This window comes from Streptomyces sp. NPDC006326 (assembly GCF_040612915.1).
Lineage (GTDB): Bacteria > Actinomycetota > Actinomycetes > Streptomycetales > Streptomycetaceae > Streptomyces.
In genome coordinates this window covers 1-49,819 of the sequence record NZ_JBEXRC010000052.1, presented here as the reverse complement: position 1 = coordinate 49,819, position 49,819 = coordinate 1, and the positions used below count along the sequence as shown (strand labels likewise).

Sequence of the window (49,819 nt, the reverse complement as noted above, 5' to 3'; positions counted from 1 at the left end):
CTGCTGGTGAAGTCCACGGTGATCATGAAGGAGAACCTGGAGGAGCTCAACCAGCGCAAGCTGGCCGCCGACTACCCGGTCATCCTCGGCGGCGCCGCGCTGACCCGCGCCTACGTCGAACAGGACCTCCACGAGATCTACGAGGGCGAGGTCCGCTACGCCCGCGACGCCTTCGAAGGCCTCCGCCTCATGGACGCCCTGATCGCCGTCAAGCGCGGCGTGCCGGGCGCCACCCTGCCCGAGCTCAAGCAGCGCCGAGTCGCCAAGCGGGACACTCCGCTGCTCCAGGTGGAGGAGCCCGAGGAGCCGGGCGCCCGCTCCGACGTGGCCACCGACAACCCGGTCCCGGCCCCGCCGTTCTGGGACACCCGCGTCGTCAAGGGCATCCCGCTCAAGGACTACGCCTCCTGGCTCGACGAGGGCGCGCTGTTCAAGGGGCAGTGGGGTCTGAAGCAGGCGCGCGCGGGCGGAGCCACGTACGAGGAGCTGGTCGAGACCGAGGGCCGGCCGCGGCTGCGCGGGCTCCTGGACAAGCTGCACACCGAGAACCTGCTCGAAGCGGCCGTGGTCTACGGCTACTTCCCCTGCGTGTCCAAGGGCGACGACCTGATCATCCTCGACGAGCAGGGCAACGAGCGGACCCGCTTCACCTTCCCGCGCCAGCGCCGCGGCCGGCGCCTGTGCCTCGCGGACTTCTTCCGTCCCGAGGAGTCCGGCGAGACCGACGTGGTCGGCCTCCAGGTGGTCACCGTCGGCTCCAAGATCGGCGAGGCCACCGCCAAGCTGTTCGAGTCCGACTCCTACCGCGAGTACCTGGAGCTGCACGGCCTGTCCGTCCAGCTGGCCGAGGCCCTGGCCGAGTACTGGCACGCCCGCGTCCGCGCCGAGCTCGGCTTCGGCGGTGAGGACCCGGCCCAGGTGGAGGACATGTTCGCGCTCAAGTACCGGGGCGCGCGCTTCTCGCTGGGCTACGGCGCCTGCCCGGACCTGGAGGACCGCGCCAAGATCGCCGACCTGCTCCGGCCCGAGCGGATCGGGGTCCACCTCTCCGAGGAGTTCCAGCTCCACCCGGAGCAGTCCACCGACGCGATCGTGATTCACCACCCCGAAGCGAAGTATTTCAACGCACGCTGACGCAGACCGACGTACACTTGTCGGTCCCATACAGGCCGGTCGCCTGTCTCCCGGGGGATGCCCATGGGGAGAGGCGACCGGCCTTCTCGTCCCCTGAAAGAGGTGTGCCGCATGACCAGCACCGTTCCCGCGTCCGTCACCCGCACGGCCGACGGGCATGCCCTGCAGGCGGTGCTGCTGGACATGGACGGCACCCTCGTCGACACCGAGGGCTTCTGGTGGGACGTCGAGGTCTCCATCTTCGAGGAGCTCGGCCACCGCCTCGACGAGGCCTGGCGGGACGTGGTCGTCGGCGGCCCCATGACCCGCAGCGCCGGCTTCCTCATCGAGGCCACGGGCGCGGCCATCACCCTCGCTGAGCTGAGCGTGCTGCTCAACGAGCGCTTCGAGGCCCGGATCGCGGAGCAGGTGCCGATGATGCCGGGCGCCGAACGGCTGCTGGCCGAGCTGGCCCGGCACAACGTGCCCACCGCCCTGGTGTCCGCCTCGCACCGGCGCGTCATCGACCGGGTCCTCCAGGCCCTCGGCCCCGACCGGTTCACCCTGACGGTGGCCGGGGACGAGGTGCCCCGCACCAAGCCGCACCCCGACCCGTACCTGCTGGCCGCCCGCACCCTCGGCGCGCACCCCTCGCGCTGCGCCGTCATCGAGGACACCGCCACCGGGGTGGCGTCCGCGGAGGCCGCCGGCTGCCGGGTCGTGGCCGTCCCCTCGGTGGGTCTGATCGCCCCGGCCCCCGGACGTACCGTCGTGCGCTCCCTGGAGGACGTGGACCTGCCGTTCCTGCGCTCGCTCATCACTCCGCTGAACTGAGTGCACACGCTGCGTGCCGAATGGAACGCCGCACGGGCGGCGTCCCGCGGAAGGATCTTCCGTTCCGTGGCCCGGAGGCTGAAATTCCATCCTTTCCCTGGCGATCGCGCCGGGTGACCTTTGTCACGCGTCTGGATCCCGACACGCCTGTCCGGGGGCTCGAAGGCCTTCCCATGTGTCCGGATTGATCAGCTCCTGACCGCATCTGCGGCGTCCCTCACATGGACAGCCAGTCCGCACCCATCACCGTGCGATTACACCCCAAGTCCTGCCAGTTCAAGCCATCCCGTCACAGGCCACTAATGTCGACGCGGGCACTGCGCCGCACCGCAGCCGGCCCCGGCGCACACCCCTGTGCCGGGACGGCGTGGACCGATCGTCACAACACCGGCCCGATCGTTCCGCCCTGAACGGGCGACCGCCGCGATGTGCCCTCTACGCCGCTTTGAAACAAGTGCCGGTCGAGGGAGTACTTCCAGCATGAACCGCAAGACCCTGGTGCTGACGGCCGCGGCCGGACTGCTCACCCCCGCGCTGACCGCCTGCGGCAGCACGACCGGTGGGGGAGCGGGCTCCGGAGCGATCGTCGTCGGCACCACCGACCGGTTCGAGGCCGCCGATTACGCTCCCGCCCCGTTCGACCCGGCCTACGCCTACGACGCCGGCGCCTGGAACGTCCTGCGGCAGACCGTCCAGACGCTGATGCGCACCCCCCGCGGCGGCGGCCAGCCCGTCCCCGAGGCAGCCTCCGACTGCCGCTTCACCGACACCGGCAACGAGAGCTACCGCTGCACCCTGCGGCCCGGCCTGAAGTTCGCCGACGGCACCCCGCTCACCGCCAAGGACGTCAAGTTCTCCATCGAGCGGGTCCTCGCCATCAAGGACGAGAACGGCCCCTCCTCGCTGCTCTCCACCATCGACACCGTCGAGGCCAAGAGCGCCGACACCGTCGTCTTCCACCTGAAGAGCGCGGACGCGACCTTCCCGTTCAAGCTGTCCACGCCCGCGGCCGGCATCGTCAGCGAGAAGAACTACGAGGCCAAGAAGCTCCGCGACGGCTTCTCCGTCGACGGCTCCGGCCCCTACACGATGAAGGCCGAGGTCAAGGACGACCACCTCGTGCGGGCCGTCTTCACCAAGAACCCGAACTACAAGGGCGACATCAAGCTGCAGAACGACAAGGTCGAACTGCGCACCTTCACCGACTCGGCGGCCATGGGCAGGGCCCTCACCCACGGCTCCGTCGACATGGTCTCCCGCACCCTGTCGCCCGCGCAGGTCGGCGAGTTCTCCGCCAAGCCGCCCAAGGGCGTCAAGCTCGTGCCCATGCCCGGCCTGGAGATCCGCTACCTCGGCTTCAACACCGAGGCCCCCGCGGTCAAGGACAAGGCCGTACGCCAGGCCCTCGCCGCCGCCGTCGACCGCGACGCGATCATCACGAAGGTCTACGGGAAGGCCGCGCAGCCGCTGTACTCGCTGGTCCCCACCACGGTGACCGGGCACGTCAACTCCTTCTTCAACAAGTACGGCGACGGCAACACCGCCAAGGCCGCGAGCCTGTTGAAGGACGCCGGGATCAAGACCCCCGTCAAGCTGACGCTGAACTACACCACGGACCACTACGGCGACGGCACGGCCGCCGAGTTCGAGACCCTGAAGAACCAGCTGAACTCCACCCAGCTGTTCGACATCACCGTCCAGGGCTCGGAATGGAGCCAGTTCCGGCCCGCGCAGAAGAAGGGCGACTACGCCGCCTACGGGCTCGGCTGGTTCCCCGACTACCCGGACGCCGACAACTTCCTCGCCCCGTTCCTGGAGCAGGACAACTTCCTGGGCACGCCGTACGCCAACAGCGCGGTGCGCACCAAGCTCATCCCCGATTCCCGGCGGGCGGTCGACCGCACCGTCGCCGGCCCCGCGATCGCGGAGATGCAGGACATCGTCGCCGAGGACGTGCCCGTCCTGCCCCTGTGGCAGGGCAAGCAGTACGTCGCCGCACGCGACGGGATCACCGGAGTGGAGTGGTCGGTCAACGCCATCTCCGACCTCCAGCTGTGGGAACTCGGCCGGGGCGTCAGCGGCTGAGAACGGCAGTACCGGCAGTACCGGCAGTACCGGCAGCACCCGGCGGCGGATGTCGCAGGCCGGCGCAACGAAACAGTTCGACTGTGAAGGACGTTCGCGTGATGAGACGTAACCAGTGGTTGGCAGCCCCGCTCGGCGCAGCCACCGCCGCCGCGCTGCTCAGCGGTTGCGGTTCGACCGAAGGCCAGACCGCCGGCGGCGGCAAGGGCGTGGTCATGGGAATATCCGACAAGGTGAAGTCCACCGACCCCGCCTCGGGTTACGACCCGGGCTCCTGGCTGCTCTTCAACAACGTCTTCCAGTCCCTGCTGAGCTTCCCCAAGGGCGGCACCACCCCGGAGCCCGACGCCGCGCAGGCCTGCAACTTCGAGGGCAACGACAGCAGGGTCTACCGGTGCACCCTGCGCACCGGCCTGAAGTTCAGCAACGGCCACGAGCTCACCGCCAAGGACGTCAAGTTCTCCTTCGAGCGCACGCTGAAGATCAACGATGCGAACGGCCCGGCCGTGATGCTCTCCTCGATCGCCGGCATCGACACGCCCGACGACAAGACGGTGGTCTTCCGCCTCAAGGCGTCCGACGCGACCTTCCCCAGCAAGATCGCATCGGGCGCGGGCTCCATCGTCGACCACGCCGAGTACCCCGCCGACAAGCTCCGCACCGACGGCAAGGCCATCGGCTCCGGCGTCTACAAGCTGGACTCGATCAACGAGAAGAGCGCCTCCTTCTCCGTCAACGACTCCTACAGCGGCAAGGCCAAGGCGAAGAACACCGGCGTCACCCTCAAGTTCTTCAACGAGGACCAGGCCGCCCTCAAGCGGGTCCTCGAAAGCGGCGACGTCGACTTCGCCTTCCGCGGCCTGGCCGCCAAGGACATCGCGAGCCTGTCCTCCACCAAGACCGGCAACAACAAGGTCGAGGTCGTCCAGGGCACCGGCGCCGAAGTCGAGCACATGGTCTTCAACATGAACGACCCGGTCGCCGGCAAGCTCCCCGTCCGCAAGGCCATCGCCTACCTCGTGGACCGCGAAGCCCTCGTCAAGGACGTCTACGACGGCACCGCCGTCTCGCTGTACTCGATCGTCCCCGCCGGCATCGGCTCGCACACCACCCCCTTCTTCGACCGCTACGGCGGCACCCCCCAGCCGAAGAAGGCCGAGGCCGTCCTGCGCGCGGCGGGCATCAAGGACAAGGTGAAGATCACCCTGTACTCCACGCCCACCCGCTACGGCCCGTCCACGGACCAGGAATTCCAGCTCATCGCCAAGCAGCTCAACGACAGCGGACTCTTCGAGGCCGACGTCAAGTCCGTCGAGTTCGAGCAGTACGAGAAGGACATCCAGGACGGCAAGTACGGCGTCTACGTGAAGGGCTGGGTGCCCGACTACCCGGACGCCGACAACTTCACGCAGCCCTTCTTCGGGCCGGACAACGTCCTGCACAACAACTACGACAACAAGGAGATCACCGGGACCATCATCCCGTCGACCTCCGCGAAGTCCGACCGCACCGCCGCCGGCACCGACTACAGCCGCCTCCAGGACATCGTCGCCGAGGAGATCCCGATCCTGCCGCTCTGGCAGGGCAAGCAGTACGCGGTCACCCGCCAGAACGTGACGGGCCTGCAGTGGTCGCTGGACGCCTCCACCGTCTTCCGCTTCTGGGAGATCAGCAAGGGCTGACGGCAGCCCGGACGGGAACGGGCCGGCCGCCGCGTGCAGCGGCTGCCGGCCCGTTTCCTGCTCCAGGGGCTACTGTCCGGCGCCCGGGCGGACCAGCCCGCTCTCGTACGCGTACACCGCCGCCTGGACCCGGTCGCGCAGGCCCAGCTTCGTCAGCACGTGCCCCACGTGGGTCTTCACCGTGGTCTCGCTCACGAACAGGTCCGCCGCGATCTCCGCGTTCGACAGGCCGCGCGCCACCAGCTTCAGCACCTCGACCTCCCGCTCGGTCAGCGTGCCCAGCGTGTCCGGGACGCTCTCCTCGCCGGACGGCAGGTGGCCCGCGTACTTGTCCAGCAGCCGCCGCGTGATGCTCGGCGCGAGCATCGCCTCGCCCCCGGCCACCACCCGGATCGCCTGCACCAGCTCATTGGCCGGCGCGTCCTTCAGCAGGAACCCGCTCGCGCCCGCGCGCAGCGCCTCCACCACGTACTCGTCCAGGTCGAAGGTGGTCAGCACCAGCACCTTCGCCGGCCCGTCCCGCCCCGGCCCCGTGATCTGCCGGGTCGCCTCCACCCCGTCCATCCGCGGCATACGGATGTCCATCAGCACCACATCGGGCTGCAACGCCCGCACCTGCTCCAGGGCCTGCAGACCGTCCCCGGCCTCACCGACCACCGCGAGGTCCTGTTCGGCCTCCAGGATCATCCGGAAACCGGTGCGCAGCAGCGGCTGGTCGTCGACCAGGAGGACGCGGATCGCCACGGGGGGTACCTCGTATTCGTACGGCGGCATCGACGGACGCCGCCCATTCTGCCCTGGCCCGATGATCAGGACTCCGCCGGTGCCGCCCCCGCACCCCCGGCTGCGGGCTGCGGCGCCGGCACCTCCCCGCCCCGGCGGGGGGAGATCACCAGCGGATAGGCCGGGGGAGTACCGCCGAACTCCGGACACACCGCCCGGTGGTCGCACCACCCGCACAACTTCGTCGGCCGCGGCCGCCACTCACCCGTCGCCGTGGCCTCCTCGATCGCCTCCCACAGCGCCAGCAGCTTGCGCTCCACCCGCTCCAGGTCCGCGATCACCGGGTCGTACGTCAGCACGTCACCGCTGCCCAGATACACCAGCTGCAGCCGCCGCGGCACCACCTGCTTCAACCGCCACACCACCAGCGCGTAGAACTTCATCTGGAACAGCGCGCCCTCGGCGTACTCCGGCCGCGGCGCCTTGCCCGTCTTGTAGTCGACGATGCGCACCTCGCCCGTCGGCGCCACGTCCACCCGGTCGATGATCCCGCGCAGCCGCAGCCCCGACTCCAGCTCCGCCTCCACGAAGAACTCCCGCTCCACCGGCTCCAGCCGCGTCGGGTCCTCCAGCGTGAACCAGCGCTCCACCAGCGCCTCGGCCTCCGTCAGCCAGCGCGCCAGGCCCTCGCCCCCGTCCCCCGCCGGGAACAGCTCCGCCAGCTCCGGCCGCGACTCCAGCAGCCGGTCCCACTGCCCCGGGATCAGCGCCTTCGCCCGCGGAGCCGTCCGCTCCACCGCCGGGTGGTCGAACAACCGCTCCAGCACCGCGTGCACCAGCGTGCCCCGCGTCGCCGCCGCACTCGGCTTCTCCGGCAGCCTGTCGATCACCCGGAACCGGTACAGCAGCGGGCACTGCATGAAATCGCTCGCCCGCGAAGGGGAGAGCGAGGCAGGCGGAGCGACCGGCGCTGAATCATCCGCACCGGCATCGGGCATCGTCGTCATGAGACAAAACCCTACGACCCGCCACCGACAGCACGCGCATACCATCGACGGCGGGCACCCTCGCACTGCATGATCGGAGCATCACACCCCGCTACCGCGCACCCCGCACCCCGCACCGACCGTGCACCTGCACCACACTGAAAGCACCGACGAAACCAACCCGCCGGACAGCACCGAACGAAGGACAGCCGTGGCAGACACCGACGAATCCGGCGAGCGCCCCGACCAGCGCTCCGGCCCGGGCGGCGGACTCCTCATGGGCCGCCCCTTCGGCGTCCCCGTGTACGTCTCGCCCAGCTGGTTCCTCGTCGCCGCCCTCATCACCTGGGTCTTCGGAGACCAGCTCGACCGGGTCCTGCCCGACCTCGGCCTCGCCCGCTACCTGGTCTCGCTCTTCTTCGCCGTCGCCTTCTACGCCTCCGTGCTCGTCCACGAACTCGCGCACACCGTCGCCGCGCTCCGCTTCAAACTGCCCGTGCGCCGCATCCAGCTCCAGTTCTTCGGCGGGGTCTCCGAGATCGAGAAGGAATCCGAGACCCCCGGCCGCGAATTCGTCCTCGCCTTCGTCGGCCCCCTGCTCTCCCTCGTCCTCGCGGGCGCCTTCTACCTCGCCATGTTCGCCGTCGACCCCGCCACCGTCCCCGGCGTCCTCCTCGCCGGCCTGATGATCTCCAACCTGCTCGTCGCCGCCTTCAACCTGCTCCCCGGCCTCCCCCTCGATGGCGGACGCATGCTCCGCGCCGTCATCTGGGGCATCACCGGCAGGCCCATGACCGGGACCGTCGCCGCCGCCTGGGTCGGCCGAGCCCTCGCCGTCGCCGTCCTCCTCGGCCTGCCCGTCCTCACCCACACCGGGCTCACCGGCGGCCGCCCCGACGACGTCGGCGGAATGAACACCGTCATGGACGCCCTCCTCGCCGCGATCCTCGCCGCCATCATCTGGACCGGCGCCGGCAACAGCCTGCGCATGGCCCGGCTGCGCGAACACCTCCCCGAACTGCGCGCCCGCGCCCTCACCCGCCGCGCCGTCCCCGTCGAGAACGCCACCCCGCTCTCCGAAGCCCTGCGCCGCGCCAACGCCCACGGCGCCCGCGCCCTCGTCGTCGTCGACGGCCAGGGTGAACCCACCGCGATCGTCCGCGAGAGCGCCATCGCGTCCGTGCCCGAACACCGCCGCCCCTGGGTCGCCGTCAGCACCCTCGCGCAGGACCTCACCGACGGCATGAAGGTTTCCGCAGAGCTCACCGGCGAAGACCTCCTCGACCACCTGCGCGCCACCCCCGCCACCGAATACCTCGTCGTCGAACCCGGCGGCGAGATCTACGGCGTCCTGTCCACCCTGGACGTGGAGAAGGCCTTCGTGAAGGCCATGGCGCGGCCCCAGTCCTGAAGCCAATACACTGGTCACATGTCCGAACCGACCGGTGCCGCCCGCCGACGCGGGCCCTTCGAGGTCGGGGACCAGGTTCAGCTCACCGACCCCAAGGGCCGCCACTACACGTTCACGCTCGAAGCCGGGAAGAATTTCCACACCCACAAGGGTTCCTTCCCGCACGACGAGCTGATCGGCGCCCCCGAGGGCAGTGTTGTCCGTACGACGGGCAACGTCGCCTACCTCGCGCTGCGTCCCCTGCTCCCCGACTATGTCCTGTCCATGCCCCGCGGCGCCGCCGTGGTCTACCCCAAGGACGCGGGCCAGATCCTGGCCTTCGCCGACATCTTCCCCGGCGCCCGCGTCGTGGAGGCGGGCGTGGGCTCCGGCTCGCTGAGCAGCTTCCTGCTGCGCGCCATCGGCGACCAGGGCATGCTCCACAGCTACGAGCGCCGCGCGGACTTCGCCGAAATCGCCACCGCCAACGTCGAGCGCTACTTCGGCGGCCCCCACCCCGCGTGGCAGCTGACCGTCGGCGACCTCCAGGACAACCTGTCCGACACCGACGTCGACCGCGTGATCCTCGACATGCTCGCCCCCTGGGAGTGCCTGGACGCCGTCTCCAAGGCGCTGGTCCCCGGCGGCATCCTCTGCTGCTACGTGGCCACCACCACCCAGCTCGCCCGTACCGTCGAATCCATCCGCGAATTCGGCTGCTACGCCGAACCGCAGCCCTGGGAATCGATGATCCGCAACTGGCACGTCGAGGGCCTGGCCGTCCGCCCCGACCACCGGATGATCGGACACACCGGCTTCCTCGTCACCGCCCGCCGCCTCGCCGACGGCGTCGAGCCCCCGATGCGCCGCCGCCGCCCCGCCAAGGGCGCCTACGGCGAGGACTACGAGGGCCCCGGCAGCCAGTCCGGCGGGGGTACCTCCCAGCGGTAGCTCCGGCGACCGCGGCAACCCGGCCCGGCCGGACACCCAACACCACGGCGCTGCGGCGCAGTTCCCCCCGTCCGACGGGAACTGCGCCGCAGCGCCTTTTCGTTGTTCCCGGTACCGGCCCCGACCCGCGCGGACCCGGGCGTTCCGCCCCGGTGTGACATGTGGCACGATGCTGGCTCCCCGTCACCGCTCGCACAGGAGACCCCCGCGTGCCGAACAGCCCCGCCGAGCCGGCAGCCGCATGGGAAAACCCGGCGCACAGCAGCGCCCGGCCCGTCCACTGGCTCGCCACGGCGTGCGCCGTGGCCGCCGTCATCGCCGGCGCGGGACTCCTCCAGCCGCAAGCGGCGGCCACCGCCCCGGCCGCCGCGCCGTCGGCCGGTCCCTCCGGAGCTCCCGAGGCCGAGGCCGTGAGCGGCCCGCAGGCCCCCGTTCCCGACGCCGCCGGGGTCACGTACCCCCTCGACTGCAAGGGCGCCCCCGTGGCCGTGACGGCCACCGCCCAGGGCGACCTCGACGGCGACGGCCGCCCCGAGACCGTGGCCGCCGTCCGCTGCGACGCCGGATCCGGGACCCCGCCCCACGCCCTCTACGTACTCGCCCAGGACAAGACCCCGGGCGCCCGGCCGAGGATCGTCGCCACCCTGCTGGAGGCCGGCCGCAGGCAGACCGTGACCGACCTCACCGTGCGCGACGGCGCGGTCACGGCCGGCCTCCTCGGGTACTCCTCACCCCAGGTGCCCCGCTACAGCCCCGACCTCAAACAGCTCGCCAAGTGGCGCTGGAGCGGCGGAAAATTCCGCCAGGAGCTGACGGATTCCGCCGCCAGGAGTGTTTGAACCGTCACTCGGCGTCGGGACCGTAGACCTCGACCCTGTCCGAAACCCGCCTTACGTGGATGCAGTCCCCGGGGCATTCCTTGGCCGAGTCCACCACGTCCTGCAGCAGCGTCAGCGGAACCGGAGTGGTCGCCCCCGCCTCCATCAGCAGCTCGTCGTCGGGGCTCTTCACATAGGCCAGACCGTCGATGTCCAGCTCGAACACCTCGGGCGCGTACTGCACGCAGATCCCGTCGCCGGTGCACAGGTCCTGATCGATCCAGACCTCAAGCGGCTCTGCGGCCTGCCCGGCGCCACCCGTGGGAGCCTCCTGCTGCACGGTCATATCTCCTGCCGTTCCCTGCGCTCAGTGATCAGTTCTCGTCATCCGCCGACGGCAAGTCGCGCGAGCCGTGACGGGTGTTGAACACTTCGACCTTACAACCGGCCGCTTTCAGATGTTGATGGGTGGGTATTTCCTTGGCGTGAGGGAGTACGCAAGGGTGAAGATCGGACACACCTCTACCGTCTTTGTGATCTAGGGGTTTCAATCACCACCAGCCCAGGTAGGGTCAGGAAGCGTCCAGCTCCCCTTGGAGGAGGTGAGGACCGTGGCAGCCCACGACGACGACATCAACCGCGGCATCCGGCCGGGGCGAGGGTCTGAGGACCCCGCCGGTCAGGTTGCCTACCTAGAGCAGGAAATCGCCGTCCTGCGACGTAAGCTCGCCGACTCTCCGCGACACACGAGGATTCTCGAAGAGCGGATCGTCGAGCTCCAGACAAACCTGGCCGGCGTCTCCGCGCAAAACGAGCGACTGGCAAATACGCTCCGTGAGGCCCGCGACCAGATCGTCGCCCTCAAGGAGGAAGTCGACCGGCTCGCGCAGCCCCCGGCCGGCTTCGGTGTCTTCCTGCAGGCGAACGAGGACGGCACCGTCGACATCTTCACGGGGGGCCGCAAGCTCCGCGTGAACGTCAGCCCCAGCGTCGACCCGGAAGAGCTCCGGCGCGGCCAGGAGGTCATGCTCAACGAGGCCCTCAACGTGGTCGAGGCCATGGAATTCGAGCGGGCCGGGGACATCGTCACCCTCAAGGAGATCCTTGAGGACGGCGAGCGCGCCCTGGTCATCGGGCACACCGACGAAGAGAGGGTGGTGAGGCTCGCCGAGCCGCTGCTGGACATCACCATCCGCGCCGGCGACGCCCTGCTGCTCGAACCCCGCTCCGGCTACGTCTACGAGGTCGTCCCCAAGAGCGAGGTCGAGGACCTCGTCCTCGAAGAGGTCCCCGACATCGACTACGACAAGATCGGCGGCCTGGGCGACCAGATCGAGCTGATCCGCGACGCGGTCGAGCTCCCGTACCTCTACCCCGACCTGTTCAAGGAACACGAACTGCGGCCGCCCAAGGGCATCCTGCTCTACGGCCCGCCCGGCTGCGGCAAGACGCTCATCGCCAAGGCGGTGGCCAACTCCCTTGCCAAGAAGGTCGCCGAGGTGACCGGCCAGGCCGCGGGGAAGTCGTACTTCCTGAACATCAAGGGCCCCGAACTCCTCAACAAGTACGTCGGCGAGACCGAGCGGCACATCCGCCTCGTCTTCCAGCGTGCCCGTGAGAAGGCGAGCGAGGGCACCCCCGTCATCGTCTTCTTCGACGAGATGGAGTCCCTCTTCCGCACCCGCGGCTCCGGCGTCAGCTCGGACGTGGAGAACACCATCGTCCCGCAGCTGCTCGCCGAGATCGACGGCGTGGAGGGCCTGGAGAACGTCATCGTCATCGGCGCCTCCAACCGCGAGGACATGATCGACCCGGCCATCCTGCGGCCCGGACGCCTCGACGTGAAGATCAAGATCGAGCGCCCGGACGCCGAGGCCGCGAAGGACATCTTCGCGAAGTACCTCAAGGCCTCGCTGCCGCTCCACAGCGACGACCTCTCCGAGCACGCGGGCTCGCCCGAGGTCGCCGTGCACAGCATGATCCAGACCGTCGTCGAGCAGATGTACGCCGAAACCGAGGAGAACCGCTTCCTTGAGGTCACGTACGCCAACGGCGACAAGGAAGTCCTCTACTTCAAGGACTTCAACTCGGGCGCGATGATCCAGAACATCGTCGACCGGGCCAAGAAGATGGCCATCAAGGCCTTCCTCGAACACAACCAGAAGGGTCTGCGGGTCTCCCACCTCCTCCAGGCGTGCGTGGACGAGTTCAAGGAGAACGAGGACCTGCCCAACACCACCAACCCGGACGACTGGGCCCGGATCTCCGGAAAGAAGGGCGAGCGGATCGTATTCATCCGCACCCTCGTCACCGGAAAGCAGGGCGCGGACACCGGACGCTCCATCGACACGGTGGCAAACACCGGTCAGTACCTCTGATCGAAAAGGGCGGCTGCGGGTGCCCTGACCGGGCACCCGCAGCCGACTGCTTTACCGACCGCTTTTCAGCCGGTGACGGGGCGAAGTCAATGACTGAAATGATCTCCCCACCAGCGCGGAGTGGTTCTAGGCTCTTCCGTACCGCCGGTCGCGCAGTGCGGGGACGGGCACCGCACACGCACCGGAGCACCAGCGGTACTTGAGCGCCGCTCCCGAACGGGAGCGCCGCCGGGCAAGGAGGGCCGCATGACCGTACGGCGAGTAATGGGGATCGAGACGGAGTACGGGATCTCCGTCCCGGGGCACCCGAACGCCAATGCCATGCTCACCTCGTCCCAGATCGTCAACGCCTACGCGGCGGCGATGCACCGGGCGCGCCGCGCCCGCTGGGACTTCGAGGAGGAGAATCCGCTGCGGGACGCCCGCGGCTTCGACCTCGCCCGCGAGGCCGCCGACAACAGCCAGCTGACCGACGAGGACATCGGCCTCGCCAACGTCATCCTCACGAACGGCGCACGGCTCTACGTCGACCACGCGCACCCCGAGTACAGCTCCCCGGAGATCACCAATCCGCTGGACGCCGTGCTCTGGGACAAGGCCGGCGAGCGGATCATGGCCGAGGCGGCGGTCCGGGCGGCCCAGCTGCCCGGCGCCCAGCCCATCCACCTCTACAAGAACAACACCGACAACAAGGGCGCCTCCTACGGCACGCACGAGAACTACCTGATGAAGCGGGAAACCCCCTTCTCGGAGATCGTGCGGCACCTGACCCCCTTCTTCGTCTCCCGCCAGGTCGTCACCGGCGCCGGCCGGGTCGGCATCGGCCAGGACGGCCGCGAGCACGGCTTCCAGATCAGCCAGCGCGCGGACTACTTCGAGGTCGAGGTCGGCCTGGAGACCACTCTCAAGCGCCCCATCATCAACACCCGGGACGAGCCCCACTCGGACGCGGAGAAGTACCGCCGCCTGCACGTGATCATCGGCGACGCCAACCTCTCCGAGATCTCCACGTACCTCAAGCTGGGCACCACGGCGCTCGTCCTGTCCATGATCGAGGACCAATTCATCACCGTCGACCTGGCCGTCGACCAGCCCGTACGCACCCTGCACCAGGTCTCCCACGACCCGGACCTGCACCACCTGATCACGCTGCGCAGCGGGCGCACGCTGACCGCGGTACAACTGCAGATGGAGTACTTCGAGCTGGCCAGGAAGTACGTGGAGGAGCGTTTCGGTTCCGACGCGGACGAGCAGACCAAGGACGTGCTGGCCCGCTGGGAGGACGTGCTCGGCCGGCTGGAGAGCGACCCGATGAGCCTGTCGGGAGAGCTCGACTGGATCGCGAAGCGGGAGATCCTGGAGGGCTACCGCAGGCGCGACGGGCTCGGCTGGGACGCCGCCCGCCTGCACCTGGTGGACCTCCAGTACGCGGACGTACGGCCCGAGAAGGGCCTCTACAACCGCCTGGTGGCCCGCGGCAAGATGAAGCGGCTGGTGGAGGAGCCCGCGGTCGAGCGGGCCCAGGGCAAGCCTCCGGAGGACACCCGGGCCTACTTCCGGGGCCGGTGCCTGGAGCAGTACGCGGACGACGTGGCCGCGGCCTCCTGGGACTCGGTGATCTTCGACCTCCCGGGCCGGGACTCCCTCCAGCGGGTCCCGACCCTGGAACCCCTGCGAGGCACCCGCAAGCACGTCAAGGAGCTCCTGGACCGCTGCCGCACGGCGGAGGACCTGGTCCGGGTGCTGAGCGGGAACTGAGCGGGAGCTGACGCTTTCCGGGCCGGAAGGGGCTGAAAGGCCCCCTGGCCGGGAATCATGAGAGAACCCGGACGTTGTCCAAGTGCCGGGACGAATGTCGGACCCTCCTTGTAGGGTCCGACGTAGGGTCTGATCTTGAGGGATCCCGATCCCGGGGTCCCTCGACGTGAGCGTGCGAACCGAGCGGGGTGAGGTAGACATGGCGACCAAGGACACCGGCGGCGGACAGCAGAAGGCGACGCGCTCGACCGAGGAGGTCGAGGAGGCGGCGGTCGAGGAATCGACCGACCTCAAGGAGCGCCAGGAGAAGCTCTCCGACGACGTCGACTCCGTACTTGACGAGATTGACGATGTACTCGAAGAGAATGCTGAGGATTTCGTGAGGTCGTTCGTTCAGAAGGGTGGCCAGTAAGGCCATTTGACCTTCGAATCGAAGGTGGGGGGCGCGGAGTAGTTGTCCGAGGTCACGAAGCGGTGCTCGCGATGCAAGCAGAACAAGCCGCGAACGGAATACGCGAGCAACCGCTCCATAGCCGACGGCTTACAGTCGTATTGCCGGTCGTGCGCTGCGGCCTACTACAAGGCGCGCCAGGAAGCGAAGGGTCGGACGGTGCGGGAGAGGATACCCGTACCGCCCGGCCACAAGCGGTGCCCCCAGTGCCAGGAAATCAAGCCTCACTCGGAGTGGGAGCAGAACAAGACCACGTCCGATGGGTGGTCCAGCTACTGCCGTACGTGCAGAGCGCAGCGCAACCGCGCCAGCTACTTCAAACGCAAGTACGGCATCACCGAGGGTGAGCGGGACGAGATGATCGCTGCCCAAGGCGGGCTTTGCTTGCTCTGCCAAGTGGGTCCGGCGGAGCACGTGGATCACGATCATCAGACGGGTAAGGTCCGAGGCGTACTGTGCTTCAGCTGTAACGCCGCACTGGGGCAGTTCAAGGATCGGCCGGACGTCATAAGGCGTGCAGCCGCTTACGTGGAAGGAAACCTGTGGAACCCAACACTCGTAGCACAGGGCGTCTACCGGCAGCCTTCCTGACGCCGGGGTCGTCGTCCTTCATGGACTTCCTGGGCGCGCACGCGCCCGAGATGCTGCCGGGGAACCGCAAGCTCCCCGACGGGGTCGTCGAGGCGCCGCACGGGACGACCATCGTCGCCGTCACCTTCCCCGGCGGGGTCGTGCTCGCCGGTGACCGGCGGGCGACCATGGGGAACATGATCGCGCAGCGGGACATCGAGAAGGTGTTCCCGGCCGACGAGTACTCCGCGGTCGGGATCGCCGGTACGGCCGGTCTGGCCGTGGAGATGGTCAAGCTGTTCCAGCTGGAGCTGGAGCACTTCGAGAAGGTGGAGGGGACCACTCTCTCCCTGGAGGGCAAGGCCAACCGGCTCTCCACCATGATCCGGAGCAATCTGGGCATGGCGATGCAGGGGCTGGCCGTCGTCCCGCTCTTCGCGGGCTACGACGAGGCCAAGGAGAAGGGCCGGATCTTCTCCTACGACGTGACCGGCGGCCGCTCCGAGGAGCACGGCTTCGCCGCCACCGGCTCCGGTTCCATCTTCGCCAAGGGCTCCATGAAGAAGCTCTACCGCCCCGACCTGACGGAGGAACAGGCCACCACGCTGGTCGTGCAGGCGCTCTACGACGCGGCCGACGACGACTCGGCGACCGGTGGGCCGGACCTCTACCGCCACATCTACCCGATCGTCACCGTCATCACCGACGAGGGCTTCCGCAGGCTGACCGAGGAGGAGTCGCAGGCGATCGCCCGCTCGGTCACCGACCGGCGGCTTGAGCAGCCCGACGGGCCGCGCGCGGCCCTGCTCTGACCACTCCTCGTCTCGTCGCCCAGAAGAAAGGGACGGATAACCGGTGTCGACTCCGTTCTATGTGTCACCCCAGCAGGCCATGGCCGACCGGGCGGAATACGCCCGCAAGGGCATCGCCCGCGGCCGCAGCCTCGTCGTGCTGCAGTACGCCGACGGCATCGTGTTCGTCGGCGAGAACCCGTCCCGTGCGCTGCACAAGTTCAGCGAGATCTACGACCGGATCGGCTTCGCGGCCGCCGGCAAGTACAACGAGTACGAGAACCTGCGGATCGGTGGTGTGCGGTACGCGGATCTGCGCGGATACACCTATGACCGCGACGATGTGACGGCCCGTGGGCTGGCCAACGTCTATGCGCAGACGCTCGGCACCATCTTCTCCTCGGCCGGCGAGAAGCCGTACGAGGTGGAGCTGGTGGTGGCCGAGGTCGGTGCGACGGCGGCCGGTGACCAGATCTACCGTTTGCCGCACGACGGTTCGATCGTGGACGAGCACGGTTCGGTCGCGGTCGGCGGCAATGCCGAGCAGATCAGTACGTTCCTCGATCAGCGGCACCGGGACGGGATGACCCTGTCCGAGGCGCTGAAGCTGGCGGTGCAGGCGCTGTCCAGCCAGGCGAACGGTGCGGACAAGACGATTCCGGCCGAGCGGCTGGAGGTGGCGGTGCTGGACCGGACGCGGTCGCAGCAGCGCAAGTTCAAGCGGATCCGCGGCCGGCAGCTGTCGCGGCTGCTGGAGGCGGATGTTCCGGCGGACGTCCAGGCGGATGCCGTGTCGAACGACGAGGTGGCGGAGGACGACGCGGAGTAGCGGAGCTGTCCCTGTGGACGAGAGCCCCGGCCGGCCCGAAGAGGGCGGCCGGGGCTCTCGCCGTGTTCAGGGTGTGGGGGCGGGGCCCGAGGAGTCGCGGACGACGAGTTCGACGGGGATGTCGGGGGCGGTCCAGGGCTCGCCCTCCAGGACGGTGAGCAGGGCGGTCATGCCCTGCTCGCCGATGCGTTCGGCGGGCAGGCGTACGGTCGTCAGCTCGGGTTCGACGGCGGTGGCGAGGGCGAGGTCGTCGAAGCCGGTGATCGAGAGGTCCTCGGGGATGCGCAGGCCGAGGCGGCGGGCGGCCTTGCAGGCGCCGGCGGCGAGGATGTCGTCGTCGCAGACGATGGCGGTGGGCCGCTCGCCCGGGGCGGCCAGGGCGGCCTCCACGGTGGTGCGGGCGTCGGTGACGGTGAGCGGGGCCCGGATGGTGCGGCACTGGGCGTGGGGGCCCAGGAGGGCGGCGAGGGCTTCGGCGCGGACGTGGAAGGTCCAGGAGTCGACGGCCGAGGCGAGGTGGAGGAAGCGGCGGTGGCCGAGGTCCAGGAGGTGTCGGGTGACCTGGCGCATGCCGTCCGCCATGGCGAGGTTGACGTGGGCGGCGGCGCGGCCGGCGGTGGGGTCGCTGTCGAGCATGACGAGGGGGAGTTCGGTGCCGCCGATGGCGTCGAGGGCGCCGGCGGCCATGGAGGAGGCGATGACTCCGTCGAGGGCGGCGCGGGCGGAGGCGAAGGGGTCGCGGGCGGGGCCGGTGCCCTCGGGGGAGGGGTAGAGGACGACGCCGAAGCCGTGGGCGGAGGCGATGCGGGCGGCTCCGGTGTAGACGCGGGCGAAGAACTCGTTGGTGAGGGCGGGGACGACGAGGAGGGCGGTGCGGGTGCTGCCGAGCCGGAGGTTGCGGGCGGCGAGGTTGGGTCGGTAGCCGAGTGTGGCCGCGGCTTCGCGGACCAGGCCGGCGGTGCGTTCCGAGACGCGGCCGCGCCATTTGTCGCCGAGGACGAGGGAGACGGTGGCCTGGGAGACCCCGGCGGCGGTGGCGACGTCCCGGCTGGTGGGTCTCGTCACAGGGGCTCCTGGAATCGCGGTGGAGGGCGGGGGTGCCGGGTCCGCGGGCCGGTGGCCGTCTGGACTGCCGAGCTGCGGCCATGGTACGTATGACGAGTCACGTTATACGTATTACCCGGGTGGTAGTGTCCGGGCAGAAAGGGGCGCACATGGCCGCGGGATACGCGGAGCTGCTCAGGACCCGGCACGCCGCGAGGCTGCTGGTGGGCACGCTCACAGGGCGGTTGCCGAACGCCACCGCGCCGATCGCCATCGTGCTGTTCACGCGCGCCGAGGGCGGCAGCTACAGCCTCGCGGGCGCCCTCGCGGCCGTCTACGGGCTGGCCAACGCCGTCGGGCAGCCGCTGCTGGGACGCGCCGTCGACCTGTACGGGCAGTCCCGCGTCCAGCTGCCCGCGGCGCTGGTTTCCGCGCTCGGCATGGTGTGGCTGGCCTTTGCGGGCACGGGCTCGGCGGTGGCCGCGTACGCCGCCGTGGTCGTGGCCGGGCTCTTCACCCCGCCGCTGGAGGGCGGCCTGCGGGCGCTGTGGCCCGGCGTGCTCGGCGGCAAGGAGGAGCGGGTGCACGCCGCGTACGCGATGGACGCGGTGGCGCAGGAGGTCATGTTCACGGTCGGTCCGCTGCTGGTGACGCTGTTCGTGGCGCTGTGGGATCCGGCGGGGGCGCTGCTGGTGCTCAATGCGATCGGTGTGCTCGGTGCGCTGTCCGTGGTGGTCAGCGAGCCGTCGCGGACGTGGCGCTCGGCGCCCCGCGAGGCCCACTGGCTGGGTGCGCTGCGCTCGCCGGGGCTGCTGGCGCTGCTGGGGTCGTTCTTCTTCGTGGGGACGGCGCTGGGCTCGATCACCGTGGCCGGTGTCGCGTACGCCGATGACCACGGCAACCAGGCGGTGTACGGCTGGCTGATGGCGGCGCTGGGGCTGGGCGCGCTGGTCGGCGGCGTGGCGTACGGGGCCCGGCAGTGGGGCGGCGCGCCGGAGCGCCGGCTGCGGCTGCTGGTCGCGCTGCTGGCGGTCTGCTACCTGCCGCTGATGCTGACGCCGGGCCCGGTGGGCATGACGGCGCTGGCGGCGCTGGCGGGGGTGTTCCTGGCGCCGGCGATCGCGTGCGCCTTCATCGTGGTGGACCGGCACGCCCCGGCGGGCACGGTGACCGAGGCGTTCTCGTGGCTGGTGACGTTCTTCGGGGTGGGCGCGGCCATCGGTACGGCGGCGGCCGGTCCGGCGGTGGAACTGGGCGGGACGGCCATGGGCTTCGGGGTGGCGAGCGTGGCGGGGGCGGCGGCGCTGCTGGTCCTGATGACCACTCAGCGGATCCTCGCCGTCCCCGGCCGGACCCGCACCGTGACGGGCGCCGTGGCGGCCGCCCCGGAGGGCTGCTCGGAGCACGTCGCCGCCAATTGATCGAAACGGCGTTCTCGAACCCGGTTTCAGAACAGTGCAGAAGGCGTAATGTTCAGTCATGGACCGCCGCATTTTCGGGCTGGAGAACGAGTACGGCGTCACGTGCACGTTCAGGGGACAGCGCCGACTGTCTCCTGACGAAGTGGCGCGCTACCTCTTCCGCCGTGTTGTGTCATGGGGCCGCAGCAGCAATGTCTTCCTGCGGAACGGCGCCCGCCTGTACCTCGACGTGGGTTCGCATCCGGAATATGCAACTCCCGAATGCGACAACGTGACCGAACTGGTCACCCACGACAAGGCGGGCGAGCGCATTCTCGAAGGCCTGCTCGTCGATGCAGAACGCCGCCTGCACGAGGAGGGAATCGCGGGCGACGTCTATCTCTTCAAGAACAACACCGACTCGGCCGGCAACTCCTACGGCTGCCACGAGAACTACCTGGTGGCACGGCACGGGGAATTCTCCCGCCTGGCGGACATCCTCATTCCGTTCCTCGTCACGCGGCAGCTGATCTGCGGGGCGGGCAAGGTGCTGCAGACCCCGCGGGGCGCGGTCTACTGCGTGAGCCAGCGGGCGGAGCACATCTGGGAGGGCGTCAGTTCCGCGACGACCCGTTCCCGGCCGATCATCAACACCCGGGACGAGCCGCACGCCGACGCGGAGCGCTACCGCCGCCTGCACGTGATCGTCGGCGACTCGAACATGTCCGAGACGACGATGCTGCTCAAGGTCGGCGCCACCGACCTGGTGCTGCGCATGATCGAGGCGGGCACGGTCATGCGGGACCTCACCCTGGAGAACCCGATCCGGGCGATCCGCGAGGTCAGCCACGACATCACGGGCCAGCGCAAGGTGCGTCTGGCGAGCGGCCGGGAGGCCTCCGCGCTGGAGATCCAGCGGGAGTACTACGACAAGGCGGTGGACTTCGCGGAGCGCCGCGGGATCCGCAGCGGCACGGTGGACCAGGTGCTGGAGCTGTGGGGCCGGACGCTGGACGCGATCGAGGCGGAGGACCTGGACCGCATCGAGACCGAGATCGACTGGGTCATGAAGTACAAGCTCATCGAGCGGTACCGGGGCAAGCACAACATGACCATGTCCAATCCGCGGGTGGCCCAGATAGACCTCGCCTACCACGACATCCACCGTCGGCGCGGGCTGTACTACCTGCTGGAGCGCAAGGGGCAGGCGGCGCGGATCTGCAACGACCTGAAGATCTTCGAGGGCAAGTCGGTGCCCCCGCAGACCACGAGGGCGCGGCTGCGCGGTGACTTCATCCGCCGGGCACAGGAGCAGCGGCGCGACTTCACCGTCGACTGGGTGCACCTCAAGCTCAACGACCAGGCGCAGCGCACCGTGCTGTGCAAGGACCCGTTCCGCTCGGTGGACGACCGGGTGGAGAAGCTGATCGCCGGCATGTGACATCTCACTGATCTTCGCCAGGGCCCCGTACGGATCTCGTACGGGGCCCTGCGCACGCCTTAGAGTGGCGGCGACCGCTTGCCGTCTGAGATCTGAGGAACACGTGCGCCGACTTGCCGGCCTGCTTGTCGTACCCCTTCTGCTGCTGTCGACAGCAGCGTGTGGCGACAGCGGCTCCGACTCCGCCCAGATGAAGAACGGGGTGCCCGCCATCACGAAGGGCGCCAAGTTCGGAGAGACGCCCACCCTGTCGAAGGGCAAGGGCGACCCGCCGAAGGAACTGAAGGTGGAGACCATCAGCGAGGGCACCGGCCCGGCGCTGAAGAAGGGCGACGTCGCCCAGGTCAACTACCTCGGCCAGGTGTGGGACGGCAAGGAGCCGTTCGACCAGAGCTTCGGCAAGGGCAAGCCGTTCGAGGTCACCATCGGTGCCGGAATGGTCATCAAGGGTTGGGACCAGGGCCTGGAGGGCAAGAAGGTCGGCAGCCGCCTGGAGCTGGTGATCCCGCCGGACCTGGGGTACGGGGAGAAGGGCTCCGGCGACAAGATCAAGCCGAATGCCACGCTCGTCTTCGTGGTGGACATCGTCAAGGGCACCAGCGTCCCGGCCTCCGCCACCGGCAAGGAGGTCGCGCAGGACAACAAGGACCTCCCCAAGGCCGGTACGAACACGGACGGCAAGGAAGTCTCCGTGACCGTCCCCAAGGACGCCACCCCGCCGTCGAAGCTCGTCTCGAACTACGTCCTTGAGGGTGACGGCCCGGCCGTCAAGGACACCGACAGCGTCGTGGTGAAGTTCAACGGCAAGACGTGGAAGGACGACAAGACCTTCGAGAGCACGTACGCCACGGACCAGACGGTCACCTGGCCGATGGAGCAGCTGTCGGTCAAGGGCCTGAAGGACGGCCTGCTCGGCAAGAAGGTCGGCAGCCGCATCCTCCTGGTCATCCCGCCGGACCAGGCCTTCGGCGACAAGGAGCAGGGGACGATCCCGGCGAACTCGACGCTGGTCTTCAGCCTCGACATCCTCGCCGTGATGTAAGACTGTCCCCGTTGTCCACCAGTTTTTAGGAGCAGTTCCGTGAGCGACAAGCTCGAAAAGCCCGAGATCGACTTCCCCGAGGGCCCGGTCCCCACCGACCTGGTCATCGAGGACATCTGGGAGGGCGACGGCGCCGAGGCCAAGGCCGGTTCCAAGGTCTCCGTCCACTATGTGGGCGTGGCCTTCTCCACCGGCGAGGAGTTCGACGCCTCCTGGAACCGCGGCGCCCCGCTGCAGTTCATCCTGGGCATCGGTCAGGTCATCTCCGGCTGGGACCAGGGCGTCCAGGGCATGAAGGTCGGCGGTCGCCGCAAGCTGACGATCCCCGCCCACCTCGCGTACGGGGACCGCGGCGCCGGCGGCGCCATCAAGCCGGGCGAGACGCTGATCTTCGTCTGCGACCTGATGGCCGCCTGATCCGCCAGGCGTGACCGGTGAAGGGCCCCCGCCGTGCGGCGGGGGCCCTCGCTTTTGCCGGGGCCCGCCGGGGCGGTACGGTCAACGGTCACGGACGTACACGACGCGCAAGTCGTGTGAGCGGAGAAGGGCGGAACGGCGTCGATGGCGATTGCCAAGGCCGAGCGGCTGATGAATCTGGCGCTGTGTCTGCTGGGGACGCGACGGCCGCTGAGCAAGCGTGAGCTGCGCGGTTCCATCGAGGCGTACATGGAAGCGGGCAACGACGACTCCTTCAACCGCATGTTCGAGCGGGACAAGGACGATCTGCGGGAACTCGGCCTGGTCATCGAGACGGTGGAGAACCTGGAGGGCGAAACGGGCTACCTGGCACGCCGGGACAGCAACCGGCTGCCCCCCGTCTCCCTGGACGCCGAGGAGGCCGCGGCCCTGGGGCTGGCGGCGAAGGTCTGGCAGCAGGCCCGCCTCGCCGGGGCCGCCAGCGGCGCCCTGCAGAAGCTGCGGGCCGGCGGGATGCCGGAGGCGGGCTCCCCGTACGAGGGCCAGCACAGCGCCATCGAGCCGCGCATCCCGGTCCACGAGGCGGCGTTCGAGCCGCTGATGCTCGCCTGCCGCGACCGCCGGCCGGTGGTCTTCGACTACCGCAAGTCCACCGCGGCCCGGCCCGAGACGCGCCAGGTGGAGCCGTGGGCGCTGGAGTGCTGGCGCGGGCACTGGTACCTGGCCGGGTACGACCGCGAGCGCGGGGCGGAGCGGGTGTTCCGCCTCTCCCGGATCACCGGCAAGGTCCGCTCGCGGGCGGGCAGGTACACCGCCGAGGTGCCGGACGTGGTGACCGTACGGGAGACCGTCGCGAGCTGGGCCGGGGAGAGCGCCGACCGCACCGCGCTGATCCGGTTGCGGGCCGGGGCGGGCTACCCGCTGCGGGCCAGGGCCGCGGCCGTGCGCGAGGGCGCGGACGGCTGGGACGAGCTGGAGATCCCGTACGGGCACGGGCTGGACGCCTGGCTGGTGGAGTTCGGGCCGGACGTGGTGGTGGTGGGGCCCGCCGACCTGAGGGCGGACGTGGTGGACCGGCTGCGCGCCGTCGCCGCCGGCTGACACCGGCCGCGCACGCACCGTACGCGCCCCGCGGCCGCACCACCCCGCCGCGCGGGCCGCGGCCGCCGCCCACGCCGCACCACCACAGCACCGCATCGCACTGCACCTGCACGACCGCACCGTCCGCATGACGTGCCCTGAGGGGGAGACGTACCAGCATGGCTGCCAACGCCATCGACCAGACCCGCCGGATGCTGTCCCTGGTGACCTACCTGCGCGAGCGCCCCGGCGCGCACGTCGCCGACGTCGCCCGCGCCTTCGGGATCACCGAGGACGAGCTGATCTCGGACCTCGACGTGCTGCCCATGTGCGGCACCAGCTTCCGCGGCGGGGACCTGCTCGACATCGACACCGACGGCGAGCGCATCTGGTGGCGCAACCCCGACGCATCGGGGGAGTCCACCGCCGAGCCGCTGCGGCTGGCCGCCGACGAGGCGACCGCCCTGCTGGTCGCCGCCCGCGCGGTGGCCACCCTGCCCGGCCTGCGCGAGAGCGACCGGGACGCCCTGCTGCGGGCCACCGCGAAGCTGGAGGCGGCGGCGGGCGAGGCCGCCGGGGCCAGCGCCCGGCTGAACGTGACCTTCGAGGCGGAGGGCGGGGTCTTCGCCGACGTCGACCGGGCCATCGCCGAGCGCCGCAGGCTGTGGCTGCGCTACTACTCGCCCGCCCGGGACGAGCTCACCGAGCGCAAGGTCGACCCCATCCGCCTCTTCACGGTCGGCCACACCTACATGGAGGGCTGGTGCCACCTCTCCGAGGCCCGGCGCACCTTCCGGCTCGACCGGGTGGCGGAGATCCGCATGCTGGACGAGCGGGCCGAGCCGCCCGCCATCGAGCCGCGCGACCTGTCCGAGGGGCTCGTGCAGCCGGCCGCCGAGGACCCGGAGGTCGTGGTCGAGGTCGGGCCGGGCGGGCGCTGGGTCGCCGAGTACTACCCGCACGACAGCGCCGAGGAACTGCCCGGCGGCGGCCTGCGGATCACCCTGCGCAGCCCCGACCCGGCCTCGCTGCGCCGGCTCGCGCTGCGGCTGGGCCGCGAGGGCCGCATCGTGGCGCCGCAGGAGCTGGCGGACAGCGCCCGCCAGGCGGCCCGCGAGGCGCTCGCCGGGTACGGGGAACAGGGCTGAGCGCCGCGGCGCACGGCCGGGGAGCCGTACGCGGGCCGCGCCCGGGGCAGGGCCCGCCATGGGCGGGCAGCGCCGTGGGCAGGCTGTGCCGGGGGCGGGCCGCCGGTCGGCGGGCCGTGCCGTACGCAACAGAAGTGGGCTGAGGGGAGCGCCGAGCGATGTCGCCAATGTCTGGGCCACGGGGTGTGTCCGCCGCCGCCGGGCCGCCGGGGCGGCCCGCCGCGCCGGGGCCGGTCTCCTTCAAGGCGGCCTGCCCCGAGTGCGGGGCCCGTTTCGAGCTGGACGCCGGCGCGCTGCGGCTGGTCATCGGCGGCAGCCGGCGGACCACCTTCTACTCCTTCACCTGCCCCGAGTGCCGTGCCTCCGTCCGCAAGCCGGCGGGTGAGCGGATCGTGGAACTGCTGACCGGCGGCGGCGTGAGCACCCTGCGCAGCATCTGAGGCGGCGGGTGGCCCCGCCGCGACCGGCCGGGCATCCCCTAAGCTCGTCCCATGCTGTGGCCCATGCTCGCGATCGCCCTGGGGTTCCTCGGGTGCGCCGTCCTCGCCGTCGCCGCCCTGCGCGTGTTCGGGGAGGTGCGGCGGCTGTCCGCCGAGGTGGCCCGGTCCAGCCGCCGGGTCGCGGACGCCTCGGCGGAGCTGGAGCGGGCGGCGACGGACCTGGCCCGGGCGGGCCAGGCCGGCCGGCCGTAGCGTGCGCCCGTATCCGTACGTCTATGGCAAGTGCGGCACGGGCCCCGTACGGTCGGGTCCGGACCGCCGGAGCCGTACGCAAGCCGGGAGACCCCCGGGGATTGCCGGGCGTTAACCCCCGGGGGTTACGATCCTTGTCGAGCGGCTACGGATCTCCTCCGAGGTCGCCCGCCACCACAACCAGCCGTTTCGGTGAGAAGGAAGACACACATGATCGGCAATCTGAAGCCCCTTGAGATCCTTCTGATCATCGCTGTCATCGTGCTGCTGTTCGGTGCCAAGAAGCTCCCCGAGATGGCCCGCTCCCTCGGCAAGTCGGCCCGCATCCTCAAGAGCGAGGCGAAGGCCATGAAGGCCGAGGGCGCGGCGGACGACAACGCCACCGCCGCCACGGTCGCCGACCAGACGCCCCAGCAGGCGGCCCCGCGCACCATCAAGGCGGCCCCCGGTGACGTGACGAGCTCGCGGCCCGTCGGCGAGCCGAACCACACCGCCCAGGGCTGACCGTCCGTCCGCGGCCGCCTTCCGGGCCGCGGTCACACCGGCCATCCGGCCATCTGCAACGAGACAAGGGACGTGGGTTGCTCAAGTCTGCCCGCAAGCAGGGGAAGCAAGGCAAGCAGGCGAAGGACGCCGAAGGGCGGATGCCGCTTGTCGAGCACCTGCGTGAGCTGAGAAACCGCCTGCTCAAGTCGGTCCTGGCGATCCTCGTGATCACCGTCGTGGCGGCCTTCTACTACAAGGACCTCATCGACTTCATGCTGAAGCCGATGCTGGACTCCGTCGGCTGCACCGACGGGGTGGTCTCACAGCGCAACGGCCGGCCCTGTGCCGACATGACCGTGAACGGCCTCATCGCCCCGTTCTCGATCGCCCTGAAGGTCTCGCTCACTGCCGGCGTGGTGCTCTCCGCCCCGGTGTGGCTCTACCAGCTGTGGGCCTTCACCGCCCCCGGGCTGCACAGCCACGAGAAGAAGTACGCGATGAGCTTCGTCGCGGCCGGCGCGCCGCTGTTCGGCGCCGGCGCGGTGCTCGCGTACAAGCTGCTGCCGCAGACCGCCACGATCCTCCTCGACTTCACCCCCGAGCACGCGCGCAACCTGCTCCCGGTCGACGACTACCTCGACCTGGTCACGCGCATGGTCGTGGTCTTCGGCCTCGCCTTCGAGCTGCCGCTGCTGCTGATCCTGCTCAACTTCACCGGGGTCCTCACGGCGAAGCGGCTGGCGAGCTGGTGGCGGGCCATGGTGCTGGGCATCACGATCTTCGCCGCGTTCGCGACCCCGACCGGTGACCCGCTCACCATGCTGTCGCTGGCCGCGCCCATCGTCGCCCTGTACTTCATCGCGCTCGCGATCTGCCTGGTCAACGACCGCAGGCGCAAGCGCGCCAATCCGGACGCGCTGCTCTCCGACGACGAGGCGTCCGAGCTGGACCTCACGCCCGCACCCATCGGCGCGATGGAACCCGTCGCCCCCGCGGCCGCCCTGCCCGAGCAGGTGGACGGCGAGCACCGGCGGATCAACGGTTACGACGACGCGACCTGACCGGTAGATTCCCCAGGGTGAGCGCCGAGATCACCCTCTTCGTCAACCCCACCGCGGGCCGCGGCCGGGGCGCGCACGCCGCGCAGCCGGCCGCTTCCGCGCTCCGGGCCGCAGGCTTCTCCGTACGGACCGTCGTCGGCACCGACGCCGGCGACGCGCTCGACCGGCTGCGCGGTGCGGTACGGGAGGGCACGGGGGCGGTGATCGCCGTCGGCGGCGACGGCATGGTCTCGCTGGCCCTGCAGGCCGTGGCCGGGACTCTGGTGCCGCTCGGCGTGGTGGCGGTGGGCACCGGCAACGACTTCGCGCGGGCGCTGGGGCTGCCCGTACGGGATCCGGCGCAGGCGGGCCGGCTGGCCGCCGAGGCGCTCAAGGAGAGCCGGATCCGGGAGATCGACCTCGGGCGCGTGGGCGGGGCGGACGGCGGCACCTGGTACGGGACGGTGCTGTGCTCCGGCTTCGACTCCCGGGTCAACGACCGGGGCAACCGGATGCGGCTGCCGGCGGGCCGCTTCAAGTACGACGTGGCGATGCTCGCGGAGCTGGCCGCCTTCAGGCCGTTCCCGTACCGGATCACCCTCGACGACGGCCCGGTGATCGAGACTGAGGCCACGCTGGTCGCCGTCGGCAACGGCTCCTCGTACGGCGGCGGGATGCGGATCTGCGCGGACGCCGTTCCCGACGACGGGCTGTTCGACGTCGTGGTCGTCGGCGACTGCAGCCGGACCACCCTGCTCTCGGTCTTCCCGAAGGTCTACCGGGGCGCCCACCTGAGCCACCCGAAGGTGAGCGTCCACCGGGCCGCGAAGATCACGCTGGAGGCCCCCGGGATCACCGCCTACGCGGACGGCGAACCGCTCGGCCCGCTGCCGGTGACGGCCGAGTGCGTACCGGCGGCGGTCCGGCTGCTGGCGTAGGGGATCCCGTCCCCGGGGTGCGATAAAAGATCGAGACTGTTGTCAGAGGCGACGGGTAGGCTCGATAGCAAGATGACCGAAGAACTTTCACCCGCCGAGCGGTACGCCGCTGCCCGGATCCGCGCCGCCGAAGAGGCCACCGCCCTGTTCCCCTTCCGCGCGATGTACGACTTCGACCTGGACCCGTACCAGGTCGAGGCCTGCAAGGCCCTGGAGGCCGGCAAGGGCGTGCTGGTCGCCGCCCCGACCGGCTCGGGCAAGACGATCGTCGGCGAGTTCGCCGTACACCTGGCCCTGCAGCAGGGCCGCAAGTGCTTCTACACGACGCCCATCAAGGCCCTGTCGAACCAGAAGTACGCCGACCTGGTCCGGCGCTACGGCGCCGCCAAGGTGGGGCTGCTGACGGGCGACAACAGCGTCAACTCCGAGGCGCCGATCGTGGTCATGACCACCGAGGTGCTCCGCAACATGCTGTACGCGGGCTCGCAGTCGCTGCTGGGCCTCGGCTACGTCGTGATGGACGAGGTGCACTACCTCTCCGACCGGTTCCGCGGCGCGGTCTGGGAGGAAGTGATCATCCACCTCCCGGAGTCGGTGACGCTGGTCTCCCTCTCGGCGACCGTCTCCAATGCCGAGGAGTTCGGCGACTGGCTCGACACCGTCCGCGGCGACACCGAGGTGATCGTCTCCGAGGAGCGGCCCGTCCCGCTGTGGCAGCACGTCATGGCCGGCCGGCGGATCTACGACCTCTTCGAGGAGGAGTCCGACCACGGCGGCCGCGGCTCCGCCCGCCGGGAGGTCAACCCCGACCTGCTGCGGATGGCGCGCGAGGAGAACAGCCGCACGTACGCCCCGAAGGACCGGCGGCGCGGCAAGATGATCCGCGAGGCCGACCGCGAGCGCGAGCGGCGCTCCCGCAGCCGGATCTGGACCCCCGGCCGCCCCGAGGTCATCGCCCGCCTCGACAACGACGGGCTGCTGCCCGCCATCAACTTCATCTTCAGCCGGGCCGGCTGCGAGGCCGCCGTCCAGCAGTGCCTGTTCGCGGGCCTGCGGCTCAACGACGACACCGCCCGCCTGAAGGTGCGGGAGATCGTCGAGGAGCGGACGGCCTCCATCCCCACCGAGGACCTGCACGTCCTCGGGTACTACGAGTGGCTCGAAGGCCTGGAGCGGGGCATCGCCGCCCACCACGCCGGCATGCTGCCCACCTTCAAGGAGGTCGTGGAGGAGCTGTTCGTCCGCGGCCTGGTCAAGGCCGTCTTCGCCACCGAGACCCTGGCGCTGGGCATCAACATGCCCGCGCGCACGGTGATCCTGGAGAAGCTCGTCAAGTGGAACGGCGAACAGCACGCCGACATCACCCCCGGCGAGTACACGCAGCTGACCGGCCGGGCCGGGCGGCGCGGCATCGACGTCGAGGGCCACGCCGTGGTGCTGTGGCAGCGCGGCATGGACCCGGGCGCCCTCGCCGGGCTCGCCGGCACGCGGACGTATCCGCTGCGCTCCAGCTTCAAGCCCTCGTACAACATGGCCGTCAACCTGGTCCAGCAGTTCGGGCGGCACCGCTCCCGCGAGCTGCTGGAAACCTCCTTCGCGCAGTTCCAGGCCGACCGCTCCGTGGTCGGGATCTCCCGGCAGGTGCAGCGCAACGAGGAGGGCCTGGACGGCTACCGGGAGGGCATGACCTGCCACCTCGGGAACTTCGAGGAGTACGCGCAGCTGCGCCGGGACCTCAAGGACCGCGAAACGGACCTGGCCAAGCAGGGCGCGGCCCAGCGCCGGGCCCAGGCGGCCAGTTCGCTGGAGCGGCTCAAGCCGGGCGACATCATCCACGTGCCGACGGGCAAGTTCGCCGGGCTCGCGCTGGTCCTGGACCCGGGCGTGCCGGCCGGGCGGGTCAACGGCCACCGCGGCCACGAGTACGCGGAGGGCCCGCGCCCGCTGGTGCTCACCGCCGAGCGGCAGGTCAAGCGGCTCGCCTCGATGGACTTCCCCGTCCCGGTCGAGGCCATCGAGCGGATGCGGATCCCCAAGAGCTTCAACGCCCGCTCCCCGCAGTCCCGCCGGGACCTGGCGTCCCAACTGCGCGCCAAGGCCGGTCACATCACGGTGGAGCGGCGGGGCCGCGGCCGGTCCGTGGCCGCCGACGACCGCGAGATCACCCGGCTGCGGGCCGCGCTGCGGGCGCATCCCTGCCACGGCTGCGACGAGCGCGAGGACCACGCCCGCTGGGCCGAGCGCTACCACCGCCTCAAGCGGGACACGCAGGCGCTGGAGCGGCGCATCGAGGGCCGTACCAACACCATCGCCCGGACCTTCGACCGGATCCACGCGCTGCTGACCGAGCTGGACTACCTGCGCGAGGACGAGGTCACCGTGCACGGCAAGCGGCTCGCCCGGCTGTACGGGGAGCTCGACCTGCTGGCGTCGGAATGCCTGCGCGCCGGGGTCTGGGAGGGCCTGACCCCGGCCGAACTGGCCGCGTGCGTCTCGGCGCTGGTGTTCGAGGCCCGCCAGGCCGACGACGCGGTGGCGCCGAAGGTGCCGGGCGGAGCGGCCAAGGCGGCGCTGGGCGAGATGGTCCGCATCTGGGGCCGCCTGGACGCCCTGGAGGAGGAGCATCGCATCCACCAGGCGGAGGGCGTCGGCCAGCGCGAGCCGGACCTCGGCTTCGCGTGGGCCGCGTACCAGTGGGCCTCCGACAAGAGCCTGGACGAGGTGCTGCGCGAGGCGGAGATGCCGGCCGGTGACTTCGTGCGCTGGTGCAAGCAGGTCATCGACGTGCTGGGGCAGATCGCCGCGGCCGCCCCGGCCTCCTCCGCTCCGCCGTCCTCGCAGGGCGGGAGCACGGTGGCGCGAAATGCCCGTAAGGCCGTGGACGCGCTACTTCGGGGTGTAGTGGCCTACAGCTCGGTCGGCTAGGCCCTTTTGGGGCTTCCTCCGAGGGTGGGGTTGGCCAGATCTCATCTCTTGCCATGATCGCTCCGGCGTGTCCCTGTGCGACGATCGCAGGCATGACCGGCGGAACGGGTCCGGGCTCGGGAACGGGCCCGGACGATAGGCGAAGACGGGTCGGTCGGCCGCGCGCCGATCAGCTGAGACCACAGAGTGGCCGGCCGCCGCGCGAGGAACTCCTCTGCGCGGCGGCCGAACTGTTCACCCTCCAGGGGTACGCGGCCACCACCACGCGGGCGGTGGCCGAACGGGCCGGAATGCGCCAGGCCACCATGTACCACTACTTCGGCGGCAAGGAGGAACTCCTCGCCGAACTCCTGGAGTCCACGGTCGCGCCCTCGCTGGCGCTGGCCCGGCGGCTGCTCGCCGACACCGGCAGGCCCGCGGCGCAGCGGCTGTGGGAGCTGTGCCGCTCGGACGTGACGCTGTTGTGCGGGGGCCCGTACAACCTCGGCGCCCTTTATCTGCTGCCCGAGGTGCGCGGCACCCGGTTCACCCGCTTCCGCCGGATGCGCGGGGAACTGAAGGACGCCTACCGCACGTTGCTCGACGGCACCACCGCCGGAGCCGAACTGGCCGGCGACCGGGCCGGGCTGGCCCTGCGCAACGACCTGGTGTTCGGCCTCATCGAGGGCGTCATGCTGATCCACGGCTCCGACCCGGGCCGCCCGGTGGCCACCTTCGCGGAGGCCACCGCGGACGCGGCGCTGCGCATCGCGGGAGCCCGGCGCTGAGCCTTCCACGGGGACCGGCCGTGGTGACGGCCTATGCCGCCCAGGCCTCGTAGTCGTCCCAGGCCTGGAGGGTCAGGGTGCTTTCGAAGCGGTGCGGGGCTCCGGTGACCGGGTCGGTGAACGACAGCGTGCGGGCCAGGAGTTGCAGGGGACGGCGGTAGTCGTCCGGGGCCGGGTCGGTGACCTGCGGATACACCGGGTCGCCGAGGATCGGCAGGCCCAGGCCGTTCATGTGCACCCGCAGCTGGTGGGTGCGGCCGGTGTGCGGGGTCAGGCGGTAGCGGCCCAGGCCGCCGCGGGTGGCGGTGAGTTCGATCAGGCTCTCCGCGTTCGGCTCGGCGCCGGGGACCTCGGTCGCCGCGATGACCCCGCGGATCTTCTCGATGTGGCTGCGGACCGTGCGGGGGAGGTCGACGGCCGGGTCGTGGCGGGCGAGGGCCTCGTACTGCTTGTGCACCCGCCGCTGCTGGAAGAGCTGTTGGTACGGGCCGCGGTCCTCGGGGCGGATGCTGAACATCACCAGTCCGGCGGTCAGCCGGTCGAGCCGGTGGACCGGGCTGAGCTGCGGCAGGCCGAGCTCCTCGCGCAGCCGGGCCAGGGCGGTCTGCGTGATGTGGCTGCCGCGCGGGGTGGTGGCCAGGAAATGCGGTTTGTCCACGACGAGCAGGTGGGCGTCCCGGTGCACGACCCGGAGGCCGAACGGCACCGCCGGCTCCGGGTCCATGTCCCGGTGGAACCACAGGTAGGCGCCCGGCTCGTACGGGTCCTGCGCGCGCAGCACCCGCCCGCCGGCGCCGAGCACCCGTCCGCCCTCCAGCAGGCGGGCGACGGACCCGGCGCCGCGGGTGCCGGCGTAGCGGGCGGCGAGGTAGCTGCCGAGGTCCTGCCACTGCCCGTCCGGGTCGGCGGGCAGCCGCAGCCGGACGGGGTCGATGCCGGCGCGCTGGGGGAGGGGCGAGGGGGGTACCGGGGTTCTGCGTCTCATCGGGGTCCAGGCTATGCCGCTACTGCCGGGTGAAGGTCCCCAGGTGGGTCTTGTCCAGGTACTCGATGCGGACGGTGCCGTCCTTGAAGGTCACCCCGGTGCGGCCGACCGCGTTCTCGCCGGAGGTCTCGAAGCTGAAGGTGTCGCCGTCGTAGTGGGTGAGCGGGTAGCGCAGGGGTTTGGGGCCGAGGGAGAGGACGAGGCCGCCGCTGCCGCCGGGGTCCGCCGCCACCGTGAGCTTGCCGTAGTAGGGGTTGTCGTAGGTCCCGGTGTACGCGGAGTCGGCGCGGGCCGGCTTGGCTCCGGCGGGCGGGTGGGCGTAGTCGATGGGGGAGCGGCCGGCGCCGTCCACCTGGGCGTAGATCTCGGCGAACAGGGGCTGCCAGTCGGTGGTCGGCTTGCCGTGCTCGGCGGTGTCGAAGAAGTTCATCGCGATGGCGTCGGCGACGCCGACGGGGGCGCCGTTGGTGAGGACGACGATGCCGAGCTGCTCCAGCGGGAGCAGGGTGACGCTGGTGTTGGCGCCGAGCTCGAAGGCCCCGGAGTGGCTCAGGCGCAGCCGGCCCGCGTCGTCGTACGAGACGTTCCAGCCGAGCCCGTAGAAGCCGGTGCGGTTCGCGGGCGGGGTGGGCGGCTGCGACAGGATCTGCGGCAGGTGGGTGGTGGCGAGGGTGTCGGCGGGGATGATCCGGGTCCCGTCGAGGGTGCCGCCCGACAGCTGGAGCCGCATCCAGCGGGCCATGTCGCGGGCGGTGGAGCTGACCCCGCCGGCCGGGGCCTGGGCGTCGGGATCGCGGACGAAGCGCGGGGACCAGGTGCCGTCGGGGTTCTTGACGTGGGTGGCCGCGTGGTCGGGGGCGTGCGCGAAGGCGGAGAACTCCGTGCTGGTGCGGGTCATTCCGGCGGGCTTGAAGAGGGTGTCCTCGCTGAGCTTCTGCCAGCTCGTGCCGTGGGCGCGGGCGACGGCCTCGGCGGCCGCGGTGAAACCGAAGTTGGTGTAGGCGTAGCTCGACCGGAAGGGGGTGAGGGGCTCCAGGCGGAGGTGGTCGAGGATGTACGCCTGGTCGTAGCCCAGGTCCTCAAGGAGGTCCCCCGCGTGGTCGGGGAGGCCGCTGCGGTGGGAGAAGAGGTCGGCGGCGGTGACGTGGCCGGTGACCCAGGGGTCCTTGAGGGCGAAGCCGGGGAGTTCGGTGCGGCGGTCCCAGTCGGCGGGGTCCTTCAGGGCGCCGGCGATGACCGTGGAGGAGACGGGCTTGGAGAGGGAGGCGATCTGGAAGACGGTGTCCGGGCCGACCTTCGCGGTCTCGCCGGTGCGGCGGACCCCGAAGCCCTGGAGGTAGACGACCTTGTCGCGGTGGACGACGGCCACGGACACCCCGGGGACGCCGGTCTTGCGCATGCCGTCGGCCACGAAGCCGGGGAGGCGTTTGAGGGCCTCGTCGACCTGGCCCTCGCCGATCAGCGGCTTCGGCGGGGGCGGCGGACTCGGCGCCGCCACCGCCATCCCTGCGGCCAGCACCAGGGCCGCTCCCGTTGCGGACAGCACACCGACGGTACGCATGCCGCCATTCTCGCGCCGATCGCCCGAGCCCGCCGGTCGGCGAGCCCGCGCCGCGGGTCCCCCGCGGGCCCCGGGGGGAGAAGATCAGGCGGCGGATTCCTGCTCGGCCAGCACGCTGGCGTTCCAGTCGCGCTTGATCGCCCGCCAGCCCTCGTCCGTCTCGCCCAGGCGCCAGTAGCCCGAGATGGACAGGCGTTCGCGGGCGATACCGCGCTCCAGGCGCAGGTGGCGGCGCAGTTCCTTGACGAAGGCCGCCTCTCCGTGGACGAAGGCGTGGACGTCCCGGGACGGGAACGGCAGGTTCTGGACCGCCTCCACCAGCGCCTCGCCGACCGGCCGCGTCCCGCGGTGGATCCACAGCGGGACGGCCCCGTCCGGGGTGGCGATCTTCTGCTCGTCGTCCGGGCCCTCGACCTCCACGAACGCGTGGACCAGCGCCCCAACCGGCATCCGCTCCATCGCGGCGGCAATGGCCGGCAGCGCGCTCTCGTCGCCGACCAGCAGGTGCCACTCGGCCGCCGGGTCCGGCGCGTAGGCGCCGCCCGGGCCGACGAAGCGTACGAGCTCTCCCGGCTGGACGCGGGCCGCCCACGGGCCGGCCAGGCCCTCGTCGCCGTGGACGACGAAGTCGAGGGTCAGCTCCTGGTGCACCGGGTCCCACGCGCGGACCGTGTACGCCCGCTGCCGCGGCCAGGACTCCCGCGGGTACTCGGCCCGGATCCGGTCCAGGTCCCACGGGGAGGGGTAGGTGACGCCCTCGGGCGCGAACAGGATCTTGACGTAGTGGTCGGTGAACTCGCCCGCGCCGAACCGGGCCAGTCCCGTACCGCCGAGCACCAGCCGCACCATGTGCGGCGTCAGCCGCTCGGTGCGCACGACGGTAGCGGTCTCGACCGAGCGGGCGCGTCCTTCAGCCACGGCGTCTCCCCTGACTCCCCTGAAACTTAGGCGTACCTAAGTTAGCACCTCAAGGGCGCAGTGCGCTGCCCAGGCGCGCCACCGCTCCGCCCAGGCCCCACCGGCGCGCAAGGGCGTCGACCACCTCCGGCTCCGCCGGGACGGCCGGCAGGGCCGGATCGAAGGGCGGCAGCGGCACGTCCGAGGCCACGCGGACCACCTTCGGGGCCACGGCCAGATAGGCCCGGGCCTCGTCCAGCCGCTTGCGCTGCGCCGGGGTCAGCCCCGACTTCGGGTCGTCGACGGCGGCGATGATCCCGGCCAGGCTGCCGTAGGCGTCCAGGAGCTTCGCCGCGGTCTTCTCACCGATGCCGGGCACCCCGGGCAGGCCGTCGCTCGGGTCGCCGCGCAGCAGGGCCAGGTCCGCGTAGCCCGGGCCGTCCACCCCGTACTTCGCCCGCAGCCAGGCCTCGTCGGTGACCTGGAGCGATCCCACGCCCTTGATCGGGTACAGCACGCGCCGCTGCCGGGCGTCGTCCACGAGCTGGTAGAGGTCCCGGTCGCCGGTGACGATGTCCACCGGACCGGTGGCGCGGGCCGTCAGCGTGCCGATCACGTCGTCCGCCTCGTACCCGGCGACCCCCACCCGCGCGATGCCGAAGGCGTCCAGCGCCGCCTCGATGATCGGCACCTGCGGCGCCAGGGTGTCCGGGGTCTCCTCCACGTCCGGCCCGGTCCCGGTCTCCACGGCGACCCGGTGGGCCTTGTACGAGGGGATCAGCTCCACCCGCCAGTGCGGCCGCCAGTCGGCGTCCATGCAGGCCACCAGGTCGTCGGGGCGGTGGTCCTGGACCAGCCGCGCGATCATGTCGAGCAGCCCGCGCACGGCGTTGACCGGCGTACCGTCGGGCGCCTTCACGGAGTCCGGCACACCGAAGTACGCGCGGAAGTAGAGGGAGGCGGTGTCCAGGAGCATCAGGCGTCGAGTCGTCGTCACGACGACGATGATGCCGCACCCCGCCGACACCGCCCGGTTACGGGCGGGGGCACGGGAAGTGGCCGCAAGAGTGATCGGAAGTGGCACACGAGTTTCCGCCGGGGCGTAGCCTGGAGGGCTCTTGCGCGCGAAACCGGAGGCGGTTGCTGCGTAAGGTGCTTACAGCACACCGATGTGCGACGGACCAGGACAAGGGGAGGGCAGCCCCGCCATGGACGACAGGGACGGCTCGTACGACAGGGAAGACAAGGAGCGGGACAAGGACGCCAAGGAACCGCTCCGGGTGGGCGTCGCCGTGCGCAAGCGGCGCCGGGCGCTCCATCTCACCCTCGCCGCCGTTTCGGCGCGCAGCGGTCTGTCGGTGCCCTTCCTGAGCCAGATAGAGAACGAGCGGGCCCGGCCCAGCATGCGCTCCCTCGAACGGGTGGCCGATGCGCTGGAGACCACGGCCGTCGAGCTGCTGGCCGCGTCCGACACCGCGCGCACGGTCGACCTGGTGCGGGCCGGGGACGACTCGGGGCTCACCCCGGCCCCGGGCGTACGCCCCCTCGTACGCGGGCACCACCAGCTGCACGCGCTGGAATTCACCGGGGACCAGGACGCGGGTCGCGAGTACCAGCACCGCAACGACGAGCTGATGTACGTGGTCTCCGGCGCCTGCCAGGTGGAGGCGGAGGGGCGGGCCTACCGGCTGGAGAGCGGGGACGCGCTGTTCCTGTCCGGCGGCGTACGGCACCGCTGGCGGGCGGTCAGCGAGGACACCCGTTTCCTGGTCGTGGCGGTCGGCGAGCACATCCACGCGACCTCCGAGCCGCCCTCCCCGGGCCACTGACCGGGACGCGGGTCGTCTCGCTGGTGCCCTCGCTGACCGAGGCGGTGGCGGTGACGGCGCCCGGTCTGCTGGCCGGGGTCACGGACTGGTGCACGCACCCGGCCGGCCTGGAGGCGCGGGGTGCGGTGCGCATCGGGGGGACGAAGAACCCGGACGTGGGGCGGATCGTGGGGCTGCGCCCGGACCTGGTCATCGCCAACGAGGAGGAGAACCGCGCCCCGGACCTGGCCGCGCTGCGGGCCGCCGGGGTGGAGGTGCTGGTCACCGCGATCCGCTCGCTGCCCCAGGCGCTGGCCGAACTGGACCGGGTGCTGGTGGGGGCCCTGGGTCTGCCGAGGCCGGGGTGGCTGGACGAGGCGGAGGCGGCGTGGGCCGCGGCGGAGCCGGTGGGCCCGCTGCGCGCGTTCGTACCGGTCTGGCGGCGCCCCTGGATGGTGCTGGGCCGTGACACCTTCGCCGGGGACCTGCTCGCGCGGCTGGGGGTGCGCAACGTCTACGCGGGCCACCCCGAGCGGTATCCGCGGGTGCCGGTGGCGGAGCTGGCCGCCGTCGACTGCGATCTGGTGGTGCTGCCCGACGAGCCGTACCGCTTCACGCGCGAGGACGGCCCGGAGGCGTTCCCGGGCCGTCCGGCCGCACTGGTCGACGGCCGTTTCCTCACCTGGTACGGCCCCTCGCTGGTGCAGGCCCCCCAGGCCCTGGCGGCCGCCCTGCGCGCGGCGCGCTGAGCGCGGCCGGCCGCGCTCGGGCCGGCCGAGCGGCTAGCGGGGGAGGAGCCGGCCGGTGCGCAGGCCGCGCAGGGTGTGGCCGGCGGCGAGCAGCCAGGCGGTGAGCAGGGCGAGGAAGAGGCCCGCGGCCAGCCAGGCGAACGCGGTCAGCCCGGTGTGGCGGGACAGGCCGGCGGCGCCGGTCACGCAGGTGCCGACGGGGAAGGTCAGCGCCCACCAGGTCATCGCGAAGCCCATGCCGTCCCGGGCGGCCCGGACCAGCAGCGAGGCGGCGAGAGCCAGCCACAGCAGGGCGAACCCCATGACGGGCACCCCGTAGACGACGGCGAAGGCGGCGAACGCTCCGGCAAGGGGGGCGTCGACCGCGTGGGGGGCCGCGTCGGCGAGCTGGTTCACGGCGGTGGTGGACTGGCCGAGCGGGCCGAGGACCAGGAACAGGGTGGGGGCCAGGGCCGGCGGGAGCGGCTCGCCCGTGATCAGCCGGCCGAAGACGAGCGGCAGCATCACCAGGACGGCCAGCAGGCTGAGGCCGAACATGGCGTGGCAGGCCAGCAGGAGCGCCTCGCGGGCCTGGCCCGCGGGCAGGTGGGGTACCAGCAGCGGGCCGACGGCGGCGGAGACCATCGGGGCCACCAGGGGGAGCAGCCAGACCGGGCTGGCCTGGGAGGCCTCGGCCCGGTGCCGCACGACCATCAGGTAGGGCACGGCCACGGCCAGAACCAGGCCGGTGGCGGTGCCGGCGGTGAAGAGGACGGCGTCCACGGCGACCGCGGGTCCCTCTCCGATCAGGTCCTTGCCGACGAGGAGGGTGCCGGCGCCGACGGCGAGCAGGGCCATGGAGAGGCAGCCGTGGAAGGGGGCGACGGCCGGGTCGAGGAGGTGCGCGCGGGCCTGGTCCCGGTGGTGGACCCAGTGCAGGGCTCGTGCGGCGAGCAGGACGGCCAGGGCCAGGGCGGACAGCGCCCAGACCAGCTGGCAGGCCGCCCGCTGGCCGGGGACCTGGTACGGGAGGGTCGCACCGGCGTTGGCGACGATCGCCGTGCCCATGACGGAGGCGTACCAGTTGGGGCCGAGGTGGCGGAGCGCCGGGAAGGCCTTGTGGGCCCGGGGGGTCCGCGGGGTGGCGGAACGGGGTCGTACGACGGTGGTGGCCATGGGCCCAGCCTCACGCCGGGCGCCGCCGGGCGGCAGAGGCCATGTCCCTATGAGGTCATAAACTGACTTTATGGCTGATGAGGAGTGGGTCCCGCTGGCGCACCGGGTACCGGACCTGGGTGCGTTGGAGCTGCTGCTCGCGGTGGCCCGGGCCGGCAGCCTGAGCGGCGCCGCCAAGCGGATGGGCATCACCCAGCCCGCCGCGAGCAGCCGGATCCGCGCCATGGAGGCACGGCTCGGGGTGGCGCTGGTGGACCGTTCGCCGCGCGGCTCGACGCTGACGGCGGAGGGCGCGCTGGTCACCGACTGGGCCCGGCGGGTGGTGGAGGCCGCGGAGGCGTTCGACGCGGGCGCCCAGGCGCTGCGCGGCCGGCGGGACTCGCGGCTTCGGGTGGCCGCCAGTATGACCATTGCGGAGTACCTGCTGCCCGGCTGGCTGATCGCCCTGCGCGGGCAGCGGCCGGGGACTGCGGTGTCGCTGCACGCCGGGAACTCGGCGGTCGTGGCCGCACGGGTGCTCGCCCACGAGGCGGACCTCGGCTTCGTGGAGGGGCTGACGGTGCCGGACGGGCTGGACGCGGTGGTGATCGCGCAGGACCGGCTGGTGGTGGCGGTGGCCCCCGGCCACCGGTGGGCGCGGCGCTCACGGGGGATCGAGGCGGCGGAGCTGGCGGGGACGCCGCTGATCCTGCGGGAGCGCGGGTCGGGGACGCGTCAGGTGCTGGACGCCGCCCTGTCGGGCGCCGGGGGACTCGCGGAGCCGTTGCTGGAACTCGCCTCCACCACGGCCGTCAAGGCCGCGGCGGTGAGCGGGGCGGGGCCGTGCGTCCTGTCGGAGCTGGCGGTGGGCGACGAGCTCGCGGCGCGCCGCCTGGTGGCGGTGCCGGTGGCCGGCGCCCCCCTCGACCGCGCCCTGCGCGCGGTCTGGCCCACCGGCTCCCGCCCCGCCGGCCCGGCCCGCGACCTCCTCTCCCTCACCCGCGCCACGGCCTGACCGGCGGCCCGCCGGCGCCCGCCCGCGGAGGCGCGCGCCGACGGGCCGGCGGGGAGCCGGTCAGCGGGGACCGGCCGAGGCCTCCACCAGGGAGGCAAGGACACGGGTGTCCTTGTCGCTTTCCGGGTGCCACTGGACGCCCAGCACCCAGCGGGCGGTGTCCGGTAGTTCGATGGCTTCCACCGTGCCGTCCTCCGCGTGGGCGGAGGCGACCAGGCCCGCGCCCAGGCGGTCGACGGCCTGGTGGTGGTAGGTCGGGACGTCCGCCTCCTCCGGGACCAGCTGCGCGTACCGTGTGCCCGCGACCGGCCGGACCGGGTGCCAGGACATCACGCCCGGCGTCTCCACGTGCCCGTCGATGTGCTGGACCAGCGTGCCGCCCAGGGCCACGTTCAGCGCCTGCATGCCGCGGCAGATGCCGAGCAGGGGCTTGTCCGCCTCCAACGCCGCCGTGATCAGGGCGAGTTCCCAGTCGTCGCGCTGCGTGGCCGCAGGCCCCGTACGGGGGTCGCGCTCGGCGCCGTAACGGGCCGGGTCCAGGTCGGGGCCGCCCGCGACGACCAGGCCGTCCACCCGGCCGAGCACCTCCGCCGCCGCTGCCGGATCGTCCGGCGGGAGGAGGACCGCCGCGCCGCCCGCCGCCTGTACGAGCTCGTAATAGCCCGCGGGCACCAGGGAGGCCGGGACGTCCCACACCCGGAAGCGGGTGGATTCCTCCACGTAGGTGGTGATGCCGATGAGCGGCCTGGGCACGGTGGTTACCTCCGAAAGGGATGGGGAAGGGTCGGGTCGTGCGGCGGGGGTCAGTCGCGGGTGAGCTCGGCCTCGGCCTGCGCCAGCGCCGCGAACTCCTCCTCCGGCGCGGAGGCGACGAGATGGTGGCGACTGTAGAACGCGAAGTAGGCGAGGGCGACGGCGTACACACCCAGGGCCATGAATGCCGCGTCCTTGTCCACCAGGAAGGTGGCGACGAGCGCCGACAGGGCGAGGACGAACGCCACCGACGAGGTGGCGACGCCGCCGGGCGTACGGTACGGCCGCTCCAGGCCCGGCTCCCGCCTGCGCAGCACGATGTGGGACAGGGCCATCAGCGCGTACGAGATGGTCGCGCCGAACACCGCGATGTTGAGCATGCGCGGGCCGTTCCCGGTGGCCGCCGCCAGCGCGAAGCCGATCGCGCCGGGGATCAGCAGCCCCAGGTACGGGGCCTTGCGGCGGGAGGTCAGGGACAGGAAGCGCGGCAGGTAGCCCGCCCGGGACAGGGCGAACAGCTGGCGCGAGCCGGCGTAGATGAGGGAGAAGAACGAGGCCACGAGGCCGGCCAGACCCGCGTAGTTGACGAAGGTCTTGAGCCAGGACAGGCCGGGGTCGCCCTCCAGGGCGACGACCAGCGGGTTGCCGGCGTCCTTGATGGCATCGGCGCCGCGCGCCCCGGTCGAGGCCAGGAAGGTGATCAGCGCGAGCAGCACGAGGATGCCCATGGAGATGGACAGGGCGCGCGGCATGGAGCGCACCGGGTCCTTGGCCTCCTCGGCCGCGAGCGGTACGCCCTCGACGCCGAGGAAGAACCACATGCCGAAGGGGAAGGCCGCCCAGATGCCGAGCACCCCCAGCGGCAGCCAGGAGCCCGCGCCGAAGGCGGTGGTGTCGACGGCGATGTCGTCGAGACGGCCCGGGTCGAAGCCGGTGAACGCGCCGGCCGCGAAGACGACCAGCGCGAGCACGGCCACCGCGGTCACGACGAGGGAGAAGCGCAGCGCCTCGCCCACGCCCCACAGGTGGATGCCGATGAACACCGCGAAGCAGGCCAGGTAGACGGGCCAGCCGGAGGTGAGGCCGAAGAGGTCGAGGGATTCGACGTAGTCGCCGATGAAGATGGCGATCGCGGCGGGCGCGAGGACGTACTCGATGAGGATCGCGGTGCCGGTGAGGAAGCCGCCCCAGGGGCCCAGGGCGCGGCGCGCGAAGCCGTAGCCGCCGCCCGCCGTCGGCAGGATCGCGGACAGCTCCGCGAGGGAGAAGACCAGGCAGGCGTACATCGCGCCCATCAGGACGGTGGCGAGGGCGAGCCCGCCGAAGCCGCCCTGGGCGAGGCCGACGTTCCATCCGGAGAAGTCGCCGGAGACGACGTACGCGACGCCCAGACCGGTGAGCAGCAGCCAGCCGGCGCTGCCGCGGCGCAGCGTACGGCGCTCCAGGTAGCCGTCGCCGCCGCTGCCGGAGGGGGTGGGGGATTCGGGCGCGACTGCGAGCCGTGCCTCGGTGTCGTCGGCCATGTGCACTCCTGCCTCAGGCAATGGTTGTGGGGCGTACCTTTGCGGTCGGAGCGGGGAGTGCGCAAGACCCCTGCGTCAAACAGCGGTGACGAAACCCCCTCAGGCCAGGAATCCCCGCAGCAGCGCGGCCGTACCGCAGCAGTGCTCGCGCATCACCTCGCGCGCCGCCTCGGCGTCCCGCTCCAGCACCGCCTCGACGAGTGCGCTGTGCTGCTGCTGCGAGTGCTCCAGGTTGCGCACCAGCAGGGGGATGCAGTCCAGCAGGTCGTTGACGGTCGCCCGGACGGCGGCGTACTGGGCCGTCAGGGTGGCGGAGCCGGCGAGCTCGCACAGGGTGAGGTGGAAGAGGGTGTCCTGGCGGCGGTAGTCGGTGAGCGGCGCGTCGTGCGTGGCCGCGAGTGCGGCGAGCAGCCGTTCGCCGTCCTCCTCGGAGAGCCCCTGGGCCGCGCACAGGCCGGCCGCGCCCACCTCCAGGACCTCGCGGAAGCGCAGGACGTCCTCGATGTCCACGCCCACCACCCGCCGGCGGAGCTCGTCCTCGGTGCCGCCGGCCGGGGTGTCGGGGCGCGGCAGCACGAACGTCCCGCCGTACCGGCCGCGCCGCGCCTCCACCAGGCCCTGGTCCTGGAGTACCTTCAGCACCTCGCGCAGGGTGACCCGGCTGATCCCCATCCGCTCCGCCAACTCCCGCTCGGGCGGAAGCCGTTCGCCGCCGGGCACCAGGCCCAGCCGGACCACCTGGAGGATCTGCTCCAGCGCCTCCTCGAAACCGTTGCCCGCCCGCACCTGCCGCAACACCGGATTCAGCCGTGCGATCGCGCCGCCTTCACTCGCCGTGCCGGTCATCTCGGTCCCTCCTCTTCCCAAGCAATGGTTCTGTTCAATACCTTAGGCCCCCTCGGCTCACCGAAGGAGAGATTCCAGTGGTAGACCGCAAGCCGCCGCTCGCGCCCGAGGAGCTCCGCGCCCTCGTCGCCAGCGGTGAGATCGACACCGTCGTCCTGGCCTTCCCCGACATGCAGGGACGGCTCCAGGGCAAGCGGTTCGCCGCACGCTTCTTCCTCGACGAGGTCCTCGAACACGGCACCGAGGGCTGCAACTACCTCCTCGCCGTCGACACCGACATGAACACCGTCGACGGATACGAGATGTCCTCCTGGGACCGCGGCTACGGCGACTTCGCCATGCACCCCGACCTCGGCACCCTGCGCCGCCTGCCCTGGAACCCCGGCAGCGCCTTCCTCCTCGCCGACCTCGCCTGGAACGACGGCACGCCGGTCGTGGCCGCGCCCCGGCAGATCCTGCGCCGCCAGCTGGAGCGCCTCGCCGAGCTCGGGTACACGGCCATGGTCGGCACCGAGCTGGAGTTCATGGTCTTCCAGGACACCTACGAGCAGGCCTGGAACGCGAACTACCGCGGACTGACCCCCGCCAACCAGTACAACATCGACTACTCCGTCCTCGGGACCGGCCGCATCGAGCCCCTGCTGCGCCGCATCCGCAACGAGATGCAGGCCGCAGGCCTGACCGTCGAGTCGGCGAAGGGGGAGTGCAACCTCGGCCAGCACGAGATCGCCTTCCGCTACGACGAGGCCCTGACCACCTGCGACCAGCACGCCGTCTACAAGACCGGGGCGAAGGAGATCGCCGCCCAGGAAGGCGTCTCGCTCACCTTCATGGCGAAGTTCGACGAGCGCGAGGGCAACTCCTGCCACATCCACCTCTCGCTCAGCGACACCGACGGACACAACGTGATGGCCGGGGACGGACACGGCCCGGAACACGGAATGTCACCGGTGATGCGACACTTCCTGGCCGGCCAGCTGGCCGCGCTGCGCGACTTCTCCCTTCTCTACGCCCCGAACATCAACTCGTACAAGCGTTTCCGGCCGGGTTCCTTCGCGCCGACCGCCGTGGCCTGGGGCCTGGACAACCGCACCTGCGCCCTCCGGGTCGTCGGACACGGCCGCTCCATGCGCTTCGAGAACCGCCTCCCCGGCGGCGACGTCAACCCCTACCTCGCCGTCGCCGGGCTGGTCGCGGCCGGGCTCTACGGCATCGAGAACCGCCTCGAACTACCCGAGGCCTGCGCGGGCAACGCCTACACGGCCGACTTCGCGCACGTTCCCACCACCCTGCGCGAAGCTGCCGAGCTGTGGGAGAACAGCGAGATCGCCAAGGCCGCGTTCGGCCCCGAAGTGGTCGCCCACTACCGCAACATGGCCCGCGTCGAACTGGACGCGTACGACTCCGCTGTCACCGACTGGGAGCTGCGCCGCTCCTTCGAACGCCTCTGAGGGCCGCCCGCCGGCCCGGCCCCGGCCTTGCCGCCCCCGGCCTTGCCGCCCCCGGGCCTTGCCGGTCCCGGCACACATCGCAACCGAACGTCTGAGAGGCACCACGTGTCCGATGCGCTGGAAGTACTGAATCCGGCCACCGAGGAAATCGTCGCCATCGTCCCGGCCGCCACACGGGACGATGTCGATGCCGCCGTCGCCCGAGCCGCCGCCGCGCAGCGCGGCTGGGCCGCGGCGGCCCCCGCCGACCGGGCCCGGCTGCTGCGCCGCTTCGCCGCAGTGGTCGACGGGCACATCGAGGAACTGGCCCGGCTGGAGGTGCGCGAGGCCGGCCACACCATCGGCAACGCCCGCTGGGAGGCCGGCAACGTACGCGACATGCTCGAATTCGCCGCCGGGGGAGTGGAGCGGCTCTCCGGCCGCCAGATCCCCGTCGCGGGCGGCATCGACGTCACCTTCCTCGAACCCCTCGGGGTCATCGGCGTCATCGCCCCGTGGAACTTCCCCCTGCCGATCGCCGCCTGGGGCCTGGCCCCGGCGCTCGCCGCGGGCAACGCCGTCCTCCTCAAGCCCGCCGAGACCACCCCCCTCACCGCGCTGCGGCTCGCCGAACTCGCCCTCGAAGCCGGGATCCCCGAGCACCTCTTCCAGGTGCTCCCCGGCCGCGGAACGGTCGCGGGCGACGCGCTCGTCGAACACCCCGGCGTGGCGAAGATCGTCTTCACCGGCTCCACCCGGGTCGGCAAGCAGATCATGGCCGCATGCGCCGAACGGGTGAAGCGGGTCACCCTGGAACTCGGCGGCAAGAGCCCCAACATCGTCTTCGCCGACGCCGACCTGGAGGCCGCGGCCGCCGCAGCGCCGATGGCCTTCCTCGACAACACCGGCCAGGACTGCTGCGCCCGCACCCGCATCCTCGTCCAGCGGAGCGCGTACGACCGCTTCCTGGACCTGCTCGCACCGGGGATCGAAGGCGTCCGCGTCGGTGACCCGGCCGACGAGAAGACCCAGATGGGGCCGCTGATCTCCCGCGCACAACTGGACCGCGTACGGTCGTACGTCACCGACGACCTCACCGCCGTCCGCGGCACCGCCCCCGAGGGCCCCGGCTTCTGGTACCCCCCGACCCTCGTCACCGGCGTCGCCCCCACCGCGCCCGTGGCGGCCGAGGAGGTCTTCGGCCCGGTCGCCGTCGTCCTGCCCTTCGAGGACGAGGAGGACGCCGTACGCCTGGCCAACGCGACCGAGTACGGCCTCTCCGGCTCCCTGTGGACCCGCGACCTCGGCCGCGCCCTGCGCGTCTCGCGCGCCGTCGCCGCGGGCAACCTCTCCGTCAACTCCCACAGCAGCGTGCGCTACTGGACCCCCTTCGGCGGCTACAAGCAGTCCGGCCTCGGCCGCGAACTCGGCCCCGAAGCCCTCACCGCATTCACCGAGACCAAGAACGTCTTCATCAGCACGGAGGCCTGAAAGACCATGACCAGTCAGAGCACCGAAGAGATCGTCTGCCGCCGCCTGGTCGGCCGCACCGCCGTCATCACCGGAGCCGGCAGCGGCATCGGCCTCGCCGCCGCCCGGCGCCTGGCCTCCGAGGGCGCCAACGTCGTCTGCGGCGACATCGACGAGACCGCGGGCAAGGCCGCCGCCGAGGAGGTCGGCGGCACCTTCGTCAAGGTCGACGTCACCAGCCCCGAGGAGGTCGAGGCCCTCTTCAGGACCGCCTTCGACACCTACGGCTCCGTCGACGTCGCCTTCAACAACGCGGGCATCTCGCCGCCCGACGACGACTCCATCCTCACCACCGGCCTGGAGGCCTGGAAGCGCGTCCAGGACGTCAACCTCACCTCCGTCTACCTGTGCTGCAAAGCCGCTCTGCCCTACATGCAGCGCCAGGGCCGCGGCTCCATCATCAACACCGCCTCCTTCGTGGCGATCATGGGCGCCGCCACCTCCCAGATCTCCTACACCGCCTCCAAGGGCGGCGTACTCGCCATGTCCCGCGAGCTCGGCGTGCAGTTCGCCCGCGAGGGCATCCGCGTCAACGCCCTGTGCCCGGGCCCCGTCAACACCCCGCTGCTGCAGGAACTGTTCGCGAAGGACCCGGAGCGGGCAGCCCGCCGCCTCGTCCACATCCCGCTGGGGCGGTTCGCCGAGCCCACCGAGATCGCGGCCGCCGTAGCCTTCCTCGCCAGCGACGACTCCTCCTTCGTCAACGCCACCGACTTCCTCGTCGACGGCGGCATCTCCGGCGCGTACGTGACGCCCCTGTAGGCCGGCGGCTCCGCCGAGCCGCAGCCGTACTCCCCCGACAGCCGGGCGTCGCACGACGCCCGGCTGTCGCGCTCCACCGTCCGCGAGGAAGCCCACCGTCCGCGAGGAACCCCACCGGACCGCGAGGAACCCCACCGGACCGCGACGAACCCTACCGGACCGCGACGAACCCCACCGGAACCAGGAGAGACCACCCCAGTGACCCGACCCACCACCGCCCGGCGGCTCCCGGCGGCCGCCGCGGCCGCCGCGATGGCCGCCGCCGCCCTCGTCGCCACCGCTCCCGCCGCCCGGGCGGCCCGCCCCGGCGCCCCCTGCACCACCCCGAAGCTCGCCGCCGGCTGGTACGGGGACAACCGGGCCCGGCTCCAGCAGCTGATCGACCAGTACGGCGCCTGCAACCCGTACCGCCCGACCCGCACCCGGCCCGTCGCCGTCTTCGACTGGGACAACACCGTCGTCAAGAACGACGTCGGCGACGCCACCATGTACTGGCTCCTGCGCAACGGGAAGATCCGCCGGCCCGCCGCCGGAGACTGGTCCACCACCAGCCGCCACCTCACCCCGGACGCCGCCCGCGCCCTCGCCGACGCCTGCGGCGACCTCGCCGCCCCCGGCGACCCGCTGCCCACCGGCACCCCCGAGGGCACCGGCTGCGCGGACGAACTCGCCGCCGTCTACGGCACCTCCGCGACCCGCGCCGGCGCCGCCGCCTTCGCCGGCTGGGACCACCGCACGACCGAACCCGCGTACGCCTGGCTGCCCCAGCTGATGCAGGGCTGGACCGCCCGCGAGATCCGCGGCTTCGCGGCCGCCGCCCGCGCCGAGAACCTCGCCGCACCCGTCGGCACCCGGCAGCAGGTCGGCAGCGGCACCGCCACCGGCTGGGTCCGGTACTACGACCAGCAGAGGGACCTGGTCACGAGCCTCCAGAAGGCCGGCTTCGACGTCTGGATCAGCTCCGCCTCGCCCCAGCCGGTGGTCGAAGTGTGGGCCGAGGGCGCCGGAATCGCCCCCGACCACGTCATCGGCATCCGCAACACCACCACGCGCGGCGGCACGTTCACCCCCCACCTCCAGGGCTGCGGATCCGTCGCGGACGGCGCCGACACGATGATCACGTACATCGACGGCAAGCGCTGCTGGATCAACCAGGAGGTCTTCGGCGTCCGCGGCGCCGCCGCCGAAAAGGTCCAGCCGGCCCCCCGCCGCCAGGTGTTCGCCGCGGGCGACTCCGACACCGACGTCTCGTTCCTGCGGGACGCGACCGCCCTGCGGCTCGTCGTCAACCGCAACAAGAACGAACTCATGTGCCGTGCCTACGACAACAGCGACGGCAAGTGGATCGTGAACCCCATGTTCATCGAGCCCAAGAAGCAGAAGACCACGCCCTACCCGTGCGCGAGCACGGGCTACACCGGCCACGACGGCACGCCCGGCCCCGTCCGCCGGGGCGACACGAGCGTCATCCCCGACCAGACGGACACAGTCTTCTAGCGGACACCGTCTTCCGGCTTCTAGAGGAAGGTCCGCCCCTCGCCCCGGTACGTCGGTACGGAAGCGGTCACCCGATCACCCTGGACCAGGTGCAGCACGTCGAACCGCTCGCACAGCTCACCGGCCTTGGCGTGCCGGAACCAGACCCGGTCGCCGATCAGCAGGTCGTCGGCCGGGCCGCCCAGCAGCGGCGTCTGCACCTCACCCGCGCCCTCCTGCGGGTCATAGCGCAGCCCCGGCGGCAGATACGGCTGCGGCAGCCGGTCCGGGCCCGCCGCCCCGGAGGCCGGATAGCCCCCGCCGAGCACCGTGACCACCCCCACCCCGGGGCGCCGGACCACCGGCTGCGCGAAGAGCGCCGCCGGGCGGCCGCGGAAGGAGGTGTAGTTGTCGAACAGCCGCGGTACGTACAGCCCCGACCCGGCGGCGATCTCGGTGACCGCCTCCTCGGCGGCGGTCTGCTGGACGCTGCCGGTGCCGCCGCCGTTGACGAACTCCAGGTCCGGCACCGCCGCCCGCACGGCCCGTACGGTCTCGGCGCGACGGGCCGCGAGCTCCTTGCGGGCCGCGCCCTGCATGAGCCGGATGGCCCGCGACCGCAGCGGCCGCCCGGCCAGCGCGTCCCCGACCCCGGCGACGTGCCCCTCGTACCCCATGAGCCCCACCACCCGGAACCCCGGCCGGGCAGCGACCGCCCGCGCGAGCTCCGCGAGCTGAGCCGGCTCACGCAGCGGCGAACGCCGGGCCCCCACGCGGACCCTGCCGCCGAGCAGGTGCAGCGCGGTGTCCAGCTCCAGGCAGACCCGGATCTCCTGCGCACCGCCGTCCCGGGCCCGGTCGATCAGCTCCAGCTGCGCGAGGTCGTCCACCATGACCGTGACGGCGGCGGCCAGCTTCGGATCCCCGGCGAGCTCGGCGAAGCCGGCGCGGTCGGCGGAGGGATAGGCCAGCAGGACGTCCTCGAACCCGGACCTGGCCAGCCAGACCGACTCCGCGAGGGTGTACGACATGATCCCGGCGAACCCCGGCCGGGCCAGGACCCGTTCGAGGAGCCCCCGGCAACGCACCGACTTGCTGGCGACCCGCACCGGCTTGCCCGCGGCGCGGCGGACGAGGTCGTCGGCGTTGGCGTCGAACGCGTCGAGGTCCACGATGGCGAGGGGGGCGTCGAGATGCGCGGTGGCCCGGTCGTACCGGGCCCGGTCCCCGTGAAGATTCATGCGGCGCAGCTTGCCACGCCGCATTACCCCTGGGTAGCCCTTGGCCCCCGCCCGCCTCGGTCCCGCCGCTTCGGTTCCGCCGCTTCGGTCGTTCGGCGGGGCCGGTGGGGCGGTGGGGCCGGTGGGGCGGTGTGGCCGCCAGTGGGTGCGGCTGAGGCGGCCGTGCGCGCCGCCGCTGCGGGGGGCGGGGGACCCGCGGCCGGGGTCGGTGGGGGTTCGGGGGCTTCCCGTCAGTCCACTGTCCTTCCGTGTCGGGCCGGGCCGTCAAGGGCGCTCCTTCGTCGCGTCGCTTCGCGATGGCCTTCGGCCACCCTTGACTGCCCGGCCCGC

At 71.6% G+C, this 49,819-nt stretch carries 46 protein-coding genes; 33 read left to right on the top strand and 13 right to left on the bottom strand.

Annotated features, from left to right (window positions below; all coding sequences use genetic code 11):
* From ABZ128_RS30275 to ABZ128_RS30260, 4 genes are all read left to right on the top strand, one after another.
* Positions 1 to 1,134: vitamin B12 dependent-methionine synthase activation domain-containing protein (locus tag ABZ128_RS30275; RefSeq protein WP_356852418.1), on the top strand; the 1,134-nt coding region annotated here is incomplete at its 5' end.
* A gap of 111 nt (positions 1,135 to 1,245) precedes the next feature.
* A complete protein-coding gene (locus tag ABZ128_RS30270; protein WP_356852417.1) occupies positions 1,246 to 1,947 on the top strand; it encodes an HAD family phosphatase in 702 nt (233 codons plus the stop codon).
* A gap of 480 nt (positions 1,948 to 2,427) precedes the next feature.
* Positions 2,428 to 4,032, top strand: coding sequence for an ABC transporter substrate-binding protein (locus ABZ128_RS30265; protein WP_356852415.1), 1,605 nt, complete (start codon positions 2,428 to 2,430; stop codon positions 4,030 to 4,032).
* A 101-nt stretch (positions 4,033 to 4,133) separates the two neighbouring features.
* Positions 4,134 to 5,714, top strand: coding sequence for an ABC transporter substrate-binding protein (locus tag ABZ128_RS30260; RefSeq protein WP_356852413.1), 1,581 nt, complete (start codon positions 4,134 to 4,136; stop codon positions 5,712 to 5,714).
* A gap of 69 nt (positions 5,715 to 5,783) precedes the next feature.
* On the opposite strand, the gene ABZ128_RS30255 is transcribed toward ABZ128_RS30260, so the two are convergent.
* Together ABZ128_RS30255 and ABZ128_RS30250 are read right to left on the bottom strand one after the other, a co-directional pair.
* Positions 5,784 to 6,458, bottom strand: coding sequence for a response regulator transcription factor (locus ABZ128_RS30255; protein ID WP_356852411.1), 675 nt, complete (start codon positions 6,456 to 6,458; stop codon positions 5,784 to 5,786).
* 65 nt (positions 6,459 to 6,523) lie between these two features.
* The gene (locus ABZ128_RS30250; RefSeq protein WP_356852410.1) at positions 6,524 to 7,444 is read right to left on the bottom strand and encodes a RecB family exonuclease; all 921 of its coding nucleotides are present in this window, start codon (positions 7,442 to 7,444) and stop codon (positions 6,524 to 6,526) included.
* Positions 7,445 to 7,634: 190 nt separating this feature from the next.
* Here ABZ128_RS30250 and ABZ128_RS30245 point away from each other — a divergent pair, with 190 nt between their 5' ends.
* From ABZ128_RS30245 to ABZ128_RS30235, 3 genes are all read left to right on the top strand, one after another.
* Positions 7,635 to 8,834 (top strand): site-2 protease family protein, encoded by a 1,200-nt coding sequence (locus tag ABZ128_RS30245; protein ID WP_356852408.1) that lies wholly within the window; start codon positions 7,635 to 7,637, stop codon positions 8,832 to 8,834.
* Positions 8,835 to 8,852: 18 nt separating this feature from the next.
* Entirely contained in the window at positions 8,853 to 9,764 is a 912-nt protein-coding gene (locus tag ABZ128_RS30240) for a tRNA (adenine-N1)-methyltransferase (protein ID WP_356852407.1), read from the top strand.
* A 209-nt stretch (positions 9,765 to 9,973) separates the two neighbouring features.
* Positions 9,974 to 10,603, top strand: a complete 630-nt coding sequence (locus tag ABZ128_RS30235) for a hypothetical protein (protein WP_356852405.1) — start codon at positions 9,974 to 9,976, stop codon at positions 10,601 to 10,603.
* Positions 10,604 to 10,607: 4 nt separating this feature from the next.
* Here the strand turns inward: ABZ128_RS30235 and ABZ128_RS30230 are convergent, their stop codons facing one another.
* Positions 10,608 to 10,928, bottom strand: coding sequence for a ferredoxin (locus ABZ128_RS30230; RefSeq protein ID WP_356852404.1), 321 nt, complete (start codon positions 10,926 to 10,928; stop codon positions 10,608 to 10,610).
* Between the two features lie 265 nt (positions 10,929 to 11,193).
* Here ABZ128_RS30230 and arc point away from each other — a divergent pair, with 265 nt between their 5' ends.
* From arc to prcA, 6 genes are all read left to right on the top strand, one after another.
* A complete protein-coding gene (gene arc, locus ABZ128_RS30225) occupies positions 11,194 to 12,960 on the top strand; it encodes a proteasome ATPase (RefSeq protein ID WP_356852402.1) in 1,767 nt (588 codons plus the stop codon).
* 246 nt (positions 12,961 to 13,206) lie between these two features.
* Positions 13,207 to 14,718 carry a depupylase/deamidase Dop gene (gene dop / locus ABZ128_RS30220; RefSeq protein ID WP_356852400.1) on the top strand — a complete coding sequence of 504 codons (1,512 nt, stop codon included), beginning with the start codon at positions 13,207 to 13,209 and terminating at the stop codon, positions 14,716 to 14,718.
* A gap of 199 nt (positions 14,719 to 14,917) precedes the next feature.
* Entirely contained in the window at positions 14,918 to 15,130 is a 213-nt protein-coding gene (locus tag ABZ128_RS30215; RefSeq protein ID WP_030016348.1) for a ubiquitin-like protein Pup, read from the top strand.
* Positions 15,131 to 15,328: 198 nt separating this feature from the next.
* The gene (locus ABZ128_RS30210; protein ID WP_356852425.1) at positions 15,329 to 15,760 is read left to right on the top strand and encodes an endonuclease VII domain-containing protein; all 432 of its coding nucleotides are present in this window, start codon (positions 15,329 to 15,331) and stop codon (positions 15,758 to 15,760) included.
* Complete coding sequence (prcB, locus tag ABZ128_RS30205; protein WP_356852398.1) at positions 15,712 to 16,551, top strand: proteasome subunit beta; 840 nt, start codon at positions 15,712 to 15,714, stop codon at positions 16,549 to 16,551. Before ABZ128_RS30210 ends, prcB begins: the two co-directional genes overlap by 49 nt.
* 43 nt (positions 16,552 to 16,594) lie before the next feature.
* Complete coding sequence (gene prcA, locus ABZ128_RS30200; RefSeq protein WP_356852397.1) at positions 16,595 to 17,359, top strand: proteasome subunit alpha; 765 nt, start codon at positions 16,595 to 16,597, stop codon at positions 17,357 to 17,359.
* Between the two features lie 66 nt (positions 17,360 to 17,425).
* Here the strand turns inward: prcA and ABZ128_RS30195 are convergent, their stop codons facing one another.
* On the bottom strand, positions 17,426 to 18,424 hold the full coding sequence (locus tag ABZ128_RS30195; protein ID WP_356852395.1) for a LacI family DNA-binding transcriptional regulator: 999 nt from the start codon (positions 18,422 to 18,424) through the stop codon (positions 17,426 to 17,428).
* 149 nt (positions 18,425 to 18,573) lie between these two features.
* Here ABZ128_RS30195 and ABZ128_RS30190 point away from each other — a divergent pair, with 149 nt between their 5' ends.
* The 13 genes from ABZ128_RS30190 to ABZ128_RS30130 all read left to right on the top strand — a co-directional run bounded on the left by ABZ128_RS30190 (position 18,574) and on the right by ABZ128_RS30130 (position 31,779).
* Positions 18,574 to 19,824, top strand: a complete 1,251-nt coding sequence (locus tag ABZ128_RS30190; protein WP_356852393.1) for an MFS transporter — start codon at positions 18,574 to 18,576, stop codon at positions 19,822 to 19,824.
* Between the two features lie 58 nt (positions 19,825 to 19,882).
* The gene (gene pafA, locus ABZ128_RS30185) at positions 19,883 to 21,244 is read left to right on the top strand and encodes a Pup--protein ligase (protein ID WP_356852392.1); all 1,362 of its coding nucleotides are present in this window, start codon (positions 19,883 to 19,885) and stop codon (positions 21,242 to 21,244) included.
* Positions 21,245 to 21,347: 103 nt separating this feature from the next.
* Positions 21,348 to 22,286 carry an FKBP-type peptidyl-prolyl cis-trans isomerase gene (locus ABZ128_RS30180; protein ID WP_356852390.1) on the top strand — a complete coding sequence of 313 codons (939 nt, stop codon included), beginning with the start codon at positions 21,348 to 21,350 and terminating at the stop codon, positions 22,284 to 22,286.
* A gap of 39 nt (positions 22,287 to 22,325) precedes the next feature.
* Entirely contained in the window at positions 22,326 to 22,703 is a 378-nt protein-coding gene (locus ABZ128_RS30175) for an FKBP-type peptidyl-prolyl cis-trans isomerase (protein ID WP_356852389.1), read from the top strand.
* A 144-nt stretch (positions 22,704 to 22,847) separates the two neighbouring features.
* The gene (locus ABZ128_RS30170; RefSeq protein ID WP_356852388.1) at positions 22,848 to 23,804 is read left to right on the top strand and encodes a WYL domain-containing protein; all 957 of its coding nucleotides are present in this window, start codon (positions 22,848 to 22,850) and stop codon (positions 23,802 to 23,804) included.
* A 158-nt stretch (positions 23,805 to 23,962) separates the two neighbouring features.
* Positions 23,963 to 24,931 (top strand): WYL domain-containing protein, encoded by a 969-nt coding sequence (locus tag ABZ128_RS30165; protein ID WP_356852386.1) that lies wholly within the window; start codon positions 23,963 to 23,965, stop codon positions 24,929 to 24,931.
* Between the two features lie 167 nt (positions 24,932 to 25,098).
* Positions 25,099 to 25,371: a hypothetical protein gene (locus ABZ128_RS30160; protein WP_356852385.1), complete on the top strand. Its 273-nt coding sequence runs from the start codon at positions 25,099 to 25,101 to the stop codon at positions 25,369 to 25,371.
* Positions 25,372 to 25,422: 51 nt separating this feature from the next.
* Positions 25,423 to 25,623: a hypothetical protein gene (locus tag ABZ128_RS30155; RefSeq protein WP_356852384.1), complete on the top strand. Its 201-nt coding sequence runs from the start codon at positions 25,423 to 25,425 to the stop codon at positions 25,621 to 25,623.
* A 210-nt stretch (positions 25,624 to 25,833) separates the two neighbouring features.
* Complete coding sequence (gene tatA, locus ABZ128_RS30150) at positions 25,834 to 26,127, top strand: Sec-independent protein translocase subunit TatA (RefSeq protein WP_356852382.1); 294 nt, start codon at positions 25,834 to 25,836, stop codon at positions 26,125 to 26,127.
* 77 nt (positions 26,128 to 26,204) lie between these two features.
* On the top strand, positions 26,205 to 27,170 hold the full coding sequence (tatC, locus tag ABZ128_RS30145; protein ID WP_356852380.1) for a twin-arginine translocase subunit TatC: 966 nt from the start codon (positions 26,205 to 26,207) through the stop codon (positions 27,168 to 27,170).
* A gap of 17 nt (positions 27,171 to 27,187) precedes the next feature.
* Positions 27,188 to 28,087, top strand: coding sequence for a diacylglycerol kinase (locus ABZ128_RS30140; protein WP_356852378.1), 900 nt, complete (start codon positions 27,188 to 27,190; stop codon positions 28,085 to 28,087).
* A 72-nt stretch (positions 28,088 to 28,159) separates the two neighbouring features.
* Positions 28,160 to 31,012: a DEAD/DEAH box helicase gene (locus ABZ128_RS30135; RefSeq protein ID WP_356852377.1), complete on the top strand. Its 2,853-nt coding sequence runs from the start codon at positions 28,160 to 28,162 to the stop codon at positions 31,010 to 31,012.
* 92 nt (positions 31,013 to 31,104) lie between these two features.
* Positions 31,105 to 31,779: a helix-turn-helix domain-containing protein gene (locus tag ABZ128_RS30130; protein ID WP_356852375.1), complete on the top strand. Its 675-nt coding sequence runs from the start codon at positions 31,105 to 31,107 to the stop codon at positions 31,777 to 31,779.
* A 31-nt stretch (positions 31,780 to 31,810) separates the two neighbouring features.
* Here ABZ128_RS30130 and ABZ128_RS30125 read toward each other — a convergent pair whose 3' ends face one another.
* From ABZ128_RS30125 to ABZ128_RS30110, 4 genes are all read right to left on the bottom strand, one after another.
* On the bottom strand, positions 31,811 to 32,764 hold the full coding sequence (locus ABZ128_RS30125) for an RluA family pseudouridine synthase (RefSeq protein ID WP_356852373.1): 954 nt from the start codon (positions 32,762 to 32,764) through the stop codon (positions 31,811 to 31,813).
* A gap of 19 nt (positions 32,765 to 32,783) precedes the next feature.
* On the bottom strand, positions 32,784 to 34,325 hold the full coding sequence (locus ABZ128_RS30120; RefSeq protein WP_356852371.1) for a serine hydrolase: 1,542 nt from the start codon (positions 34,323 to 34,325) through the stop codon (positions 32,784 to 32,786).
* Between the two features lie 84 nt (positions 34,326 to 34,409).
* Positions 34,410 to 35,243 (bottom strand): siderophore-interacting protein, encoded by an 834-nt coding sequence (locus tag ABZ128_RS30115; RefSeq protein WP_356852370.1) that lies wholly within the window; start codon positions 35,241 to 35,243, stop codon positions 34,410 to 34,412.
* A 49-nt stretch (positions 35,244 to 35,292) separates the two neighbouring features.
* Entirely contained in the window at positions 35,293 to 36,198 is a 906-nt protein-coding gene (locus tag ABZ128_RS30110; protein WP_356852423.1) for a 5'-3' exonuclease, read from the bottom strand.
* Positions 36,199 to 36,430: 232 nt separating this feature from the next.
* Here ABZ128_RS30110 and ABZ128_RS30105 point away from each other — a divergent pair, with 232 nt between their 5' ends.
* Positions 36,431 to 37,051 carry an XRE family transcriptional regulator gene (locus ABZ128_RS30105; protein ID WP_356852368.1) on the top strand — a complete coding sequence of 207 codons (621 nt, stop codon included), beginning with the start codon at positions 36,431 to 36,433 and terminating at the stop codon, positions 37,049 to 37,051.
* Complete coding sequence (locus tag ABZ128_RS30100; RefSeq protein WP_356852422.1) at positions 37,048 to 37,779, top strand: helical backbone metal receptor; 732 nt, start codon at positions 37,048 to 37,050, stop codon at positions 37,777 to 37,779. Before ABZ128_RS30105 ends, ABZ128_RS30100 begins: the two co-directional genes overlap by 4 nt.
* Positions 37,780 to 37,812: 33 nt before the next feature.
* On the opposite strand, the gene ABZ128_RS30095 is transcribed toward ABZ128_RS30100, so the two are convergent.
* Positions 37,813 to 38,826, bottom strand: coding sequence for a TDT family transporter (locus ABZ128_RS30095; RefSeq protein ID WP_356852420.1), 1,014 nt, complete (start codon positions 38,824 to 38,826; stop codon positions 37,813 to 37,815).
* Between the two features lie 178 nt (positions 38,827 to 39,004).
* Between ABZ128_RS30095 and ABZ128_RS30090 the strand changes: the two genes are divergently transcribed.
* The gene (locus tag ABZ128_RS30090; RefSeq protein WP_356852366.1) at positions 39,005 to 39,928 is read left to right on the top strand and encodes a LysR family transcriptional regulator; all 924 of its coding nucleotides are present in this window, start codon (positions 39,005 to 39,007) and stop codon (positions 39,926 to 39,928) included.
* Positions 39,929 to 39,988: 60 nt separating this feature from the next.
* Here ABZ128_RS30090 and ABZ128_RS30085 read toward each other — a convergent pair whose 3' ends face one another.
* From ABZ128_RS30085 to ABZ128_RS30075, 3 genes are all read right to left on the bottom strand, one after another.
* Positions 39,989 to 40,681, bottom strand: coding sequence for a gamma-glutamyl-gamma-aminobutyrate hydrolase family protein (locus ABZ128_RS30085; protein WP_356852365.1), 693 nt, complete (start codon positions 40,679 to 40,681; stop codon positions 39,989 to 39,991).
* 50 nt (positions 40,682 to 40,731) lie between these two features.
* Positions 40,732 to 42,204, bottom strand: coding sequence for an ethanolamine permease (gene eat, locus ABZ128_RS30080; RefSeq protein WP_356852363.1), 1,473 nt, complete (start codon positions 42,202 to 42,204; stop codon positions 40,732 to 40,734).
* A 99-nt stretch (positions 42,205 to 42,303) separates the two neighbouring features.
* On the bottom strand, positions 42,304 to 43,050 hold the full coding sequence (locus tag ABZ128_RS30075; RefSeq protein ID WP_356852362.1) for an FCD domain-containing protein: 747 nt from the start codon (positions 43,048 to 43,050) through the stop codon (positions 42,304 to 42,306).
* Between the two features lie 77 nt (positions 43,051 to 43,127).
* Here ABZ128_RS30075 and ABZ128_RS30070 point away from each other — a divergent pair, with 77 nt between their 5' ends.
* The 4 genes from ABZ128_RS30070 (at position 43,128) to ABZ128_RS30055 (ending at position 48,269) form a co-directional block, all read left to right on the top strand.
* Positions 43,128 to 44,501 (top strand): glutamine synthetase family protein, encoded by a 1,374-nt coding sequence (locus ABZ128_RS30070; RefSeq protein ID WP_356852360.1) that lies wholly within the window; start codon positions 43,128 to 43,130, stop codon positions 44,499 to 44,501.
* Positions 44,502 to 44,606: 105 nt separating this feature from the next.
* A complete protein-coding gene (locus ABZ128_RS30065) occupies positions 44,607 to 45,971 on the top strand; it encodes an aldehyde dehydrogenase family protein (RefSeq protein ID WP_356852358.1) in 1,365 nt (454 codons plus the stop codon).
* Between the two features lie 6 nt (positions 45,972 to 45,977).
* Positions 45,978 to 46,772: a 3-oxoacyl-ACP reductase gene (locus ABZ128_RS30060; protein ID WP_356852357.1), complete on the top strand. Its 795-nt coding sequence runs from the start codon at positions 45,978 to 45,980 to the stop codon at positions 46,770 to 46,772.
* A gap of 198 nt (positions 46,773 to 46,970) precedes the next feature.
* Positions 46,971 to 48,269 (top strand): haloacid dehalogenase-like hydrolase, encoded by a 1,299-nt coding sequence (locus ABZ128_RS30055; RefSeq protein ID WP_356852355.1) that lies wholly within the window; start codon positions 46,971 to 46,973, stop codon positions 48,267 to 48,269.
* A gap of 20 nt (positions 48,270 to 48,289) precedes the next feature.
* Here the strand turns inward: ABZ128_RS30055 and ABZ128_RS30050 are convergent, their stop codons facing one another.
* Entirely contained in the window at positions 48,290 to 49,489 is a 1,200-nt protein-coding gene (locus ABZ128_RS30050) for an amino acid deaminase/aldolase (protein ID WP_356852353.1), read from the bottom strand.
* Positions 49,490 to 49,819 lie beyond the last annotated feature (330 nt).

Excerpts from the sequence above, each read along its gene's own strand:
- ABZ128_RS30270 (WP_356852417.1), top strand. The coding sequence starts at position 1,246 with ATGACCAGCACCGTTCCCGCGTCCGTCACCCGCACGGCCGACGGGCAT.
- ABZ128_RS30265 (WP_356852415.1), top strand. The coding sequence starts at position 2,428 with ATGAACCGCAAGACCCTGGTGCTGACGGCCGCGGCCGGACTGCTCACC.
- ABZ128_RS30260 (WP_356852413.1), top strand. The coding sequence starts at position 4,134 with ATGAGACGTAACCAGTGGTTGGCAGCCCCGCTCGGCGCAGCCACCGCC.
- ABZ128_RS30250 (WP_356852410.1), bottom strand. The coding sequence starts at position 7,444 with ATGACGACGATGCCCGATGCCGGTGCGGATGATTCAGCGCCGGTCGCT.
- ABZ128_RS30240 (WP_356852407.1), top strand. The coding sequence starts at position 8,853 with ATGTCCGAACCGACCGGTGCCGCCCGCCGACGCGGGCCCTTCGAGGTC.
- ABZ128_RS30230 (WP_356852404.1), bottom strand. The coding sequence starts at position 10,928 with ATGACCGTGCAGCAGGAGGCTCCCACGGGTGGCGCCGGGCAGGCCGCA.
- dop (WP_356852400.1), top strand. The coding sequence starts at position 13,207 with ATGACCGTACGGCGAGTAATGGGGATCGAGACGGAGTACGGGATCTCC.
- ABZ128_RS30215 (WP_030016348.1), top strand. The coding sequence starts at position 14,918 with ATGGCGACCAAGGACACCGGCGGCGGACAGCAGAAGGCGACGCGCTCG.
- ABZ128_RS30190 (WP_356852393.1), top strand. The coding sequence starts at position 18,574 with ATGGCCGCGGGATACGCGGAGCTGCTCAGGACCCGGCACGCCGCGAGG.
- pafA (WP_356852392.1), top strand. The coding sequence starts at position 19,883 with ATGGACCGCCGCATTTTCGGGCTGGAGAACGAGTACGGCGTCACGTGC.
- ABZ128_RS30170 (WP_356852388.1), top strand. The coding sequence starts at position 22,848 with ATGGCGATTGCCAAGGCCGAGCGGCTGATGAATCTGGCGCTGTGTCTG.
- ABZ128_RS30165 (WP_356852386.1), top strand. The coding sequence starts at position 23,963 with ATGGCTGCCAACGCCATCGACCAGACCCGCCGGATGCTGTCCCTGGTG.
- ABZ128_RS30160 (WP_356852385.1), top strand. The coding sequence starts at position 25,099 with ATGTCTGGGCCACGGGGTGTGTCCGCCGCCGCCGGGCCGCCGGGGCGG.
- ABZ128_RS30155 (WP_356852384.1), top strand. The coding sequence starts at position 25,423 with ATGCTGTGGCCCATGCTCGCGATCGCCCTGGGGTTCCTCGGGTGCGCC.
- tatA (WP_356852382.1), top strand. The coding sequence starts at position 25,834 with ATGATCGGCAATCTGAAGCCCCTTGAGATCCTTCTGATCATCGCTGTC.
- ABZ128_RS30135 (WP_356852377.1), top strand. The coding sequence starts at position 28,160 with ATGACCGAAGAACTTTCACCCGCCGAGCGGTACGCCGCTGCCCGGATC.
- ABZ128_RS30130 (WP_356852375.1), top strand. The coding sequence starts at position 31,105 with ATGACCGGCGGAACGGGTCCGGGCTCGGGAACGGGCCCGGACGATAGG.
- ABZ128_RS30125 (WP_356852373.1), bottom strand. The coding sequence starts at position 32,764 with ATGAGACGCAGAACCCCGGTACCCCCCTCGCCCCTCCCCCAGCGCGCC.
- ABZ128_RS30120 (WP_356852371.1), bottom strand. The coding sequence starts at position 34,325 with ATGCGTACCGTCGGTGTGCTGTCCGCAACGGGAGCGGCCCTGGTGCTG.
- ABZ128_RS30110 (WP_356852423.1), bottom strand. The coding sequence starts at position 36,198 with ATGCTCCTGGACACCGCCTCCCTCTACTTCCGCGCGTACTTCGGTGTG.
- ABZ128_RS30105 (WP_356852368.1), top strand. The coding sequence starts at position 36,431 with ATGGACGACAGGGACGGCTCGTACGACAGGGAAGACAAGGAGCGGGAC.
- ABZ128_RS30095 (WP_356852420.1), bottom strand. The coding sequence starts at position 38,826 with ATGGGCACGGCGATCGTCGCCAACGCCGGTGCGACCCTCCCGTACCAG.
- ABZ128_RS30090 (WP_356852366.1), top strand. The coding sequence starts at position 39,005 with ATGGCTGATGAGGAGTGGGTCCCGCTGGCGCACCGGGTACCGGACCTG.
- eat (WP_356852363.1), bottom strand. The coding sequence starts at position 42,204 with ATGGCCGACGACACCGAGGCACGGCTCGCAGTCGCGCCCGAATCCCCC.
- ABZ128_RS30075 (WP_356852362.1), bottom strand. The coding sequence starts at position 43,050 with ATGACCGGCACGGCGAGTGAAGGCGGCGCGATCGCACGGCTGAATCCG.
- ABZ128_RS30060 (WP_356852357.1), top strand. The coding sequence starts at position 45,978 with ATGACCAGTCAGAGCACCGAAGAGATCGTCTGCCGCCGCCTGGTCGGC.
- ABZ128_RS30050 (WP_356852353.1), bottom strand. The coding sequence starts at position 49,489 with ATGAATCTTCACGGGGACCGGGCCCGGTACGACCGGGCCACCGCGCAT.